At 62.2% G+C, this 56,037-nt stretch carries 59 protein-coding genes and 1 riboswitch (1 of these 60 running past the window's edge); of the genes, 22 read left to right on the forward strand and 37 right to left on the reverse strand.

The genetic code is table 11. From position 1 onward, the window contains the following. Nucleotides 1-59: 59 nt before the first annotated feature. Nucleotides 60-692, forward strand: a complete 633-nt coding sequence (locus tag EB235_RS25435; RefSeq protein ID WP_027034641.1) for a LysE family translocator — start codon at nt 60-62, stop codon at nt 690-692. Between the two features lie 76 nt (nt 693-768). Here the strand turns inward: EB235_RS25435 and EB235_RS25440 are convergent, their stop codons facing one another. Both EB235_RS25440 and EB235_RS25445 read right to left on the reverse strand, forming a co-directional pair. Beyond that, the gene (locus tag EB235_RS25440; RefSeq protein WP_027034640.1) at nt 769-1,593 is read right to left on the reverse strand and encodes a DUF2189 domain-containing protein; all 825 of its coding nucleotides are present in this window, start codon (nt 1,591-1,593) and stop codon (nt 769-771) included. Nucleotides 1,594-1,766: 173 nt separating this feature from the next. Then, the gene (locus EB235_RS25445; RefSeq protein ID WP_027034639.1) at nt 1,767-2,165 is read right to left on the reverse strand and encodes a VOC family protein; all 399 of its coding nucleotides are present in this window, start codon (nt 2,163-2,165) and stop codon (nt 1,767-1,769) included. A 95-nt stretch (nt 2,166-2,260) separates the two neighbouring features. Between EB235_RS25445 and EB235_RS25450 the strand changes: the two genes are divergently transcribed. Then, nucleotides 2,261-2,773: a CAP domain-containing protein gene (locus tag EB235_RS25450; RefSeq protein WP_032926131.1), complete on the forward strand. Its 513-nt coding sequence runs from the start codon at nt 2,261-2,263 to the stop codon at nt 2,771-2,773. 76 nt (nt 2,774-2,849) lie between these two features. On the opposite strand, the gene EB235_RS25455 is transcribed toward EB235_RS25450, so the two are convergent. The 11 genes from EB235_RS25455 to EB235_RS25505 form a co-directional block, all read right to left on the reverse strand. Further along, the gene (locus EB235_RS25455) at nt 2,850-4,382 is read right to left on the reverse strand and encodes a DHA2 family efflux MFS transporter permease subunit (RefSeq protein WP_027034637.1); all 1,533 of its coding nucleotides are present in this window, start codon (nt 4,380-4,382) and stop codon (nt 2,850-2,852) included. 306 nt (nt 4,383-4,688) lie between these two features. Then, nucleotides 4,689-5,870 (reverse strand): HlyD family secretion protein, encoded by a 1,182-nt coding sequence (locus EB235_RS25460; RefSeq protein ID WP_027034636.1) that lies wholly within the window; start codon nt 5,868-5,870, stop codon nt 4,689-4,691. Then, complete coding sequence (locus EB235_RS25465; RefSeq protein WP_027034635.1) at nt 5,867-6,346, reverse strand: MarR family winged helix-turn-helix transcriptional regulator; 480 nt, start codon at nt 6,344-6,346, stop codon at nt 5,867-5,869. The genes EB235_RS25460 and EB235_RS25465 overlap by 4 nt, the downstream gene beginning before the upstream one ends. Nucleotides 6,347-6,412: 66 nt before the next feature. Continuing rightward, a complete protein-coding gene (locus EB235_RS25470; RefSeq protein WP_027034634.1) occupies nt 6,413-7,462 on the reverse strand; it encodes a FecCD family ABC transporter permease in 1,050 nt (349 codons plus the stop codon). After that, nucleotides 7,462-8,409 carry an ABC transporter substrate-binding protein gene (locus EB235_RS25475; RefSeq protein WP_027034633.1) on the reverse strand — a complete coding sequence of 316 codons (948 nt, stop codon included), beginning with the start codon at nt 8,407-8,409 and terminating at the stop codon, nt 7,462-7,464. Before EB235_RS25475 ends, EB235_RS25470 begins: the two co-directional genes overlap by 1 nt. A 38-nt stretch (nt 8,410-8,447) precedes the next feature. Next, a complete protein-coding gene (locus tag EB235_RS25480; RefSeq protein WP_027034632.1) occupies nt 8,448-9,236 on the reverse strand; it encodes an ABC transporter ATP-binding protein in 789 nt (262 codons plus the stop codon). Then, on the reverse strand, nt 9,233-9,694 hold the full coding sequence (locus tag EB235_RS25485; RefSeq protein WP_245268944.1) for a DUF1636 family protein: 462 nt from the start codon (nt 9,692-9,694) through the stop codon (nt 9,233-9,235). Before EB235_RS25485 ends, EB235_RS25480 begins: the two co-directional genes overlap by 4 nt. A gap of 22 nt (nt 9,695-9,716) precedes the next feature. Further along, a riboswitch (cobalamin riboswitch) is annotated at nt 9,717-9,924 on the reverse strand. Nucleotides 9,925-10,180: 256 nt separating this feature from the next. Then, on the reverse strand, nt 10,181-11,170 hold the full coding sequence (locus EB235_RS25490; RefSeq protein ID WP_245268943.1) for a substrate-binding domain-containing protein: 990 nt from the start codon (nt 11,168-11,170) through the stop codon (nt 10,181-10,183). 68 nt (nt 11,171-11,238) lie between these two features. Then, nucleotides 11,239-12,288, reverse strand: coding sequence for an ABC transporter permease (locus EB235_RS25495; RefSeq protein ID WP_027034629.1), 1,050 nt, complete (start codon nt 12,286-12,288; stop codon nt 11,239-11,241). Next, nucleotides 12,288-13,805, reverse strand: coding sequence for a sugar ABC transporter ATP-binding protein (locus EB235_RS25500; RefSeq protein ID WP_027034628.1), 1,518 nt, complete (start codon nt 13,803-13,805; stop codon nt 12,288-12,290). The genes EB235_RS25495 and EB235_RS25500 overlap by 1 nt, the downstream gene beginning before the upstream one ends. Continuing rightward, nucleotides 13,802-14,800 (reverse strand): LacI family DNA-binding transcriptional regulator, encoded by a 999-nt coding sequence (locus tag EB235_RS25505; RefSeq protein ID WP_027034627.1) that lies wholly within the window; start codon nt 14,798-14,800, stop codon nt 13,802-13,804. Before EB235_RS25505 ends, EB235_RS25500 begins: the two co-directional genes overlap by 4 nt. A gap of 217 nt (nt 14,801-15,017) precedes the next feature. Between EB235_RS25505 and EB235_RS25510 the strand changes: the two genes are divergently transcribed. After that, nucleotides 15,018-15,851 carry an AraC family transcriptional regulator gene (locus tag EB235_RS25510; RefSeq protein WP_027034626.1) on the forward strand — a complete coding sequence of 278 codons (834 nt, stop codon included), beginning with the start codon at nt 15,018-15,020 and terminating at the stop codon, nt 15,849-15,851. A 7-nt stretch (nt 15,852-15,858) separates the two neighbouring features. Here the strand turns inward: EB235_RS25510 and EB235_RS25515 are convergent, their stop codons facing one another. From EB235_RS25515 to EB235_RS25530, 4 genes are all read right to left on the reverse strand, one after another. After that, entirely contained in the window at nt 15,859-16,809 is a 951-nt protein-coding gene (locus tag EB235_RS25515) for a bifunctional helix-turn-helix transcriptional regulator/GNAT family N-acetyltransferase (RefSeq protein ID WP_027034625.1), read from the reverse strand. A gap of 71 nt (nt 16,810-16,880) precedes the next feature. After that, on the reverse strand, nt 16,881-18,026 hold the full coding sequence (locus EB235_RS25520; RefSeq protein WP_027034624.1) for a DSD1 family PLP-dependent enzyme: 1,146 nt from the start codon (nt 18,024-18,026) through the stop codon (nt 16,881-16,883). Then, nucleotides 18,023-19,324 (reverse strand): D-arabinono-1,4-lactone oxidase, encoded by a 1,302-nt coding sequence (locus EB235_RS25525; protein ID WP_032926990.1) that lies wholly within the window; start codon nt 19,322-19,324, stop codon nt 18,023-18,025. The genes EB235_RS25520 and EB235_RS25525 overlap by 4 nt, the downstream gene beginning before the upstream one ends. Nucleotides 19,325-19,329: 5 nt before the next feature. Further along, a complete protein-coding gene (locus EB235_RS25530; RefSeq protein ID WP_027034622.1) occupies nt 19,330-20,514 on the reverse strand; it encodes an MFS transporter in 1,185 nt (394 codons plus the stop codon). Between the two features lie 125 nt (nt 20,515-20,639). Between EB235_RS25530 and EB235_RS25535 the strand changes: the two genes are divergently transcribed. Continuing rightward, nucleotides 20,640-21,266, forward strand: a complete 627-nt coding sequence (locus EB235_RS25535; protein WP_027034621.1) for a TetR/AcrR family transcriptional regulator — start codon at nt 20,640-20,642, stop codon at nt 21,264-21,266. Between the two features lie 30 nt (nt 21,267-21,296). On the opposite strand, the gene EB235_RS25540 is transcribed toward EB235_RS25535, so the two are convergent. After that, nucleotides 21,297-22,148, reverse strand: a complete 852-nt coding sequence (locus EB235_RS25540) for a hypothetical protein (RefSeq protein ID WP_027034620.1) — start codon at nt 22,146-22,148, stop codon at nt 21,297-21,299. A gap of 86 nt (nt 22,149-22,234) precedes the next feature. Here EB235_RS25540 and EB235_RS25545 point away from each other — a divergent pair, with 86 nt between their 5' ends. From EB235_RS25545 to EB235_RS25570, 6 genes are all read left to right on the forward strand, one after another. After that, nucleotides 22,235-23,032, forward strand: a complete 798-nt coding sequence (locus EB235_RS25545; RefSeq protein ID WP_027034619.1) for a class I SAM-dependent methyltransferase — start codon at nt 22,235-22,237, stop codon at nt 23,030-23,032. A 252-nt stretch (nt 23,033-23,284) separates the two neighbouring features. Next, nucleotides 23,285-23,581: a co-chaperone GroES gene (groES, locus tag EB235_RS25550; protein ID WP_006203049.1), complete on the forward strand. Its 297-nt coding sequence runs from the start codon at nt 23,285-23,287 to the stop codon at nt 23,579-23,581. A 62-nt stretch (nt 23,582-23,643) separates the two neighbouring features. Continuing rightward, a complete protein-coding gene (gene groL, locus EB235_RS25555; RefSeq protein ID WP_027034618.1) occupies nt 23,644-25,299 on the forward strand; it encodes a chaperonin GroEL in 1,656 nt (551 codons plus the stop codon). A 274-nt stretch (nt 25,300-25,573) separates the two neighbouring features. After that, nucleotides 25,574-27,646, forward strand: coding sequence for a TadE/TadG family type IV pilus assembly protein (locus EB235_RS25560; RefSeq protein ID WP_245268942.1), 2,073 nt, complete (start codon nt 25,574-25,576; stop codon nt 27,644-27,646). Further along, complete coding sequence (locus EB235_RS25565; protein ID WP_051429829.1) at nt 27,643-28,248, forward strand: TadE/TadG family type IV pilus assembly protein; 606 nt, start codon at nt 27,643-27,645, stop codon at nt 28,246-28,248. The genes EB235_RS25560 and EB235_RS25565 overlap by 4 nt, the downstream gene beginning before the upstream one ends. Then, on the forward strand, nt 28,245-28,685 hold the full coding sequence (locus EB235_RS25570; RefSeq protein ID WP_032926129.1) for a TadE/TadG family type IV pilus assembly protein: 441 nt from the start codon (nt 28,245-28,247) through the stop codon (nt 28,683-28,685). Before EB235_RS25565 ends, EB235_RS25570 begins: the two co-directional genes overlap by 4 nt. Nucleotides 28,686-28,733: 48 nt before the next feature. On the opposite strand, the gene EB235_RS25575 is transcribed toward EB235_RS25570, so the two are convergent. The 8 genes from EB235_RS25575 to EB235_RS25610 all read right to left on the reverse strand — a co-directional run bounded on the left by EB235_RS25575 (nt 28,734) and on the right by EB235_RS25610 (nt 32,427). After that, nucleotides 28,734-29,345 carry a LysE family translocator gene (locus EB235_RS25575; RefSeq protein ID WP_027034614.1) on the reverse strand — a complete coding sequence of 204 codons (612 nt, stop codon included), beginning with the start codon at nt 29,343-29,345 and terminating at the stop codon, nt 28,734-28,736. A gap of 76 nt (nt 29,346-29,421) precedes the next feature. After that, nucleotides 29,422-29,769, reverse strand: a complete 348-nt coding sequence (locus tag EB235_RS25580; protein ID WP_027034613.1) for a YkgJ family cysteine cluster protein — start codon at nt 29,767-29,769, stop codon at nt 29,422-29,424. A 4-nt stretch (nt 29,770-29,773) separates the two neighbouring features. After that, complete coding sequence (locus EB235_RS25585) at nt 29,774-29,938, reverse strand: hypothetical protein (RefSeq protein WP_080680998.1); 165 nt, start codon at nt 29,936-29,938, stop codon at nt 29,774-29,776. A gap of 1 nt (nt 29,939) precedes the next feature. After that, nucleotides 29,940-30,347 carry a hypothetical protein gene (locus tag EB235_RS25590; RefSeq protein WP_027034612.1) on the reverse strand — a complete coding sequence of 136 codons (408 nt, stop codon included), beginning with the start codon at nt 30,345-30,347 and terminating at the stop codon, nt 29,940-29,942. Beyond that, entirely contained in the window at nt 30,347-30,574 is a 228-nt protein-coding gene (locus EB235_RS25595; RefSeq protein ID WP_027034611.1) for a hypothetical protein, read from the reverse strand. Before EB235_RS25595 ends, EB235_RS25590 begins: the two co-directional genes overlap by 1 nt. 329 nt (nt 30,575-30,903) lie before the next feature. Next, entirely contained in the window at nt 30,904-31,113 is a 210-nt protein-coding gene (locus EB235_RS25600) for a cold-shock protein (protein WP_010915421.1), read from the reverse strand. Nucleotides 31,114-31,412: 299 nt separating this feature from the next. Further along, nucleotides 31,413-31,742, reverse strand: coding sequence for a YciI family protein (locus EB235_RS25605; RefSeq protein ID WP_051429828.1), 330 nt, complete (start codon nt 31,740-31,742; stop codon nt 31,413-31,415). Nucleotides 31,743-31,773: 31 nt separating this feature from the next. After that, the gene (locus EB235_RS25610; protein ID WP_027034609.1) at nt 31,774-32,427 is read right to left on the reverse strand and encodes a glutathione S-transferase family protein; all 654 of its coding nucleotides are present in this window, start codon (nt 32,425-32,427) and stop codon (nt 31,774-31,776) included. 212 nt (nt 32,428-32,639) lie between these two features. Here EB235_RS25610 and EB235_RS25615 point away from each other — a divergent pair, with 212 nt between their 5' ends. Further along, nucleotides 32,640-32,792 carry a CsbD family protein gene (locus tag EB235_RS25615; RefSeq protein WP_080681116.1) on the forward strand — a complete coding sequence of 51 codons (153 nt, stop codon included), beginning with the start codon at nt 32,640-32,642 and terminating at the stop codon, nt 32,790-32,792. Nucleotides 32,793-32,838: 46 nt separating this feature from the next. On the opposite strand, the gene EB235_RS25620 is transcribed toward EB235_RS25615, so the two are convergent. From EB235_RS25620 to choX, 3 genes are all read right to left on the reverse strand, one after another. Beyond that, entirely contained in the window at nt 32,839-33,969 is a 1,131-nt protein-coding gene (locus tag EB235_RS25620) for a metallophosphoesterase (RefSeq protein WP_027034607.1), read from the reverse strand. A 102-nt stretch (nt 33,970-34,071) separates the two neighbouring features. Beyond that, nucleotides 34,072-34,908, reverse strand: coding sequence for an alpha/beta fold hydrolase (locus EB235_RS25625; protein ID WP_051429827.1), 837 nt, complete (start codon nt 34,906-34,908; stop codon nt 34,072-34,074). Further along, nucleotides 34,908-35,846, reverse strand: a complete 939-nt coding sequence (gene choX, locus EB235_RS25630) for a choline ABC transporter substrate-binding protein (protein ID WP_027034605.1) — start codon at nt 35,844-35,846, stop codon at nt 34,908-34,910. The genes EB235_RS25625 and choX overlap by 1 nt, the downstream gene beginning before the upstream one ends. A gap of 82 nt (nt 35,847-35,928) precedes the next feature. Between choX and betI the strand changes: the two genes are divergently transcribed. The 7 genes from betI (at nt 35,929) to EB235_RS25665 (ending at nt 42,053) form a co-directional block, all read left to right on the forward strand. Next, nucleotides 35,929-36,567 (forward strand): choline-binding transcriptional repressor BetI, encoded by a 639-nt coding sequence (gene betI / locus EB235_RS25635; RefSeq protein ID WP_080680997.1) that lies wholly within the window; start codon nt 35,929-35,931, stop codon nt 36,565-36,567. A gap of 106 nt (nt 36,568-36,673) precedes the next feature. Further along, nucleotides 36,674-37,447, forward strand: a complete 774-nt coding sequence (locus EB235_RS25640; RefSeq protein ID WP_027034603.1) for an SDR family NAD(P)-dependent oxidoreductase — start codon at nt 36,674-36,676, stop codon at nt 37,445-37,447. A gap of 269 nt (nt 37,448-37,716) precedes the next feature. Further along, on the forward strand, nt 37,717-38,268 hold the full coding sequence (locus EB235_RS25645) for a DUF805 domain-containing protein (RefSeq protein WP_051429826.1): 552 nt from the start codon (nt 37,717-37,719) through the stop codon (nt 38,266-38,268). A 122-nt stretch (nt 38,269-38,390) separates the two neighbouring features. Then, nucleotides 38,391-39,377, forward strand: coding sequence for a glycosyltransferase family 10 domain-containing protein (locus EB235_RS25650; protein WP_027034602.1), 987 nt, complete (start codon nt 38,391-38,393; stop codon nt 39,375-39,377). Between the two features lie 120 nt (nt 39,378-39,497). Continuing rightward, nucleotides 39,498-40,895 (forward strand): class II fumarate hydratase, encoded by a 1,398-nt coding sequence (gene fumC, locus EB235_RS25655; protein WP_027034601.1) that lies wholly within the window; start codon nt 39,498-39,500, stop codon nt 40,893-40,895. Between the two features lie 178 nt (nt 40,896-41,073). Continuing rightward, nucleotides 41,074-41,493 (forward strand): DoxX family protein, encoded by a 420-nt coding sequence (locus EB235_RS25660; RefSeq protein ID WP_027034600.1) that lies wholly within the window; start codon nt 41,074-41,076, stop codon nt 41,491-41,493. Nucleotides 41,494-41,648: 155 nt separating this feature from the next. Then, a complete protein-coding gene (locus tag EB235_RS25665) occupies nt 41,649-42,053 on the forward strand; it encodes a DoxX family protein (protein WP_027034599.1) in 405 nt (134 codons plus the stop codon). Between the two features lie 8 nt (nt 42,054-42,061). Here the strand turns inward: EB235_RS25665 and ppx are convergent, their stop codons facing one another. Further along, a complete protein-coding gene (ppx, locus tag EB235_RS25670) occupies nt 42,062-43,597 on the reverse strand; it encodes an exopolyphosphatase (protein ID WP_027034598.1) in 1,536 nt (511 codons plus the stop codon). Continuing rightward, nucleotides 43,597-45,798 (reverse strand): RNA degradosome polyphosphate kinase, encoded by a 2,202-nt coding sequence (locus tag EB235_RS25675; RefSeq protein WP_027034597.1) that lies wholly within the window; start codon nt 45,796-45,798, stop codon nt 43,597-43,599. Before EB235_RS25675 ends, ppx begins: the two co-directional genes overlap by 1 nt. Nucleotides 45,799-46,027: 229 nt before the next feature. Here EB235_RS25675 and EB235_RS25680 point away from each other — a divergent pair, with 229 nt between their 5' ends. Beyond that, on the forward strand, nt 46,028-46,273 hold the full coding sequence (locus EB235_RS25680) for a zinc-finger domain-containing protein (RefSeq protein ID WP_027034596.1): 246 nt from the start codon (nt 46,028-46,030) through the stop codon (nt 46,271-46,273). A 19-nt stretch (nt 46,274-46,292) separates the two neighbouring features. After that, nucleotides 46,293-47,528: an FAD-dependent monooxygenase gene (locus EB235_RS25685; RefSeq protein ID WP_027034595.1), complete on the forward strand. Its 1,236-nt coding sequence runs from the start codon at nt 46,293-46,295 to the stop codon at nt 47,526-47,528. A gap of 61 nt (nt 47,529-47,589) precedes the next feature. Here the strand turns inward: EB235_RS25685 and EB235_RS25690 are convergent, their stop codons facing one another. The 6 genes from EB235_RS25690 to EB235_RS25715 form a co-directional block, all read right to left on the reverse strand. Then, nucleotides 47,590-48,297: a hypothetical protein gene (locus tag EB235_RS25690; protein WP_027034594.1), complete on the reverse strand. Its 708-nt coding sequence runs from the start codon at nt 48,295-48,297 to the stop codon at nt 47,590-47,592. Between the two features lie 67 nt (nt 48,298-48,364). Beyond that, complete coding sequence (locus tag EB235_RS25695; RefSeq protein ID WP_027034593.1) at nt 48,365-49,033, reverse strand: TIGR02117 family protein; 669 nt, start codon at nt 49,031-49,033, stop codon at nt 48,365-48,367. 116 nt (nt 49,034-49,149) lie between these two features. Then, entirely contained in the window at nt 49,150-49,899 is a 750-nt protein-coding gene (locus EB235_RS25700; protein ID WP_031240865.1) for an amino acid ABC transporter ATP-binding protein, read from the reverse strand. Between the two features lie 137 nt (nt 49,900-50,036). Then, the gene (locus tag EB235_RS25705) at nt 50,037-51,194 is read right to left on the reverse strand and encodes an amino acid ABC transporter permease (RefSeq protein WP_027034591.1); all 1,158 of its coding nucleotides are present in this window, start codon (nt 51,192-51,194) and stop codon (nt 50,037-50,039) included. A 4-nt stretch (nt 51,195-51,198) separates the two neighbouring features. Beyond that, on the reverse strand, nt 51,199-52,386 hold the full coding sequence (locus EB235_RS25710) for an amino acid ABC transporter permease (protein WP_027034590.1): 1,188 nt from the start codon (nt 52,384-52,386) through the stop codon (nt 51,199-51,201). A gap of 63 nt (nt 52,387-52,449) precedes the next feature. After that, complete coding sequence (locus EB235_RS25715) at nt 52,450-53,478, reverse strand: amino acid ABC transporter substrate-binding protein (protein ID WP_027034589.1); 1,029 nt, start codon at nt 53,476-53,478, stop codon at nt 52,450-52,452. A gap of 571 nt (nt 53,479-54,049) precedes the next feature. Between EB235_RS25715 and EB235_RS25720 the strand changes: the two genes are divergently transcribed. Beyond that, nucleotides 54,050-55,231 (forward strand): cystathionine beta-lyase, encoded by a 1,182-nt coding sequence (locus EB235_RS25720; RefSeq protein WP_027034588.1) that lies wholly within the window; start codon nt 54,050-54,052, stop codon nt 55,229-55,231. A gap of 227 nt (nt 55,232-55,458) precedes the next feature. Beyond that, on the forward strand, nt 55,459-56,037 hold the 5' portion of the coding sequence (locus EB235_RS25725; RefSeq protein ID WP_027034587.1) for an HPP family protein. It continues 501 nt past the right edge of the window; only the first 579 of its 1,080 coding nucleotides appear in the window; the start codon lies at nt 55,459-55,461; its stop codon lies off the right edge, out of view.

A 56,037-nucleotide genomic window follows, 5' to 3' on the forward strand; every position in this document is an offset into this window, starting at 1 on the left:
GCCCGCGGGATCGCGCATCAATCGCGGCACGCCTGGCGACAAAGCTTGGGGGACGAACAATGCCCGATACCGCCAACCATCTCGCCTTCGCGCTGGTCTGCCTTGGCATGGTGCTGACGCCGGGCCCGAACATGATCTACCTGATCTCGCGTTCGCTGTCGCAAGGGCCGAAGGCCGGACTGATTTCACTTGGCGGGGTCGCGGTCGGCTTCCTGTTCTACGTGGTATCGGCAGCGTTCGGCATCACCGCGCTGCTGCTGGCCGTGCCCTATGCCTACGACGCGCTGCGCTTTGCCGGCGTGCTCTATCTCTTGTGGCTGGCCTGGCAGGCCGTGAAGCCGGGCGGACGGTCGCCGTTCCAGGTGCGCGACCTGCCGAAAGACGGGCCGCGCAAGCTGTTCGCCATGGGACTGATGACCAATCTACTCAACCCCAAAGTGGCGGTTCTCTATCTGTCGCTGCTGCCGCAATTCATCAGCATCAGCAAAGGCCACGTCCTGTCGCAGCTGCTGGTTCTGGGCGCGACGCAGATCACCATCAGCCTGACCGTCAACGCCATCATCGCAGTGACCGCCGGCTCGATCGCCACCTTCCTTGCCGGACGGCCATTATGGCTGGTCATCCAGCGCTGGATGATGGGAGGCGTGCTGACGGCGCTGGCGCTGAAAATGGCGACCGACGCGCAGCGCTGAGGGCGCAAGCGTCAGTCTATCGCCAGGCGCTAACATTCCCAACCGCTTGCGAAGTTGCCAGAACGGATGTGGCTCCCTACATCGGCCGGCGGATCGGCCGGATCTGCGCCGGCTCGATCACCTTGCGGTAGAGGTGCCAGGTGGCATGGCCCAGGATCGGCATGACCACGGCCAGCCCGGCAAACAGCGGGATCGAGCCGATCACCAGCAGCACGGCAACCAGCAGCCCCCACAGCGCCATCTGCAGCGGGTTTGCCATCACCGCGCTGGCCGAGGTCTCGATTGCCGAGACGGCACCGACATCACGGTCGAGCATCAGCGGAAAGGCGATGACCGTTGTGGCCAGCACCACCACGGCAAAGACAAAACCGGCCGCATTGCCGAGCACGATCAATGTCCAACCCTTGCCGGTCGTCAGCACGTCGCGGACAAAGGCGCCGATCGAAGCCGGCGGCTGATCGCCAAACAAGCTGCTGTAGATCGATTGCGCGGTGAACAGCCACAACAGGAACAGCACAAACAGCATGATGCCGATGACCGCGATCGACGGCAACGCCGGAGAACGGCGCACATCCAATGCGTGGCGCCAATCCGTGTTCATGCCGAGTTCCCGCCGGCGGCTGATCTCGTAGAGCCCGATGGCGGCAAAAGGCCCGAGCAGGGCAAAGCCCGACATCAAGGGATAGACAAGCTGGATGGCATTGGAGCCCGATGTCCATTGCGTCAGGATCAGGCCGACGATCGGATAGATCAGGCACAGGAACACATAGTGGGACGGTTTCGCCCAGAAATCCTCGGCGCCGAGCCTGAGCGCGTCCCAGAGATCCGCCGTGTTTATGCGTCGCACCGTGGGCTGCACATGCATCCCATACGCGTCCGCCATGACGTGAAAGCCAGCCATAACCATCCTCCCGTGTGTCGGGGGCGGTCACCGCCGAGATGGCCGCCCGCAGCTGCCACTAGTAGATGTGGCACCATAGCCGATTTGCCAGGGGTTGTCGCCAAATCGATGGGCCTGGACACGCTCTCACGGGATTGTCATCGCCATGCCGGCAAAGGCTCGCGTTGAGGAAGCTACCCCGGCGCGTTGAGGACGGCCTCGATACGGTGACCGTCCGGGTCGACGACGAAGGCGGCATAATAGTGCGCACCATAGTCGGGCCGCGGGCCGGGCGCGCCGTTGTCACGGCCGCCATGAGCAAGCGCTGCCGCGTGGAATTGCGCGATGCTCTGGCGATCCGGAGCGGCAAAGGCCAGATGAAAACCCGGACCAGGCGGACGCTGCCCTTTCGAGCGAAGTTTCAGCGCCAGCTTGTCGCCGCCGCCGGCAATCCCGTAGCCCACCGCTTGGTCGGGCTCGCCGGGCCTGAGATCGTCCCAGACCCTGATATAGCCGAGCGGCGCCAGCACGGCATCGTAGAAGGCGGTCGCGCGTTCGATGTTCGAAACGCCGAAGGAGATGTGGTGCAGCATTTTTGGGTTTCCTTCGTATCGATTCGTGGCCTGTTAAACGCGATTTTCACCGCCCTGCCCGGCAAAAGCCATGATCGCGGCTATGTCAGGCAGGCATGACAGCTGAAAAAATCGAAATCCGTCAAGCAGACCTGAACAGGCGCGCATGGATCAAGGCGGCCGGCCTCGCCGCCTTGATCGGGCTTGCCGCCTGCAGCACCGTCTCTGTCCCCACAGGCCAAGGCGCAGGCGTTTCCTCCTCCGCCACCGCCACACTGGCCAGCTTGCGCGCCACAGCCGGGCTCGGTCCGCTGGTCCCGGACGCACAGCTCGAACAGGCCGCACTGCAGCAGGCCGGCTACATGGCCTCGCGCGAGCGCATGAGCCACACCATGGGCTGGGGCAAGGATTTCGCCTCGCGCATGAAGGACAACGGAGTGCGGGGGGCCGCGGCCGAAAACATCGCCGAGGGCCGCTTCGACCAGCAGAAGCTGTTCGACATCTGGGCGCATTCGCCCGGCCATCGCCGCAACATGCTCGATCCGGATTTCAGCCGCTTCGGTCTCGCCTATGTCCGCGATGGACGTGACCCCAACCTGCGCTACTGGTCGCTGGTTCTCGGCAAGTAGAGCTTCCCGGTCCGTCTGATCGTCACCTTGAATTTTCTCGTCTCGTCACGGAGACTCGAGTTCAACAGCGCCCGGCTCAATCCATGTGCACGGCAGGAGCGCCGCCGGCCGGCGCAGCCTTCGGTTTGCGCAGCAGGAAGACGAACGGGATGGCAGCCAGCGTCATCAGCATCAGGATTTTGAAGTCGTTGACGTAGGAGATCATCATCGCCTGGAGATTGACCATGCGATCGACCTCCGACAGCGCCATTGGATCGCCGCCCGCGGCCGCCGGCGAGACGGCCCAGAGATTGGGATTGAACGGATTGATGAAGGCTGAAAGCTCGGCGTGGTTGATTTGCGTGTTGCGCACCAGGAGCACCGTTACGACCGAGACGCCGATCGACGAGCCGAGATTGCGCACCAGGCTGAACAACGAGGTTGCATCGGTGCGGTAGCGTGCGTCGAGCGTGGCGAAGGCGACCGTCGACAGCGGCACGAACACCATTCCCATGCCCAGGCCCTGGATGACACCGGAGCTGAGGATCAGCCAGTTATCCATCTGTGGGGTGAAGCTCGCCATGGTGTAGAGCGACTGCGCGGTCAGCAGAAAGCCGATGACGACGAGAATTCTGGCGTCGATCTTGTTCATGAGCCGCCCGACGACGAGCATCGAAATCATGGTGCCGATACCGCGTGGACCTATGACGATACCGATGGTCACAGTCGGATAGCCGAAAATGGTCGACAGCATTGGCGGCAGCAGCGACATCGAGGCCAGGATGAGCACGCCCATGACGAAGATGAACGCCAGGCCGGTCACGAAATTGCGGTCGAGGAATATCTTGGGGTCGATAAAGGGATGTTCCGCCGTCACCGTGTGAATGATGAACACCCAGAAACCGGTGATGGCCAGGCCGAGTTCGATCCATATCTCGACCGAGGAAAACCAGTCGACCTCGCCGCCTCGGTCCAGCATCAACTGCAGCGCGCCGACGCCCAGCGATATCATGGCAAAGCCGAAGAAGTCGAAGCTGCGCACCCGCCGGGCAACGGCCGGCAGATAGGCGGCCATGCCAAGGAAGGCAACGATCCCGACCGGCAGGTTGATGAAGAACACCCAGCGCCAGTTGAAATTGTCGGTCAGCCAGCCGCCCAGCGTCGGACCCAGGATAGGCCCCAGCATGATGCCGGCGCCCCAGATAGCCATGGCCTGGCCGTGACGCTCCTTGGGGTTGATGTCGAGCAGGAAGGTCTGCGACAGCGGCACGATGGCAGCGCCGAAAACGCCTTGCATCAGCCGGAACAGCACAATGGTTTCAAGGCTCCATGCCAGGCCGCACAGCATGGAGAAGATGGTGAAGCCCACCACGGTTGTCAGGAACAATTCCTTGCGGCCGACGCGGTCGGCAAGCCAGCCGGTTACCGGCGTCATGATGGCGGCGGCGACGATGTAGGAGGTCAGCACCCAGTTGATGTTGTCGGGAGAGGCGCCGAGGTCGCCTGTCATGGTCGGCAGCGCGACGTTTGCGATGGTGGTGTCGAGCGCCTGCATGACGGTCGCCAGCATGAGCGCAACCGTGATCAGGCCGCGGTGCGGCACTTCTCGAAATGGTTCTGGCGTGCTCATGATAGGAAACTTCCAGCAGGTAACAAAAACGTGTACATAGGGTTTCCGGGCGGCAAAGCCTTCCGTTGAGAGACCGTCATCGCGGTGGGACGCGATTATCGATGTGGGGGTTACATCGACCGAAAGTCTCTGATGAGCGGATGCCTGCCGCCCGGAAACATGAGGACCGACGGGTCCGTGTCGAAGATTTCAGATTTCGGCCAGGCCGCGACGCGGTTTGTCCAAACGCTGATCCCTCTCACTCCTCCATCAGACCAATCCTGCTACTCGCTACCACCCGCATGGTCCCCGCGGGTTTCTGCTGATTTACTGCGCCGCCTCGCCGGCGTTGGCGTGGCCAAAGATGGACGGCCATCCACGCGCCACGCCCGTATCGACGGTGACGGAGGCGCTCATGCCGGTGCGCAATGCCATCCTGGCGTCGGCATCCGTCAGTTCCAGGCGCACCGGGATGCGCTGCGTGACCTTGACCCAGTTGCCGGTGGCGTTCTGCGCCGGCAGCAGCGAAAACTCCGCACCGGTGCCGGCGCCGATCGCCTTGACCGTCGCCTCGAAGGTGCGGCCGGGATAGGTGTCGACCACGATCTCGGCCTTCTGGCCGGGCTTCATGTGGGTCAACTGCGTTTCCTTGAAATTAGCGTCGATCCAGGTGTCGCCGGTCTCGACCAGGGCAAACAGTGGCGTACCCGAGCCGACATACTGGCCGACCTTGAATGACGAGGCCTGGCTGATGACACCATCGGCCGGCGCCTTGACCGTGGTCTGCGCCAGATCGTAGGCGGCCTTGTCTCGGGCGGCCAGTGCAGCCATCACGGTCGGGTGCTTGTCGGTCTCGATGTCGGGATTGCCGGCAAGTGCCGCCTTGGCGCTGATGATGCCTTGTTCGGCAACGGCCAGCTGCTGCTTGGCCTTGTCGAGATCGTTCTTGGCCTGATCCAGCGACGACTTGGCGTTGATTCCCTTCTGGGCCAGATCAGCAGCGCGGTCGTATTGCGACTGGGCGAAATCGACCTCGCTGGCATCGGATTTCTGTTGCGCCATCGACTGGCTGTAGGCGGCGCGCAACTGCTCGATGCCGACACGTGCCACCGCGACTGCCGCGTCGGCCTGGGCCAATGCGATCCGGTAGGGTTCAGGGTCGATGGCAAACAGCACGTCACCCTGCTTGACCAGCTGGTGGTCGAATATGTCAACCTGAACGATGCGGCCAGCCGTATCGGAAGCGATCGACACTTTCGCCTGCTGCAAATTGGCGTTCTCGGTCTCCTGATAGCGGCCGCCGGTGACCCAGACATAGCCGCCGCCGATAACCAGCGCCGCCGGCAGCGCGAACATCAAAAAGAAGCGGCCAATGCGGCGCTTTTTCTTCGGTGCCGGAGCCGGCTCCTGCACCGGAGGCGCGACCGCAATGGGAGCGGCAACCGGCTGGGCCGGTGCTTCCATCTCCACCTTGGGGGCGTTCTTGTTGACCTTGGCCACCGCGTTCATGCTGCTGCGCCTTTCGCAGGCTCGATTTTCTCCGAGGACGCGGTATCGCCGTCGCCGAGATTCTGAGCCATCGCGTCGAGCGCGCTGATCAGGACGCGACGATCCTGCGGCGAAACGCCGACAAGCGATTCCTCATAGACTTCGCCGGCCAGGCTCTTAACCTCGGCATAGGCCGCGCTCGCCTTGGGGGTCGGGAAAATCATACGCACGCGGCGATCGGCGGCATCGGAGCGGCGTTCGATCCAGCCGCCCTCCTCCATCCGGTCGACGAGGCGCGAGACACTGATCGGTTCGATTTCAAGCAGTTCGGCGAGCCTTGCCTGGCTGATGCCTTCTTCCTTCGCGACACGCACCATCAGGCGCCATTGCGCCGAGGACAGCCCAAGCCCGCTGGCGCGCGTTTCGAAACGCTTGCGCAGCAGCCGTTGCACGTCGTGGATCAAAAATCCCAATCTGTCGATGCCATCTGAAACCATGAGCGGTATATATAATAAGCGTGCTTACTATTCAAGATGTCTCGTTGCGGCAGAGCCGGCCGATTTTCACAGGCGGTTTCGCACAATCATCGTGACGACGAAGAACGCACCGACCGAGCTGGTGATGATGCCGATCGGCAGTTCCTGCGGCGGCAGCAGGGTCCTGGCCAGAAGATCGCTTGCCAGCAACAGCATCGCCCCGAACAGCGCACAGCTTGCGACCAGGCGCAGATGCAAGGGACCCGTCAGCGGCCGCGACAGATGCGGGATCATCAACCCGACGAAACCGATCACGCCAGCGACCGATACCAGGATGGCCGTCGAGAAGGCGGCGACGAGAAAGGTCGTCCTGCGCATACGCGCCACCGGCACGCCGAGGCTTTCGGCTGCGTTCTCGCCGGCCAGGAAGGCGTCGAGCTTGCGGTGGTTCCACAGGGCGTAGGCCAAAATGGTGCCCGCGCCCAGGACGCCCAGCCAAAGATTGTCCCAGCGCGCCAGGCCAAGGCCGCCCATCGTCCAGAACAGGACGGAGTGGGCGGCGCGCTGGTCCCCGGCAAACACCAGATAGTTGGTCAAGGCGGTGAACAGGAAGGAGACGGCAAGGCCGGCGAGGATCAGCCGTTCGGGGCCTTGCCCCCTCACCCGCGCGACCAGCAGAAGCACGACACAGGCGGCCAGTATGCCGCCGGTGAAGGCGGCGGCCGGCAAGGTCCAGATGCCGAAACTGTCACCAAACACGGTGATGACGGAAACAGCACCCGCGGCGGCTCCCGACGACAGACCGAACAGGAAGGGATCGGCAAGATCGTTGCGGGTCACCGTCTGCAGCAATGCGCCGACGACACCCAGACCGGCGCCGACACACATCGCCAGGATCGTGCGCGGCAGCCGCAGGTCGACGACGATCTTGCCGATGGGGCCGGACACATCGTGTCCACCCAGCCCAACGGCATGGCCAAGCGAGGCAACGACATCCGTCAGTGGGATCAAAGTCGAACCATAGGCGATCGACAGCAGTGCGAGAGCGGCCATCGCCACCGCGCCCGCGGCCATGGCCAGCGTGAATGCCTTGTGCCCCGAACGCGCACCGGATCTATGCCCAGGGGCAAGATGCATCAGAACGCTTCCGGATGCATCGCCCTGGCGATCTTGGCGATCGCTTCGATGTTGGCCGGCCCGGGCGTCAGCTCGGCACAACGCAAGGCCACGAAGCGCTCGTTCTTGACCGCGTCGGTCTCTTTCATTGCCGGATGGACTTTAAGGAAATCGAGCAGTTTCTTGTAACCGCCGCCATCCTGGTAATCGAGCAGGATGAGGAATTGCGGATTGCGCGACGCCACCGTTTCCCAGTCGGTATTGCCCCAGCTGGTGTCCATGTCGGCCATGATGTTGTCGCCGCCGGCGGCGGTGATCATGGCGCTCGGGATGGCGAATTTTCCGGCGGTGAACGGCTTGTCCTCGCCCGAGTCGTAGAGGAACACGCGTGTCCCCTTGGCGTTGCCGACTTTCGCCGTGATATCGGCGAGCTGCGCCTTCCAGCCGGAGACGAGCTTTTCCGCTTCGGCGTCCTTGCCAAAAATCTTGCCCAGCTTTTCGACGTCGCCATACAGCAGGTCCATCGAAGCGGCGGGGCGGTTCTTGTCGAGATGGACGCAGCTTTCCGTCAGCACCAGCGTCTTGATGCCATGCGGGGCGAGTGTGTCGGGCGTCACCTCGCCGCCCGGCTTCATGCCATAGTACCAGCCGGCAAAGAAGAAATCGGGCTCGACCGCGACAAGGTTTTCGAGCGTCGGGTATTTGGGCGCCAGTTCGGGGATGGAACCTTGCTCGGCCTTGAATTCGGGGCCGACCTTGTACCATCCGGTGATGCCGGTCAGGCCGACGATCGACGGCTGCAGCTTCAGCGCGAAGGCCATCTCGGCCATGTTGAGATCATGGATGACGGCGCGCTTGGGCGGCGCATCGAAGGTCAGCGGTTTGCCGCAGCTGTCGACGGTGACCGGGAAGGCGAAAGCTGTCGAGGCCAGCAGCGAGAGGACAAGCGACAGTGCGAGACGTTTCACGGATTTTGCTCCTTGGTTGAACAGTAGGATGGGTTCGATCAGGACGGTGGCGCGGCACGGTTCGGCACATCGAACACCGTCAGTTCGCGGTCCTCGGTAGGGTGGCGCAGGCGAAACACGTCGACGCCGAAAATCTCGCGGATCAGCTTTTGCGTCAGCGCTTCGCGCGGTACGGCGAGCGCATGCAGCCGCGCTTCGTTCATCACCGCGACCCTGGTGGCGAACGGCGCCACCAACGCCAGATCGTGCAGCACCGCGATCACCGTCATGCCGAAGCCGGCCACGAGTTCGAGCAGCTCGCCACGGGCGCGCGGGTCGAGATGGTTGGTCGGCTCGTCGAGGAACAACACTTTCGGTTGCTGTGCGACGGCGCGCGCAAGCTGGGCGCGTTGGCGTTCGCCGCCCGACAGCGAGCCGATGGTGCGGCCAAGCAGCGGCAACAGGCCGGTCCGGCGCAGCGCGTCGACGACGATGTCGCGTTCGTCGCTCCTGCGCCTCAGGCCGGCATGCGGGACGCGGCCAAGTTCGACATAGTCGATCACCGCCAGCCGCGGATCCGGCTGGTCGGTCTGGCCGACGACGGCGATGTGCAGGGCCCGCTCGGCGGGCGAAATCCTGTCCAGGCGGCGCCCGCCAAGCTTCACCTCGCCCGAACTTGGCCTGAGCATGCCCGAAAGCATACGCAGCAGCGTGGTCTTGCCGGCGCCATTGGGACCGATGATGGCGAGACGGTCGCCTGATGCCACCGACAGGCTGACCGCCTGGACCAGAGCCCGGCCATTCGCAGTCGCGCCGAGATCGCGCGCGTCGAGGAGTGGCATGGTCATCGGCTGTTGCCCGCCAGATTGCCCGGGATGCGAGCCAGCGTCTTGCCGGCCAATCCTGCCGGACGCTGTCCCGAGTTGCACCAGCCATCGGCGAGCGAGGCATAGAGCCTGGCAAATCGCACGAGATCACCGGCATCGGCCTGCGCATCGATGGAGCCGAAGAGATAGGCGGCCTTGCCTGGCGCCTGGAAAGCCACCGTCAGCGGCCACGCACAGCCCGCCATGCATTCTACGCCTTCGACCGTGAAGCCATGCGCCACATCTGGTTCATGGTGGGCCGACAGCCGGGAGCGCAAATCGGCGCACAGGCTTTCACCCGACCTGATGCCAGTCGGGATGTCGCGGCAAAGCGTGCACACGATGATGCGATGGTCGATGGCGCCGTCCAACTTTCCGTCACTTTCCAAAACTGGCGACGGAAGGATGTTGGCGAGCCGGCCGACAAGACCGACGTCCACGTTTCCTCCCGGCACACCCCGTCCGGTCAACATGCTGATGGCAGGTCTCCTGGCTCGCGGGTCTCGGCGCAATCCTGCCTTCCCAGCCTTGCCGGCCAGTGGCATTTCGGATCTTGCTCACCGCTTACAGTTGCGGGGGCAGCCACGGTCTCGATCCCTTGAGGGGTCCCACCGTGTTCCCTTTTCACCCCTTGCCTTTCGGCGCGGGGACCATCACCGGGCCATGCTAATTTTGCCCGAAGCGCATCGCAACGATTCTTTTCGACGAAACCTGTCACCATCCCGGCACCAGCAGCCACTGCTTCCTCGGAGAAAACCCAGGCAACTATTTCCGTTAGTTATGTAATAACAGAACATTAGAGAATCTTCCCCGCCGCTGTCAATCCCTAGGCGCGCCCCTTTCGAGTTGTCGTGACGGCTGTGAAACGCAGACAGGGCGGAGTTCGCGTGAACCCCGCCCTGAATTGGATGGCTAAGGCAGCCGGCCTATTTGCCTGACAGCTGCTTGGCGTTTTCGGGCGTGATAGCCGTGGTGTCGACGGTGACCGTCGTATCCACCGACGAGGCGCAGTCGAGCAGGATCTTCTTCGACATCTCGATCGCTTCCTTCGCACCCGTCGGGTAGGTGAAGGTCGCCGCCCAGTCACCCTTGGCCACCGCCTCGATGCCGCCGGCCGGGCCGGGCAAGCCATCGGTGCCAATGATCTTGACCTCCTTGCCGGCGCCCTTGGCGGCGAGCAGCGCCCCGGCAGCCATCATGTCGTTCGACGCGTAGAGCACCTTGATGTCGGGATGCGCCTGCAGCATGGCGGAAAAGGCAGTCTGGGCTTTGTCCGGCACCCAGTCGGCGGCCTGCTCGGCCACGACCTGGATCTTGGCGTTTACCTTGACGCCGTCCTTGAAGCCGTTCAGCCGCTCCACCGCCGGCGTCGAGCTCGGCAGCCCTTCCAGTACCGCCGCCTCGCCGCCATCCGGCAACAGCGTCTTGGCGGTATATTTACCGGCTTCGAGCGCGATCTTGTAATTGTCGCCGCCGATGAAGGCGGTGTAGTCCTTGCCGGGGTCGCCGACCGTCTTGCGGTCGAGCTCAATGACCGGGATGCCGGCATCCATGGCGCGCTTGACCGCCGGCGTCAGTGGTGCCGCCTCGAACGGCGAGATCAGGAGCAGATCCACCTTCTGGGTGATGAAGTTGTCGACTTGCGAGGTCTGCGTGTTGACGTTGCCTGCACCGTCGGCGATCTGCAACGTGAAGCCCGGCACTTCCTTGGCCGCCGCTGTCAGCTCATCATTGACGTGCTGCCGGTAGGGCTCGGCATTGTTCGCCTGCGAAAAGCCGATGATGAACTGGCCATCCTTGGAGCAGGCCTTGACCAACGGGTCGGCAGCCTGCGCGGTTCCTGCAATGCACAGCCCAGCGCCTGCCAGAAGCGCGGCGTGAAGCACGCGCCTCGATCCTCTTTTCATGGTTTTCATAACTTACTCTCCTCCTCGTCGGGCCGTGGCCAGACCTTGGTTTCAGTCTCTGGTTTGCCGCCTTCCTCCTAACGACCCAAACCCTCGCGGCGGCGAACGAGGGATTGAAGCACTGCCGCCAGAACGATGATCGCGGCGGTCGCCAGCAGTTGCATGGCTGGCGTGATGTTGTTGAGCTGAAGGATGTTGGCGAGCGCGCCCAGCATGATGGTGCCGGCAACGGTGCCAACCATTGAGCCGGCCCCGCCGAACAGGCTGGTGCCGCCGATGACCACGGCGGCGATTGCCGTCAGCTCATAGCCCATGCCGTCATTGGCGCTGCCGAAATTGAACTGGCCGGCATGCACGATGCCGGCCAGCGCAGCGGCAAAGCCGGTGATGGCATAGACCGAGATCTTGACCATAGAGACCGGCACGCCGGAAATACGCGCCGCGCGCTCATTGCCACCGACGGCAAAGACATAGCGGCCGAAGCGCGTGGTGTTGAGCACGATCGTTGCAATCGCGGCAAAGACGATGAAGACGATGGTGGCGACCGGCACGGTGTTGTGGAACAGGCGTTCCCCCAGCACCGCGAACACCGGCGGAGCCAGACCCAGCCCGTCGCCATAGGAAATGTTGATATACTGGTTGCCCGAAACGACCAGCGCCAGGCCGCGCGCGGCCTGCAGACCTGCGAGCGTGACGATGAAGGGCTCGAGTCGGAAGCGGCTGGAGATGGCGCCCTGGATCGTGCCGAAGACGATGCCCATGATGAGCACGGCGAGGATGGTGGGGATAAGCCCGAACCCGCCGGAGATCATCATCGTCGCGGTGACGACGCTGGACAGCCCCAGCACCGCGCCAACCGAAAGGTCGATGCCGGCGGTGATGATCACGAAGGTCATGCCGATGGCGATGATGCCTGTCTCCGACACCGCGCGCACGATGTTGGCGATGTTGTCGGGGTCGAGGAATAGAATTGCCCCGTGACGGCGCGGCGAGAAGATGATGCCGCCGATCGCCACCAGCACCAGGCCGATCAAGCTCTGGAAGCGCACGATCAACGCCAGGGGATCGCGATGCACCGGTGCCGCGGCCACCGGCCCGCTTGCCGCCGAAATCTTGCCTTCAGACATCAGGCCTCCCTGCCATTTGCCGCGGCCAGCACCGTGTGCTCGTCGACGCCGCCGATGAATTCCGCCACATTGCGCCCCTGGCGCAGCACCACGATCCGGTCGCACAGACCGATCAGCTCCGGCATCTCGCTGGAGGCAACCAGGATGCCGAGCCCTTGCGCGGCCAGTTGCCTGAGCCGAGCGTAGATCTCGCCCTTGGCGCCGACATCGACGCCGCGTGTCGGCTCGTCGAGCAGCAGCAACCTTGGATTGCCGAGGATTTCCTTGGCCAGCACAACCTTCTGCTGGTTGCCTCCCGACAGCGCGCCAACGGCGATGTCGGGGTTCTTCGGCCGGATGTCGAACTGGCCGAAGGACTGCTTCACCGCATCCGCCTGGCGGCGCGGCGACATCAGGCCGGCCGGCGAGATGCGGCGGATCACCGACATGACCAGGTTGAGGCCGACCGCCATTCTGAGCATCAGGCCGCTGCCGCGCCGATCGTCGGTGACGAAAGCGATACCGGCATTTCGTGCGGCCTTGATGGAATTGAGGTTTACGGGCCGGCCATCGATGGCGACCTCGCCTTCCCAATGGCCCGACAGGCCGGTGCCATAGAGTGCGCTGAGCAACTCGGTGCGCCCTGCCCCCATGATGCCGGCAAGCCCTACGATCTCGCCCGCCTTGACGTGGAGCGAGACGCCGGTCGGCGGCTGCCATCCGGCACTTTCATGGGCAAGTCTAAAGCTCGCGTCGCGCAGGCTGAGCAGCGTCTTGCCGGCGGTCTTGGCGCGTTCGGGATAAAGTTCGTCCAGCGGCCGTCCGACCAGGAGCCGGACCAGCTCGGCCTGTGGCGCGTGCGGCTCGGTGACGCCGGCAATACTGCCATCGCGCATCACCGTCACCCGGTCCGCGATCTGCGGCACCTCCTCGAGGCGATGCGAGATGTAGACGATGCCGACGCCGCTGGCGGCGAGCTTGCGCATGATATCGAACAGCCTTTCGACCTCGCTGACCGTAAGCGCCGCCGTGGGTTCGTCCATGATCAGCACGCGCGAGGCGTAGGACAGCGCCTTGACGATCGCCACGACCTGGCGCTGGCCGATCGACAGGTTCGCCACCATGCTGGCCGGATCGATGGCCAATTCGATGGCCTCGAGCCGCTTGCGTGCCTCGCTGCGCATCGCCGGCACATCGAGGAACCCGCCCGACCGCATCAGTTCGCGACCAAGGAACAGGTTGGCGGCGACGTCGAGCGTCGGCACCAGGTCGAGCTCCTGGAAGATGGTGGCGATGCCGGCCGCTTGCGCCTCGCGGGGATTGTTGAAGGTAACCGGCTTGCCGTCGATATGGATGGCGCCCTCGTCCGGCGTGTAGACGCCCGACAGAAGGTTCATCAGCGTCGACTTGCCGGCGCCGTTCTCGCCAAGCAGTGCGTGGATCTCGCCGGATTTGAGGTCGAAATCGACCCCGCGCAGCGCCTTGACGCCGCCGAAGCGCTTGACCGCGCCGGTGACGGAAAGCAGCGGCGCGCTCATGCAGGCCTCGCGCAGGACTGGCGGGTTTGCAGCGTCGCCTGCAGCCGCACCGCTTGCGGCTCCAGATCGCTGGATGCGATACGGGCGCAGAGCAAGGCAGCCGCTTGTCGTCCGATCTCGGTGCAAGGCTGCGCGACGAGCGTCAGCCGCGGCTCGAAGCAATCGGCCCATTCGAAATCGTCGAAGCCGGCAAGTGAGAGATCGCCTGGTATCGAGAGGCCTCTTTCGCGGATGGCGCGCACAGCGCCGATCGTTGTCATGTTGTTGCCGGTGATCAATGCCGTGGGCGGCAACGGCAACGACAGAATGGCATGGGTCGATGCCGTGGCGCTCGCCGTGTCCACATTGTCGGGCGAGACATAGTGCGGCAGGCATTCAAGTCCATTGGCCGCCAATGAAGACTGGAATGCCTCGATACGTTCGCGCGTCGTTGCCAGACCCGGCTGGCCGGCGATATAGCCGATGCGCTTGTGCCCGAAGGAGGCGACATGGTCGATCAGCGCCCGCATCGACGACTGGTTCTCGACGCCGATCTGGTCGAAGCGGTCGTCGGCGAAGCGGTCAATCAGCACGCAGGGTAGCTTCTTTTCGGCCAAATAGTCGATGGCCCGCTGCGGCGCGCCCGACGGCGCCAGGATAACACCATCGACCCGCCGCTGGTGGAATGCGCGCACCACCGACAGCTCACGGTCGGGGTCCTCCTGCGTGTCGGAAAGGAACACCATGAGGCCGAGCCGCGCGCATTCGGCCTCCACCGCGCAGATGATGTCGGTGAAATAGGGATTGGAAATTGCCGAGATCGCCAGGCCGACGCTGTTGGTCGAGGATACTTTCAGCGAGCGCGCCAACTCGTTGGGTTGATAGCCCATCACAGCGATCGCGTCGTTGATCAACTGCGCCTTCTCGGGTGAGACAAAGCGGGTGCGGTTGATGACATGGGACACGGTCGAAACCGACACGCCGGCGCGGCGCGCGACTTCAGCCATTGTCGGCATGGTGACTCAAACGGAGTGCTGGCAAGCGCTCCTCCTTGATGCTGCGTTTCCGGTCCGCTCTTGTAGGCTATGGCGGACTTCAGAGGACGATAGCGCCATCGAAACGTTTGCGCAATCGCTTCGATAGCGCTTTGCGGCGGAATTTGCGCACTGCGCAAATTCGATCAAACTGACGCAGACGGAAACTGCAAGATGGTCCGGCCAACTGCGAGGAGCCATGAACCCGACCGAGAAAGCACTGTGGTTCGTCGAGAGCCATCTGCCGGAGGCTGTCACACTCGACGACGTCGCCCAAAGCAGCGGCGTGTCGCGCTTTCATGTGACGCGCGCCTTCGGTGCCGCCACCGGCCGCTCTGTCATGGGCTACATGCGCGCGCGCCGGCTGACCGAAGCGGCGCGCAAGCTGGCCGGCGGAGCGTCCGACATTCTCTCGGTGGCGCTCGATGCCGGCTACAACTCGCATGAGGCTTTCACCCGGGCCTTCCGCGACCAGTTCGGCACCACGCCGGAACTGGTGCGCGCGCAGGGCTCGACCAAGACAATCGATCTCGTGGAGCCGATCCTGATGGACCAGTCTTTTCTCACCAACCTCGAACCACCGCGCTTCGAGACCAGCCGGCCGTTCCTGATCGCGGGGCTTGGCGAGCGCTACAGTTGCGAGACCAGCGCCGCCATTCCGATGCAATGGCAACGCTTCGGCCCCTATATCGGCAACATCCCGGGCGAGACGGGCGACGTCGCCTACGGGGTCTGCGTCAATGGCGACGATGCCGGCAATTTCGACTATATCGCCGGCGTCGAGGTCTCCGATTTTTCGGACCTGCCAAAGGAGTTCAGCCGCGTACGGGTACCAGCCCAGAAATATGCGGTGTTTTCGCATCGCGAGCACATCTCGACCATCCGCCGCACCGTCAACACGATCTGGAACAGATGGCTGCCGGCCTCCGGGCACGAAATAGCGGACGCGCCCGAATTCGAACGCTATGGCCCGGAGTTCGACCCGCGCCGCGGCAATGGCGGGCTGGAGATCTGGATACCGGTCAAATCATGAGGCGCCGCTACAGCTCCAGATCCCAGATCTGGCCGACCAGATCCTTGCCGAAGGAATGGTGCGCCTCTTCCTCGATCAATTTGAAGCCGGCCACCTGGTAGATGTGCCGGGCGGCGGTCAGGATGTCGTTGGTCCACAAGGTCAGCGTCTTGTAGCCCCTGGCGCGGGCAAAGCCGATGCATTCCTCGACCAGCCGCTTGCCGATGCCGAGGCCGCGTGCCGACGGTTCAACATAGAGCAGGCGCAGCTTCGCCACCTGCTCCGACTTGCGCACGACGAAGACCGAGCCGACGACCTCGCCATCGCGCTCGGCGATCCAGCCGCGCTCCCATTTCGGATCGAAGGATTTCACGAAGGCCGCGAGGATTTCGGCGACCAGCGCCTCATAGGTTTCATCCCAGCCATAGTCCTGCGCGTAGAGCATCCCTTGCCGGCGGGTGATCCAGCCGATGTCGCCGACCTGCAGTGGCCGCAACAGATAAGGGATTTTCGGCTCGGCGCTTTCGCCCAGCAGGGCCTGGACCGTCCGCATGGATTTCACCAGCCGGTCCCGCTCCGACGCCGGCAGCCGACCGAGCAAGGCCGCGACCTGGTCGTGCGAATCCTTGTTCAGCGGCGCGAAGGCAGTCCTGCCCGCCGGCGTCAGCACAATCGCCGATTGCCGGGCGTCCGAAACCAGCGTCGACCTGGCGATGAGGTGAAGGCGCTCGAACTTCTTCAGCAAGCGGCTTACATAGCCGGCATCGAGGCCGAGATCGCGCCCGAGATCGGTCGCGGTCAGACCGTCACGGTGCGCCAGTTCGTAGAGCACGCGCGCCTCCGTCAGCGAGAAGGCGCTTTTCAGCAGTCCTTCGTCGAGCAGCCCGATCTGGCGGGTGTAGAAGCGGTTGAAGGCCCGCACGGCATCGATCAGCTGCTTGTTGGGCGCATTATTGTTGGGCTGATGGTGAATCGTCATGGCATCTCCTGTCTTTTACAGGATCAACCATTTACTTGACGCAGTCAACTATTCGGATTTCCCCTACACGATCACATCATCGGCAAAACCGGCCAGCGATCAACGATCCTGCCGCCGGAAAGCACCGCGATCGGCCCGAACTGCTGCAGTACCGCCTCGCTCTGCGTCGGCCGCAGGAACGCGTAGTCGCCTGGCCTCGCCGTGCTATCGGCAGGCAGGCCCATGAATTGCTGGTTGGACGAGAGACCAAGCAGGCCGTTCGTCTTCATGTCCGCGGGAAAAACCGGTTCGGCCATCCATTTGCCGCCATAGAGGTAGCAGCCTTTGCGTGGAAACCGGCCGAGCGCTTGCAGCAGGCGGGTAACCGCCGGCGGACCCGGCAACATCGGCTCGACCACTTTCAGGATCGGCGTCGCGATGAAGGCGGCCGGCTGGAAACCTTCGAGGCCAGGCGTGTCGAAATCGCTGGGCAGCACGAAAGCCGAACCCATCGACACTTCATTGGCAGCGCCGCCATGGTGAAGCAGCGCCGTCTTGCTGCCGCCAATGTTCAAGATATGGCGCTGGTCCACGCCGAGGCGCGCCACGAAAGCGGCGGCCCGGTCCGAGGCCTGCGCCAACGCTTTGGCCGGGCCACCGAACAGGCCGGGAATGTGCGGAGCATGCGCCTCATAGGCCATGACACCTTCGCAGCGCAGCCCCTTGTGGGTCGGCAGCACCCTCAGCGCCTGTGACAAAGCCTCCGGTTCGGCGAAGCCGCCGCGGTGCAGACCGACATCGATCTCGAAGGCGATGCGCAATTCGATGCCGAGTTCGGCTGCCAGCGCGCCATATTCCACCAGCCGCTCCTGCGTATCGATCAGCCAGCAGACACGCGACCAGGCCACATCACCCTTGGAAAGCATCGCCCTTGCCGACCCGACGGGCATCGGTTTGCCGTACAGGAGATCCGCTTCCGGAAACGTTGTCAGCACCGCCGCGCTGATCGGCGGATGGAAAGTCATGAAGCGATCGGTCCCAAGCGCCTTGCCGATATGCGAAAGCAGCGGCAGGCAAGCGAGCGACTTGTCGACCAGCCGCACGGCAAGACCGGGGTCAAGCTTCTGCTTCACCAGGGCAATATTGCCATCCAGGCGATCGAGGTCGAGCAGCAGGCAGGGTTGGAAGATGCCGGCTTGCTTCAGTGCATCCGAAAGCGTGGTGAAATACGCACTCATTGTTCTAAGCCAAAAGGTCTGGGTTCGATGCCAAACAGCCCGGCCATATAGGGCGATATGAAGCGGTTTTGCGGATCAATGTCGCGGCGCACCGCCATGGCATCGTCCCAGCGCGGGTATAGTTTCTTGAAGTCCGCCGCTTTCAGGCTGTGCATCTTGCCCCAATGCGGCCTGCCGCCATATCTGCGGAAGATCGGCTCAGCCGCCTGCATGAAGGGTAATGGATCACTGGCCGCGTCATGGTGAATGGCGATCGAACAGGTCGGCCTGTTGTAGAAGGGCGAGAGCCAGAATTGATCGGGTGCGACGCTGCGCACCTCCATCGGGAAATAGACTTCCGGAAAGCGCTTCTCGGTCAGCTCGATGATCTCGGCCAGCGCCTTTGGTCCTTCCTCGAACGGAAGGTGATATTCCATCTCGTTGAATTTGGTCTGCCGGTCGCTGGCATAGACGTTGAGCCAGTCCTGCACGTAATCCTCGGAAGGCACTTTGGCGACGGCACCGAGGATCAGCCGCCGGCGTAGCGATGGCAGCCAGGCGAGCCCGGTGCGCAGCCGGCGCAGCGTGCGCAAGGAGCCTTCATCATCCTCGGTCGGGCGCGTGGCGGTCGCCGCATCACTGAAGTCACTGGCGATGAACTGCGCATAGCCCGAGAATGGAATGTAGTAGAACTCGGCCGATCGGTGCGCGGTCATCATGTTCTCGAAGTCGCGCAGCATGTCGGCGATCGGCAGCACCCACTTGCGCCGCCGCAGCCGGTAGGTCGCGATGTTGTTGAGCGTCACTTCGCTCAAGACGCCGAAGGCACCGAGCGCCACACCGATGGCGTGGATCGTGTCCTGATCCCCTGCCCTGGTGAAGTCGCGTATCTTGCCAAGCCCGTCGACGACCTGCACCGTCTCCAACTGCGTGTGATAGGCGCCGAGCGTCGGTCCCGAGCCATGGGTGGCGGTTCCCAGCGCGCCGCCAATCGCCTGGCGGTCGATATCGCCCATGTTGGGCAGGCCTTGGCCGATGCCTTGCAGGATGTGCATGAGCGAACCAAGCCGCGTCCCTGCCCGCACGCGCGCCTGATGCTTCTCGGCGTCATGCGAGACCAGCCCCTCGAGCTTCTCCAGGGACAAGATCGTGCCCTCGGATTTCACCAGCGGGGTGAAGGAATGACCGGCGCCGACGACGCGAATCGGGCCGGGTGCCGTTCGCACGAGATCGCCGAGCTCGCCCGCATCGGCAGGGCTGGCGATCAGCCGAGGTTGAGCTGTGACATAGCCGGACCAGTTGCTCCAAATGTTCGGCATGGTGCTCACGCGACAACCCGGCGACGCCGCGCCACGAAGACAAAAAGACCGAGCAGCAGCACGCTGGCCAAGGCACTGGCGGCGGCGAACTCCGGCACCGGGCGAAAATCCTTGCCGTCGATGAGCAGCGACGCCGCGACAGGCCCGATCGCCAGGCCGAAGAGCTGCGCGGCCGGCACCAGCAGCACGGCCGTGCGTGTGTCATCCGCCGTGATCGCCAGCCGTATCTGATAGGGCACGATGAACAGGAGGATGAAGCCCATGACCAGGGTGGCGACCCAGAATGTGGTGAGGCCAGGTCCGCTGGCGAGAACAAGCGAACACAAAAGCGCCACCACACCGATCACCACAATGGCAATGCGATAATCGATACGGGCCTCGAACACGGTCGCCGACATCGCGCCCAGGACCTGAACCGCGAGGCTGGCTGAGACAATCAGGCCGGCGGTGCGGCCATCGATGCCGAATTGGGCGCCAAGCGGCTCGAGAAACGCCCAGACCGAGCCAAAGAACATGAAGTAGCAGAAGACGCACAACAGTGCGGTGATCGACGGAACCGTCAGCACATTGGCCAGATTCTCTTCCTTGGGCAGGTCGGCGTAGTCAGCGGGGACAATGAAGGCGACCACGAGCGACAGGACGCAGACGACCGCGAGAATGAGGAAGCCGCCAGCCGAACCGTGGGCCGGAATGACATAGAGTGCCAGCAGCAGCGCCAGCGCGCATTGCGCCAGAGTCTGCATGGTGACGAAATAGCCGCCGATGCGCTCGGCCCGGCGCGAACGGGCGATCAGTTCAGTGGCGACCGCGACAAGGCCGCCTTCGGCAAGACCGGCCAGGGCGCGCGCCGCCATCAGCGTGTTGGCGCCGGCGGCATAGGCTGTCCACACATTCGCCAGCGCCAGCAAGAGCAAGAGGACCGCACTTTTCCAGCGCATGTTGTGGGCCGAGAGCAGCATCGCTACGATCGCTGAGCCGATCGCGATGGCGATCATCTCGGCGGTGGCAACCAGCGCCAGTTCGTCACCGCTGACATGGCCCTCGGTGTAGAGGGCGCCGAGCAGGACGGGCTGCAGGCCGAGAATGAGCAGGCCGACCGACCCGATCCACAGGGCGGAGGCAAGCTGTCCGCCGGTCGGATTGCCGACCAGCCAGTCGCCGCTTCCGGTATGCGCGTCACCAGATGCCAAAGCCGCCTCCCAACGTCCCTTGCCGTGCGCCGAAAAAGCTGACAACCTGTCAGTATTTCAGAAACTGATACTTGATCATATTTCTTGTCAACCAGAATTTGCCAATGCGTGCGAAAGACCGGTGCATGACGGAAGCAAGGCGTACAGCGACCGAACCGAGGCGCAAACCCAAGCAGGAGCGCAGCCGCGAGCGCATCGACGCGATCCTGTCAACGACCATGCGGCTGATCGGCGAGAAGGGCATCGATGCCGTCACCATGAAGGAGGTCGGCATGCTGGCGGGCGGGCCGATCGCCACCGTCTACCATTACTTCCCCAACAAGTCGGCGATCCTGGCGATGCTCTATGAGCGGTTTTCGGAGGTCAGCCGCGCGCGATTGACTGCGATCATCGCCGACGTCCGCGAAGCCAGGGACGTCATCGCCGCTGCCGACCGGCTGCTCGACGACTACCACAACCGCGTCGCCGGCGATCCAGCCATCCAGGATCTGCAGAACGCCATCCAGGCCGACAAGGCGCTCAAGAACCTCGACATCGCTGAAACCCGGCATCAGGCCCGGATGTTCTGCGACCATGTCATCCCTTTGCTCGATCCGCAAAAGCAGGAGCAGTTCGAACGCATGGTTCTGCTGATCTTCCAGCTCGCCGGCGGCGTCGTGCGTCTGGCGCTTGCGGAGGGTGAGGCCGAAAGCCGCCGGACCATCGAGGATTACCGGTCGATCATCCACACTCAGTTGAGGCTTTTTCTTTAGACCGGCATAATGACGATGATCCGTTGTGGCCTATCTCGCCTGGCGGATGAGGCTTTCGAAGCCGTCGGCCAGATCGGCAGCGCCGGCCGCGAACATTTTCATCAGTTTTTGGGGACGGCCGGGGGTCTTGTTGGCATCGAGTAGGATCGCCCTGCCCTCATGCATGACGAAATCGAATTTCCCGTAGTCAAAGCCGAGTTCACGCCGCCGCTCGCGTATTTCCTCTGGAACCGGAACGGTCTCACGGCGGATCGTTTCCGACGCCTTGACCAGCCTGTTTGGCGAGACGTAGCGGGTGCAGCGTTCACGCTCTCCGCAAAACACCCAGAAACGTGCTGCGAAACCGTCGGGTTCTCTTTCCGGAATGAATTTATCCACGACAAGGTCATCGTTTTCAAAGACGCCGTCCGGAACTTCGCCGACCGATCCATAGACCTCATAGGGCTGCAGGGTTGGCAGATGTGGAAAAGGCTGCGGTTTTCCCGCGCGCTTCGATCGCCGGTTGAGGAGTCTCTCCGGAAAGCCCTGATAGTTCAGGTTGCTCTTGACGATGACCGGGCCTTGCCAGGCATCGCCTTGTGATATCTGCGCCCCGCTGATGTGTCGTTTGGAGATATCGGCTGCCCCGATATTGAGGCAGAACGGAAAACGCCTGGCATAGTCAACATGGTCCGCAGGCGTTATTGTCGCATCGACATGCAGAACCGCGATATCACCATCGCATATCTTTGACGGGCCTGGCTGGATCCGAACCGAATGACCACGCCTTTTCAGGTCCTCCAAAACATCGAAAAGCAGATAGGGGCTGCCCCTGCGCAACATCAGGTTTCGCCTGCCCAGGAACCGGTCATGCTCATGCGTTATGATAACGATGCGCGCCACTTATAACCCCTTGGCTTCAATGCCCGCTTCTATTAAGCCGCTCTAATTAGTCGATGCCAGACCTTATTGGGCTCCAGCGGGTTTGAATGACAAATCATTGGGATAATTATCACCAGCGTTGGCAGTTGCTGGACGCCCCGCTGCGGCCGACCGCGGAAACAGTTGGCATATTCGATCGCGAACTTGACCTCGGAAATGCCGACGTTCTTCTGCTCGGCGTGACCCCTGAACTGGCAGTCCTGGGCAGATCGATGCTGGCGATCGACCAGTCAGCAACCATGATTTCCGGCGTATGGGCCGGCGACAACGCCTCGCGAAAGGCGATGGCGGGAAATTGGCTCAGCCTCCCCTTGGAGCAGGCAAGTTTCGACGCGGTCATCGGCGATGGATGCCTCTCGGCGGTCGATACCAAAGCTGCACGCCACACGCTGTTCGGGGAAATCGCAAGAGTGCTCAAGCCCTGCAGGCGCGCGGCGATCCGCGTTTTTGCACGGCCAGAAACAGCGGATGATTTGCAGAGCATCGAAGCTCTGGTTTTGGCCGGTGGAGTCGAGAATTTCCACGCGCTCAAATGGCGCATCGCAATGGCCTGCACGAGCGACGACGGCGATTTCACAGTCAAGGTGCGAACGATCCGCGACACCTTCGATAGCATGTTCCCCGATCGCGAAGCTCTTGCCGCACGAACAGGATGGAGCATGACATCGATCAACACAGTCGATGTCTATGCCGGCTCGGACATAAGCTACAGCTTCGCGACGCTGGCCACGCTGATCGACGAGGCAAGCAACCGGTTCGGCGAGGTATGCGTCGTGCCGAGCGGCTCTTACCCGCTGGCGGAACGCTGCCCGCTGCTGGTGCTTGGGTCGCCGAGGCGGCTGTAAGCCTTGTATACCCCCTGTTGTCGGATGACAGCCGGCTCTGCAGTTGATGCGTTGGCGGTCGGGATTTTGCGCAATCGCAGGCCAGCACGAGAAAAATTTCCTGCGATAGCCCATTCCCACGCGCCTTGACTCTCGAAAGCCCCGCGCCTATTTCAGCGCGACGTTAGCACTCGCCTTTGGTGAGTGCTAACTCATATCCGGCGCCGCCGGATGGAGGAACTGTTTCTCACCGTTCTCATCGAGGAAGAAAAAATGGCAAAGTCGAAATTCCGCCCGCTTCATGACCGCGTGGTCGTTCGCCGGGTCGAATCCGAATCCAAGACCGCCGGCGGGATCATCATCCCGGATACGGCAAAGGAAAAGCCGCAGGAAGGCGAGATCATCGCTGTCGGCTCCGGCGCTCGTGACGAAGCTGGCAAGCTGGTCCCGCTGGACGTCAAGGCTGGCGACCGCATCCTGTTCGGCAAGTGGTCGGGCACCGAAGTCAAGCTCAATGGCGAAGACCTTCTGATCATGAAGGAATCCGACATCATGGGCATCATCGGCTGATTATCGGCCTCACCGTCAACTGAATTCCGGGCTTACCCCAAGCCCTTGCCAGGAGCTAAAAAATGGCTGCCAAAGACGTAAAATTCTCCCGTGATGCCCGCGAGCGCATGCTGCGCGGCGTCAACATCCTCGCCGACGCGGTGAAGGTGACCCTCGGCCCCAAGGGCCGCAACGTCGTCATCGACAAGTCGTTCGGCGCCCCGCGCATCACCAAGGACGGCGTCACCGTCGCCAAGGAAATCGAGCTTGAAGACAAGTTCGAAAACATGGGCGCGCAGATGGTCCGCGAAGTTGCTTCGAAGACCAACGACATCGCCGGCGACGGCACCACGACCGCGACCGTTCTGGCGCAGTCGATCGTCCAGGAAGGCCACAAGGCGGTTGCCGCCGGCATGAACCCGATGGACCTGAAGCGCGGCATCGATCTGGCCGTCACCGAAGTCGTCGCGGCTCTCGGCAAGGCTGCCAAGAAGATCAAGACCTCCGAGGAAGTTGCTCAGGTCGGCACCATTTCGGCCAATGGCGACGAGTCGGTCGGCAAGATGATCGCGGAAGCGATGCAGAAGGTCGGCAACGAGGGCGTCATCACCGTTGAGGAAGCCAAGACCGCCGAGACCGAACTCGAAGTCGTCGAAGGCATGCAGTTCGACCGCGGCTACCTCTCGCCCTACTTCGTCACCAACGCCGACAAGATGGTTGCCGAGCTCGAGGACGTCTACATCCTCCTGCACGAGAAGAAGCTTTCCAACCTCCAGGCCATGCTGCCGGTTCTCGAAGCCGTCGTGCAGACCTCCAAGCCGCTGCTGATCATCTCGGAAGACGTCGAAGGCGAGGCCCTGGCCACGCTGGTTGTCAACAAGCTGCGCGGTGGCCTGAAGATCGCCGCCGTCAAGGCTCCAGGCTTCGGTGATCGCCGCAAGGCCATGCTGGAAGACATCGCCATCCTCACCGGTGGCCAGGTCATCTCGGAAGACCTCGGCATCAAGCTCGAGAATGTCGGCCTCAACATGCTCGGCCGCGCCAAGAAGGTGTCGATCTCCAAGGAGAACACCACCATCGTCGACGGCGCCGGCAAGAAGGCCGAGATCCAGGGCCGCGTTGCCCAGATCAAGCAGCAGATCGAAGAAACCACGTCGGACTACGACAAGGAGAAGCTGCAGGAACGTCTCGCCAAGCTGGCGGGTGGCGTTGCGGTGATCCGCGTCGGCGGTGCGACGGAAGTCGAAGTCAAGGAAAAGAAGGACCGCGTTGACGACGCTCTGAACGCGACCCGTGCGGCCGTGGAAGAAGGCATTGTCGCTGGCGGTGGCGTCGCTCTCCTGCGCGCTTCGGCCAACATCAAGGCCACCGGCGCCAATGCCGACCAGGCTGCTGGCATCAACATCGTGCGTCGTGCTCTGCAGGCTCCGGCCCGCCAGATCGCCTCGAACGCCGGTGCGGAAGCTTCGATCGTTGCCGGCAAGATCCTTGAGAACAAGGGCGCGACCTTCGGCTACAACGCCCAGACCGGCGAGTATGGCGACATGATCGCCATGGGCATCGTCGATCCGGTCAAGGTTGTCCGCACGGCTCTCCAGGACGCGGCCTCGGTCGCCGGCCTGCTCGTCACCACCGAAGCCATGATTGCCGAAGCTCCGAAGAAGGACTCGGCTGGCGGCGGCATGCCTGGCGGCATGGGCGGCGGCGGCATGGGCGGCATGGGCGGCATGGATTTCTAATCCAGCCAACCCGGCTAAGCTTACGGAAAGGGCGGCAGCGATGCCGCCCTTTTTCATTGCCGCCTGCAACGATAGCGACCAGCGGGAGCTGCACCAATTGACCGTGCAGCTGCCTCATTCTTGTGCAATTTCCCAGCAAAATCAGCAACTTCGACTACGCCTTGGCGACGCCGCGCAAATTTGTCGGACAATATTTTTTAACATATTTGCGATTACTATAAGGGTGAGAGCACGGCCAGGTTGATCCTGCGTGTGGCGTGTCGGGTAATCAGCGATGCAATTTTTCCGGCGATTTTTGCGGAACCGCGACGGCAACGTGCTGATCATCTCGGCACTGATAATGCCGGTGTTGATCGGCATGGCCGCCCTGGTGACCGAATATGGCGCAGCGCTCGTCGAGCGGGCCGACAATCAGCGTGTAGCCGACCTGTCAGCCTATGCAGGCGCGCTTGCCTACAATGCCAACAAGTCCACCGACCAGATGACAGCCACCGCCGTCAGCGTCGCGGTGCTCAACGGCGTTCCCGCCACCAATGTCCAGGTCAGCCTGGTTGCCTCGCCGAGAACGGCAGGCGTCAACGCCGTTTCGGTGTCGATCAACACGTACAGGACGCTGTTCCTGGCACGTGTCCTGAACGATCGCCAGCAATTGCAGATCTACGCCAATTCGGTGGCCGAAGTTGGCGCGCAGCCGCAGACGCCGGGATGCATGCTGGCGCTTGACGGCACGCAGACAGGCGTGACGCTGAGCGGCGGCACCTCGATCTCGGCGCCGAAATGCACCGTCTCGTCCAACAACACGGTGACTGTGCCTTGCGGCACCAGCATTTCGGCGATCGGCGTCAATTACAATTCCGCAGCCGCTCCAAGCCAACCTTGCAGCGGCATTACGGGCCCAGGCGGGGCGGCAGCGGTCATCACCAAGAAGTCGACCCCCGATCCGCTGGCCGGCAATGCAGCTGTCACGGCGGCCGTGGCGCGGTTTTCAACCGTGGCTGCGCTGTCGGCGACCACCGCTCCATCGGCTCCGACCAACACGACCGGCACCAGCATTGATTTCGCATGGGACCAAACCGCGACAACGAATGCGGCCGTAGCCGCTGGCTGCACGGCGTCCTGGTCGCAGCCGACATGGACGTTCAGTTGCGGTAGCAAGACGACCGTCAATTTGGGGAACGTCACTATCGGTGGCGGCATCAACCTGAATTTCGCGCTGAATGGCGCGGTAACGACCACCTACAATTTCGCCGGTGATTTCACCACCAGCGCCACGACCAGTTTCGGGCCAGGCACCTACAATTTCGCCAAGACCCTCACCACAGCGGGAACCACCACTTTCGGTGCCGGCACCTATAATTTCGGCAAGCAGGTGACCACGGGCGGAACCACCACCTTCGGCGCCGGCGCTTTCAACTTCGCCAAGGGTTTGACCACCGGAGGCGGCGCCACCACGACGTTTGGGGCGGGCACCTTCAAGATCGGCCGCAGCGACACCGCCTGCAACGGTTCGGGACAGGTCAGCATCTGCAACACCTCCGTCTTGACCTTTGGCGGGCCGAGCATTTTCGAGCTCCCCGGTGGCTACACCAACACTGGTGGCTCAACACTGACCTTCGGCTCGGGCACGACCAATTCCTACAAGATCGGCCCCGGCAGCAATGGCGACGCCATCACGCTCGGCGGCGGCTCGCAGACGATCATGGCCGATGCAACAGGCGCCAGCAGCGTCTTTCAGGTCGTCGGCAATGTGAACGGCGGCGGTGGCGGCAGCTGCTTTGTGGTGCCGGTCGCGGCGCAGCATGACATCGCCGGCAATTTCATCGGCTCGGGCGCCATCCTGCTTGGAGCCGGCGTCTACACCGTGGACGGCTATTTCGCGCTTGGCGGCAATGGCGGCGGCAGCGCCAATTGCAACGGCAGCACGATCAGTGTCAGCGGCGCCAATGTGACGCTGGTGCTGTCCGGCAAGGCCAAATCCAGTTCGGGAAGCTGCAACGGTTACGTCTTCTGCGTCGCCGCCGGCTACAGCAACATCGTGCTCAGCGCACCACAAACGGGAGCAACGGCGAAGCTTGCGGTGATCGGCCCGACGGCGACCACGAACACCGGCGGCGCGACCTTCGCCGAAGGCGGCTCCAACGCCCAGATATCAGGCGCGTTCTACTTTCCCTACGGTCCCATCATCATGAATGGCGGCTCCAGCGTGCTGGGATCGAAGACCGACACGACCAAGTGCCTGCAGATGATCGGCTCGCGCATCACATTGTCGGGCGGCACCGCCGCCGCTTCGGAATGCATCGCCGCCTCAGGGAGCAGCACCAGCAGCAAGGTGAGCCTCGTGCAATGAGAAAGCTGTTCAGTCTCGGCCGTGCCCTGCCTGGCAACGGGCGTTCGTCATTCTCGGACTTCCTGCGGCGCCAGAAAGCCGGCGTGTCGGCGGTCGAGTTCGCTTTGGTCAGCCCCGTGCTGCTCGTCATCCTGGCCGGAACTGTCGACATCGGCGGCTCGCTGAAGGCCAAGTTCGAACTGAGTTCGGCGGTCTCGGCCGGCTCGAACTATGCGTTGCTCAATGGCGACAAGGTCAATTCCTCCGGCGGCAGCGCGCTGGCCGGCAACATCGCGACGATTGTTACGAGCGGCCTGAGCAGCAATGGCGGCAACATTCAGGTGCTCGTCAACAACGGTCCCACATTTGCGTATAACGCCACCACATCCACGGCCACCCAAACCGGCACCGCTGCCAATGCCGACCTGTGCTACTGCCCGGGCAATTCGGGGGCCGTGGCCTGGAGTTCGCCGGTGGCGTGCGGCAGCATCTGCAGCGCCGGCGGGCTGGCGGGAAAATTCGTGACGATCTCAGCCAGCAAGCCCTATACGCCGCTCTTCGGCGGCTTCGGCATCGTCAGCAATGGCAACATCACCGTCCAGTCGGTGGTGCAGCCGCAATGAGCCGTTGTCGATCCTTCTTGCGCGACAGGTCCGGCGCCCATGCCGTCGAGTTCGCGCTGCTCTCTGTGCCGTTGCTGATGGTGCTGATGGGCACGTTCGAGTTTGGCCGCATGTATTGGGCCCAGCACGTGCTGAATGAGGTCGCCGCGGCAGGGGCGCGTTGCGTCGGCGTGCTGCAGAGCGGCTGCACGCTAAACGGCGTCTACGATGCGCCCAGCGCGGTCAGCTATATCAGCGGCAGGGCGGCAACCGACGGCATTGTTCTGAGCGACACCAACATCACCGTCAGCAACAACACCACCTGCTCGGGCCTGTCCGGCTTTTCCAGCGTCCAGGTTTCCTACACCTTCGCGACCGTGCTGCCGGCCTTGCTGACGTCGCTGGTCAATGGCCCGAACCTCAGCGCCAAGGCTTGCTTCCCGAACCAGGGCGCCTGATGCAATTCCCTGGGGAATTGCATCAAAACAAAAAGCTAAAGCGTGAGATTACCGGTCCGCCAGTGCCAGCTTGGCGCCGAGCATGACGAAGGCGCCCGCAAACGTCCTGCGCATCCAGGTCAGCACCATTGGCCGTGACACGACATGGCTGCGGATCGAAGCGGCGAAGATGCCGTAGCCGACGAAAACCACGAAGGTCAGGAGCATGAAGACGCTGCTCAGCTCCAGCATCTTCGACAGCGCGTTGGGCTCGGTGGTGCTGACGAATTGCGGCAGGAAGGCAAAGAAGAAGATCGACAGTTTCGGATTGAGCACGTTGACGAGGATGCCGGTCGCAATCACCTTGCCGGCCGTGCGCGGCGCGACATTGTCCTCGACACTCAGGCCGCCCTTCTCCTTCAGCGTGTTCCAGGCCATGTAGAGCAGATAGGCGACGCCGATATATTTCAGCGTCTCGAAGGCGACCGCACTGGTGTGCAGCAGCGCAGCCAGGCCGGTGATGGCGGCAGCCATGTGCGGGATGATGCCGAGCGTGCAGCCAAAGGCGGCAATGATGGAGGCCCGCGCACCGCGCGAAAGCCCGGCGCTCAGCGTGTAGAGAACGCCGGTGCCGGGCGAAGCCACGACGATCAGCGACGTCAACAGAAACTCGATGCTCACGATGATTTCTCCGGCGCCCTGCCCTGACGCAGCGTAGCCAGCAAGCGGGGTGTGCACAAGCCACAGCCAGCCGTCGCTAAGAGGTCGGAAATCCCTGCGCGCGGCGCGCCATCAGGCATTCGTCATCGCCGGGCATGCAGGCGCGGCAGACATCCGGGCGCAATTCATAGATGCCGCAAGCGGTCGACTTGCCGACTTCGCCTGTGAGAGCCGAGCAGCGCACGCCCTCGCAGCGCATGCCGGACAGGTCGGCCGCCACATATTTTTCAGGGATCTGGTCGAGCTGCGCGTCATCCTCGGTGGAGAAGCGCGGCCATTCGGCCGAATAGGAACAGCACGCGCCGCAGCTCTGGCAGTCGAAATCGGGCGTCAACAAGCCACGCCGCGCAAGAACGGCAAGGTTGCGATCGGCGTCCTGCGGCAAGGCGCTACTTCTTCTTGCCCGCCTTGCCCTTCGATGCGTCCGCCGGCGACTTGAACAGATCGGTCGCGGCCTCGGCAGCTTCGTTGGCCTTGGGGGCAACCGGCTTGGCCGGCTTTGCAGCGGGAGCCGGTGCTGCCGGCTGGTCCTTGGTAGAGAATTTTATGGCCATGTCAGTCCTCGTCGGCGAAACGCGATGATGGAGCGCGCGGATTGCGCAAGCGGCCGATCAGCGCCGAGACGGCCGTGATGTTCATTTCCTCGGGCGACCAGTTCCTGGCCTCCGCGATGTGATGCGGCGCCAGTTCACGATGCGTGCTGCCGCTGTAGGCGGCATCCTGGTGGGTCACCCGCTCCTGGGTCTTCTTGTCCTCGCGGACATATTCGATCAGGTAGTTCGGGGCTTCGGCGCGACCGCGCACGCCGACGCGCACCTGGGCATCGCCATGGGCGCGCTTGCAGCGTTCGAGTTTTTCCAGCACGCGCCGGACAAATTCGACCGGCTTGTCGAGGCCGTCGACCATGTCGGCAATAGTGGCATCGGCCGCGATCGGCGTTGGCGGTACGCGCTTGGTGGCCATCAGCGTTTTCCGGCTCGTTTGGGCAGCGCAGCGAGCGCTGCAGCCGCTGCCATCTCGTCAGCTTCCTTTTCCAGGCGCAGTTCGCGCAAGCGGGCGGTCTTGGCCTCACGCGCTTCGCTAACGGCATCGCGCTCGGAAATGATGCGGCCGAGCGACATCGACTGGGTCTGTGTCTTGCTGAACAGCGACACGGCCGGCTCGGCGGCTGTCTTCGAATGGGCGGTCAAAATCTTTCTCCTGTCAGGAGCCTGGTGCCGATAGGGCGAGGCCGCACGCACAAAGCAATACGGCAACGGATTCAAATTGCTGGAGCGTCCCTTAGCACGTTCGGCCCAATGCGCAGCGCATTTTCAGCGCCAACAAGCGTAAAATGAAAAAGGCCAGGCACCGCCTGACCTTCCATGGGAGCGCCGCGCATCCAGATGGATGCACAGGAAACACTCCTCTCATGCGCATGATGTGCCTTGGAAACTCAGGTCTCCGCAGCCATGCGCCAGAATTCGCCATTCACCGGTGCCAGTACATCCGTGGTCACCGGGAGGGCTGAATTCTTTTTTCAGGCCGCCTTCAACTGGTCGGCGGACATCTTGCCCGACTTGTTGTCGCGGACCATCTCGTAGCCGAGCTTCTGGCCTTCGACGATGTCGCGCATGCCGGCGCGCTCTACAGCCGAGATGTGGACGAAAACGTCGGCCGAGCCGTCGTCAGGCTGAATAAAACCAAAGCCTTTGGTGGCATTGAACCATTTAACTGTGCCGGTGCTCATGACGAACCCTTTCCATGGCAAATACTCGTTCGCCGTCATACGAATGCACAACGTCGTTTGTCTCGATTTTTGATGTGGGAAGTTCGTCAAAGGCGCGCTCGAAAGCGCGGATAACAAAAGTCAGTCAAACAAATATCGACGAATTTCTTGTAGAGGCATTTCGCGACGATGTCAAATTCTACGCGTGTGAGCTTGAAATCATGTGCTCAAGCCGCCGCCGTTGCGGCCATAAAGCCGGGCGGCGAATGCCCTGGCGCCAACCTCACGCCTTTTCCAGCAACCTGCTTGTACCCATGGGCCTACATGATCGTGCTGATCATCGGCAGGATCTCATAACGAAAGCCGCGACCTGACTTTGCCACTGGATCGCCATCGGTCACCGCCTTTGCCTCGACCTCGCTGCCGGCACGCAGGATCAGCAGGCCCCAAGGGCCGGCCGGATCTGCGACGGGACCGGCCATGATCATCACGCCCTCGCGAAGCTTGCCGCGCAGGTAGTCGGCATGCCGGCCCATCAGTTCCCTCTCCTCCTCCGTCATGGTGAAGGCGAAGTCGGGCCGGGGTGGGATCAGCCGGCAATGGAAGATCCGTGGCGCTGTTGCCTCGCGCGGGCCGTCACTGCTGGCCATGGCGCCCTCCCTAGGGATGTCCTCAGTCGACCTATTCATCCGGTCCCGGTTCCGGCCACGGCTCTTTCGCCGCTTCCGCGTACCATTGCCGCATCGCCGGTGTTGCCAGTACGGCATCGACATAAGCGCGTGTATCCGGAGCCAGATCGCCACCATAGGTGTCGAAGCGGGTGACGACCGGCGCATACATGGCATCGGCGGCGGTGAAATGGCCAAACAGGAACGGGCCGCCCTTGCCGTACCGTTCGCGACACTCGCGCCACAGCGCCTCGATGCGTGCGCGCTGCAGTTCGCCTTCGGCGTCGAGCGGCTTGTGGCCTTTCGGCCGGCGCAAATTCATCGGCCAGCCATAGCGGACCTCGCGAAAGCCGGAATGCATCTCGGTCGCCGCCGCACGTGCCAGCGCGCGAGCATCGATATCGGCCGGCCACAGTTTTTTGTCGGGAAACAGGTCGGCAAGATATTCAAGGATGGCAAGGGTTTCCCAGACGATCCTGCCATTATGATTCAGGACCGGTACCTGACCGGTCGGCGACACCTTCGCCAGATTGGCAAAGGTCTCGGGTGTGCGCAGCCGCACAAAGCCTTCCTCGAAAGGTATCTCCAGATGCCGCATCGCCACCCATGGCCGCAGCGACCATGAGGAGAAGCACTTGTTGCCGATATAGAGCGTGAATTCCGCCATTTTTCTCCCCCTGCGCACGATTGGTCGGCGCATCTCTATAGCCTAGCCTGCCAGCCTTGCCGCCGGAAGGCGGCCACGTTCTTTTCGTCTGCTTGCGGTAGAATGCCTGGAACCTAAACGATGCCAGTCCGTTTATTCGCGCGGATGAATTCCCCGGAATTCAAGGACTCCCAGGAGATGCGAAAGTGGTGAACAGGGATCAGATTGCAGGCATGGCCAAGCAGATCAAAGGCTCGGTCAAACAGGCTGCCGGCAAGGCGACCGGGAACAGACGAACCCAGGTTGAAGGCATGGCCGACAAGGTCGCCGGCAAGGTGCAGAAAGCCTTTGGCGATGTGAAGGCCAAGGTCAGGAAAGCATTCTGATACTTGTTTTGTCGAAGGAAGAAGGCGGCCGCGAGGGCCGCCTTTTTCATGTGCCCCAGTCCCGGCTGAAGGCGTTGGTGAAAGCAAGCCCGCCGTGGTCATCGGTCGCCTCGCCAAGCACCACGTCCATGCCATCGCTGGTCACCCTGGCCACGGCGAAACCGCCCATATAGGCGGCCTTCGGCTTGAACAGATCAAGCCCGTCGCAACGATAGATCAGCGACGTTTCATGCTGATGGCCGTGGAAGATGCCGATGACATTGTAGCCCTTCAGCGCTGCCAGCAGCGCCTGCCTGTCGGCTTCGCCCCACCAGTGCGGCGCACCGGCGCCGTCATCGTCGTAGGTACGCTTGGCAGGATCCCACCGTTCCGTCGAAAATGTGTCCCAGCCATAGTGCTGGAACAGGATGACCGGCCGCCCATCCCCGGCATAGGTCGTCAGATCCTGCTTCAGCCATGGCAGGCTGCTATCCGCGCCATGGCCCGTATCGCCGGCAAAACGATGCGTCTGGACAAGGTGCAGGCCGCCCCAATCCCAGGAATAGCAGTCGGTCTCGACATCGTAGTCGGTGGCGGGCACGGGCGGCTTGAAGAACACGCCGGCGCGGTGGTTGATCTCGACATAGTCGCGCAGTTCGCGCCGGTACCAGTCGACATGGTGCGGCGGACCGTTCTGATCGAGATCGTGGTTGCCGAGCCCGACATAGACCGGCATGTGGACGCGATCGGGGCCAACGCCTTGGCTGTAGCGCTGGCTGAATTGCAGCAGTTGCGTGCCCTCGCTCGGCTGGGTGATCTGGCCGCCGCCATCATCGGTGATGTCGCCACCGACGACAAGGCCGAGCGGCGTGCCGATGCGGCTGCCGGCCGAACGCAGGCCTGTGGCGACGCCGTTGATCTCGGCCGGCCAGTCCTTGTCACCGACGGCGTTCAGTGCCGCAACGTTGCGCAACAGTGCGGCGTCGGTCTTGCCTTCCAACTGGCAGTTGGGGCTCAAGCCGCTTGCCATGCGGCAGGCATGGACATCGGCGATGAACAAGAAGGTGGCGTCGATGGGTTGGACGCGCTGTCCGGTCTGACTGAGCGCCGGGCGTGAAATCGCACCAGCCGCGGCAAGGCCAGCTGCCTGCGCCAGAAAGCTGCGTCGTGAAAGCAATTTTGGCCACCGGTGATTCATCGTCGATGGAGTTTCAGCACAAGCGGCGTCTGTCCGTCCAGTTTCAGCAACGTCACGGCTGCCTGGGCCGTCGGAATGACGTCTGGCACGGTACCGCTGGTTCTAGGCGCTCCTGAACGTCCTGTCGATCAGCTCGGCGACAAAGGCCGGGTCCTCCCAATGCGGATTGTGGCCACATGTCTCGGCGCGCACCAGGCTTGCCCCAGATAGAGAACGCGACAGCGCCTCCTGATGCGCGTCGCTGAACAACGGGTCGAGGACGCCGGCGATGATCAGCGTTCTGACGATCACCTTTTGTGCCGCATCGGTCAGATCGGCAAGGCAAATCTCTTCCAGGATGGCGCGCCAGTGCGCCGCGGGCATCGCCGAGGCGTCGTTCGCCAGGCCGGCAAGAAATGGCTGAGGCACACCAGGCCGGCAGGCGTGCCACCAGGTAAAAAACGGATCGGCCGGCGATATCGGATCGCGCAGAGCCTGAACACCCGCGACGAGCGGATGATCCCAAGCGAAATCGGGCTTCAACGTGCCGGCCATGACCACCAGCCCGCCGATGAGGTCGTTGTGCCGCACAGCCAGAGTGATGGCCACCATGGCGCCGAGCGAATGGCCAACGACAACAGGCCGATCGAGCCGCAAATGCCGGATCAGGCCGGCAATGTCATCGGCGAAGTCCGCGATGGCATAGCCCTCGCCCGCCTGCGACGCGCCGTGGCCGCGCAGGTCAGGCATAATCAGCCGGCGGCTGGCGAGATGCGGCGCCAGCAGCGAAAAACTGCGGCTGGTGTCGGTGAAACCATGCACCAGAACCAGCGCCGGCTCTGCACCGGCAACCTCTACATAGGCGATCTCGAGGCCGCCGAGATCGGCGAATTGCTTGCGGCCGGCCCAGGCGTCCTGCTCAGCCCAGGTATCCGGCACCGGCTCCATCGCGACCGGCATCACAGGCCGAGCTTCTCCTTGACCGCGGCAAGGCCGGGCTTGCCGTCGAAAGTGGTGACGCCGGCGAGCCAGGCGTCGAGGCGGTTCTTGTTCAGCGTGATCGCCTTCAGCGCTCCCTCCTCCGGCTTCAGTCCGTCATTGATGAGGTAGCCCATGCCGACATTCTCGAAATCGATGTCGAAAGCGAGATTTTTGAGGAATTGCGCGACATTCGGGCATTGCTGCAGATAGCCCTTGCGCACCTGCGTCGTCACCGTCGCGGCGCCGAAATTCGGGCCAAAGAACTTGTCGCCGCCGGTCAGATATTTGAAATCATACATGGTGTTCATCGGATGCGGCGCCCAACCCTGGAAGACGATGAACTGCTTCTCCTTGATCTCATAGCCGACCTCGGAAAGCATGCCGGCCTCGCTCGACTCGACCACGTGCCAGCCGTCAAGGCCGAAGGCCGGATCGGCGATGGCGTCCATCATCAATTGATTGGATCCGGGTTCGATGCCGTACATTTTCTTGCCGAACTTGTCGGCGAATTTGTGCAGGTCGGAAACGTCCTTGACCCCGGCCTCCCAGACATAAGTGGGTACGGCGAAGGTGTATTTGGCGCCGACGAGATTGAGGCGGACATTCTCGATCGAGCCGTCCTTCTTGTAGGGCTCGTAATAGGTGACCATCGCCGGATCCCAGTAACCCAGAAACAGGTCGAGATCCCTGTTTTTCATGCCCTCATAGATGACGTTGATGCCGAGCACTTCGCTCTGCGACTGATAGCCGAGCGCTTGCAGCAGGACGTTGGCCACTCCTGTGGTGAAGGCCAGATCATTCCAGCCGGGTTCGGCCATGCGAACGGCCCTGCACTGCTCAGCCTCGGCCGCCTGGGCCGCGTGAGACGCCAGTGCCAGGACGGCAAGGCACACGCCATTTGCAAGGATGCGCAACATTTTCGGTTCTCCTCTTGTCTAAAATTGACCTACTGGTCATTTTATTGTCCCACTGGTCAATTGTTGATCTGGCTGGACGAAAATGTCAACGTGGATTCGTCATGCATGGATCGAACCCGTGAAACTCAAACGTCTCGGTGACATACGCCGCAAGGAATTGCGGCAGGCCGCCTTCGCGGTGCTGGAGCGCGAAGGCATTGCGGGTGCTACCCTGGAAAAGGTCGCCGCCCATGCCGGAGCCTCCAAGGGCATCGTGCTGCACTATTTCCGTAACAAGCAGGAATTGTTCGAGCATGCGATGCGGGAGGCCAATGCCGTGCTGCGCGACGCGGTGGTCGCCCGGCTTCGCCTGGCACGGACGCCGATGGAGCGGCTCGATGCGGTGATCGAAGGCAATTTCGAGGAGCATCTTTTCCGGCCGCCGCTCTGCCATGCCTGGCTTTCGCTCTGTGCCGAGGTGCCGCGTGACGAGAAGCTGGCGCGCATCCAGAAGGCGCTGCACGCGCGCATGCGCTCGAACCTGTTGTCCGGCCTGCACGGCCTCACCTCGCCCAAGGATGCCAACGACATCGCGCTTGGCGTCACCGCGCTGATCGACGGGCTCTGGCTGCGGCTCGGCCTGGAGCCGGGCAGCGTCTCGCGCGAACAGGCGATCCGCCAGGTCAAGGATTTTGTCAGCGCGCGGCTCGCCATGCGCCGGCCTGCGACCGCCGGCGCGTAAACTGGCGACTGTCGAAGTTCATACCGTGCGATAGGCGGGCGGCTTGACCATGGCTAAGGATCCGCGATGCTCTCAAGGTGATCCAAAGCGAGCCTCGGAGTGCCCGATGAGACTGCAAGACAAGCGCACGCTGGTGACCGGCGGCTCGGATGGCATCGGGCTGGCAATCACTGAAGCGTTCCTGCGCGAAGGCGCCGATGTGCTGATCGTCGGGCGCGACGTCGGCAAGCTCGAAGCCGCGCGCCAGAAGCTGACAGCTCTCGGCCCGGCCGGCCAGGTGGAGATGGTGTCGGCCGATCTTGCCACCAGCCCCGGTATCGCAGCAATTATCGAGCACGTGAGAGCCTCCGGCCGGCCGCTCGACATTCTGGTCAATAATGCCGGTGTCGCTTACCTCGTCCCGTTCGAAACGGTCAGCGAGGCGCAGTTCCAGCATTCCTTCGCGCTCAATGTGACAGCGGCGTTTTTCCTCACCCAGGGGCTGCTGCCGCATCTCGGCCCCTGTGCGTCCGTCATCAACATCTCTTCCTATTTCGCCAGCAAGATGATCCCGAAGCGGCCATCGAGCCTCTACTCCCTGTCCAAAGGCGCGTTGAACTCACTGACCAAATCGCTGGCCTTCGAGCTTGGCCCGCGCGGCATCCGCGTCAACGCCATCGCGCCGGGCACGGTCGACACCGCCATGCGGCGCAAGACCGTCGACAACCTGCCAGCCGAGGCACAGGCGGAGCTTAGAGCCTATGTCGAACGCAGCTACCCGCTCGGCCGCATCGGCCGCCCCGACGACCTCGCCGGAATGGCGGTCTATCTCGCCAGCGACGAGGCCGCATGGACCAGCGGTGGCATCTTCGCAATCGATGGCGGATATACTGCGGGGTGAGCGCCGATTGCGCCACTGCGGGAGACCGGATTTGCGCGTTGTTGTTCCGATCCGGATAAAATCCGATCATCAACCAAGCGGCTGTTATCGGCTACCGGGTGCGATCCTCGTCGGCAGGAATATAATACAAATCTCTATTTATACATACCCTTTCACATCAGTTAACCATCGAAACAATTGACCTATCATACCCATGATCCCGACTGAATATATTCAGCAACTTTTTACGTAAACAACGAATATTACCCTCGCTGCCGATGGGGTTGTAGATGAATCTTCTGTTTGGATTTTCCGGGCGCATCGGGCGCGGGCAATGGTGGTTGGCCCAGCTCGCAGTCCTGGTCCTGTTGGTGGTGACCGTCGCCGCCCTTTTCCATGTCGTGGGCATATCGGCGGGACAAAAGCTCAGAGCGTTTCAATCCGACAGGCTGAGTGTCAATCTGGTGCTGCTGATCGGTTCCGCACTTTCGCTCTGGATCAATTTCGCCGCAACGATCAAGCGGTACCATGATCTGGATAAATCAGGCAGTTGGTCCCTGCTGTTGTTCATCCCCTATATCGGCGGGCTATGGGTGCTCGTCGAATGCGGCTTTTTCTCCGGCTCGGACGGCAACAACGACTACGGCTCGCCACCCGGCGCGGATGATTCGAGGAGCGACCTCAACGCCCACATCTCACGCATGAAGGCCGAACGCTCAGTTCAGCAGCAATCGCGACCGGCCAGGCTGGAACAGCAAGCGAGCAAGATGGATTCCGCACCTCCGGCACCGCAAACGAGGCGTCCCACGGGTCCCACCGGATTTGGCCGCCGCGGTCTTTAGGTCAAGGAAGAGAGCTCCGCGAACGTGAAGCGGGAAGCCATGCGGCAGGCCGCTGCGCTTGACCGGCTTTCCAATTCCGCGTCAATCACTGGCAGCCAGAGTATTTCGGATATCGGGATGCCATGTCGTCAAACGATCCGCTGATCCTTTTCTACACGACATTCTTCCGCAAGCCCGTGGACATCGCATCGATCAATTGTGAATTGCCGGGGCGGTGGACCCTCGACAAGCGCCGGCTCTCCGAAGCGGCGGCGGTGGTCTTTCATATTCCGGACTATCGCGAATTCGGCGATGCCCACAAATACCCCGGCCAGGATTGGGTGGCCTGGTCGATGGAGAGCCGCCAGAACTACGGCGTCGTCACCAATCCGGATGTCATGAAACATTTCGACATCACGATGACACACGAAACATCTTCCGACGTCTGGATGCCCTATCTGCCCCTGGCTCACGAGTGGCAGGAAATGGTGACCAAACCAATCGCCGCGAAGACGGAGGACGCGCCCGTTGCGCTGTTCCAGTCCGCGCCGTTGAACCGCAGCGGTCGCATCGATTTCACCGCCCAGCTGTCCCGCCATATCAAGATCGATTCCTACGGCAGGCACTTTCACAGCAGAACGATCAGCGGCCCGGATCTTGGCCGGAAGACCAAGATCGAAACCATTGCCCGGCACATGTTTTGCCTTGCACTGGAAAATTCAACCGAGCCTGACTACGTCACCGAGAAGATCTACGACGCGTTCGAGGCCGGCACGGTGCCGATATACCTTGGCGCCCCGAACGTGGCTGAGTTCGTCCCGGCAAACTCTTATATCGACGCCAGCGCTTTCCCCGACACCAAGGACCTGGCAGCCTATCTCAATCACTTGATCGAAACGCCGCGAGACTACGAGGCCTATTTCGCCTGGCGTTCGAAGCCGTTGCCCGACAGCATCGCCAAGCGCCTGGACGGACTGGAAACCCCTCCATTCTGTCGATTGATGAACCTCGTGCGTCAACGCGTGGAAGAGCGGCCGAAGCCGGCATCCGCGCGGCCAACACTTCCTTTTGGCCGCTACGCCTCCCTGCGTACGCAGTGGCGCCGCTGGAGGGGAAGGATTCCGAGCTAATGATCGAAGAGGTAGCCCACCCTTCAACCGATTTGCATCCTCAGTCCGCACATTCTCCGCTTGATGCCCGTTGTGCAACGCGATAGGCCGTTGCCGAATTCGATAGACTGGAGAACCCGCGTGAGCGCTCAAAAGACCAGAACCGAAACCGATACGTTCGGCCCCATCGAGGTTGCGGCTGACCGTTATTGGGGCGCCCAGGCGCAGCGTTCCCTCGGCAATTTCAAGATCGGCTGGGAAAAGCAGCCGGTTTCGGTCGTGCGCGCGCTGGGCATCGTCAAGCGGGCGGCGGCGGAAGCCAATATGGAGCTGAAGCGGCTCGATCCGGCGATCGGCAAGGCGATCATTGACGCCGCGCAAGAGGTCATCGACGGCAAGCTCAACGACCACTTCCCGCTGGTGGTCTGGCAGACCGGCTCTGGCACGCAGTCCAACATGAACGCCAACGAGGTGATCTCCAACCGGGCGATCGAGATGCTGGGCGGTGTCATGGGCTCGAAGAAGCCGGTGCACCCCAACGATCACGTCAATATGAGCCAGTCGTCGAACGACACCTATCCGACGGCCATGCACATCGCCTGTGCCGAGCGTATCGTGCACGACCTTCTTCCGGCGCTGAAGCACCTTCACAAGGCGCTCGCCGCCAAGAGCAGGGAGTTCAACCACATCATCAAGATCGGCCGCACGCATACGCAGGATGCGACGCCGCTGACGCTGGGCCAGGAATTTTCCGGTTACGCTGCGCAGGTCGCTTCGTCGATCAAGCGCATCGAACTGACGCTGCCCGGCCTACAGGAGCTGGCGCAAGGCGGCACCGCCGTCGGCACCGGCCTCAATGCGCCCGTCGGCTTCGCCGAGCGGGTGGCTGATCGCATCGCCGCCATTACCGGCATTTCCTTCGTCACCGCGCCGAACAAGTTCGAGGCGCTCGCCGCACACGATTCCATGGTGTTCTCGCACGGCGCCATCAACGCGGCAGCCGCCGCACTGTTCAAGGTTGCCAATGACATCCGCTTCCTCGGCTCCGGCCCGCGTTCGGGCCTCGGCGAATTGTCGCTGCCGGAAAACGAGCCGGGCTCGTCGATCATGCCTGGCAAGGTCAATCCGACCCAGTGCGAGGCGATGACGCAGGTCTGCGTGCAGGTGTTCGGCAACAACGCGGCCGTGACCTTCGCCGGCAGCCAGGGCCATTTCGAGCTCAATGTCTACAATCCGCTGATGGCGTACAACTTCCTGCAGTCTGTACAGCTGCTCGCCGACGCCTCGGTCTCCTTCACCGACAATTGCGTGGTCGGCATCGAGGCCCGTGAGGACAACATCAAGGCGGCGCTCGACCGTTCGCTGATGCTGGTGACGGCGCTGGCCCCAACCATCGGCTACGACAATGCCGCCAAGATCGCGAAGACGGCGCACAAGAACGGCACGACGTTGCGCGAGGAAGCACTGGCCACCGGACTGGTCAGCGAAGCCGACTATGACCGGCTGGTGCGGCCGGAGGACATGACGCATCCGGGGTAGACGGTTCCGGCGGGAGAATTTTACTCCCATCGAAGCCATGCTCGACATGAATTTCGCGCTTGCTGCGCGATCTCCGAAATGTGCGCACTGTGAACAATGTGTCGCCGCACAGGCAGCTTTGGTGAACAGTCCCGATCGTCTATCTCTCGGGTCATTCAACCCGTTCGGAGACTCAGCAATGTCCATCAGCTCTTCCACTGCCGCCGGCACCGCGTCCAGCAGCTCGCTCACCATTCTGCTCGGCCGCATCCTGCTCGCCGTCATCTTCCTGCTTTCCGGTTTCGGCAAGCTCACCGCCATTTCCGGCACCGCTGCCTATTTCGGCGCCATGGGCCTGCCCCTTCCGACCGTCACGGCGGTTGTCGTCGGCCTGATCGAACTGCTCGGTGGCCTCGCCATTCTCACCGGCTTCCAGACCCGGATCGCCGCCTGGGTGCTGGCTGTGTTCACCATCGCAACGGCTCTTGTCGCCCACACCGGTTGGGCCGACCAGAACCAGATGATCCATTTCCTGAAGAACGTCGCCATCACCGGCGGCTTCCTGCTGCTCGCCTCCTCGGGCGCGGGCGCCTATTCGATCGACGCCAAGCGCGGCTGATCCTTCCTCCCAAGCCTTGACAAAAGCGGCGCGGAATTTTCCGCGCCGCTTTTTCGTTGTCTGGATTAGCGCGCCGGTTTCGGCCGCGGCTTCGCAGGCATAGACTGCGCGGCGGCCGGATCGAGCCCAATCGGGCGCCGGCAAGGGAGGTGACCATGGCCCGCAACGCATTGCTTCTGGTTTCTAGGCTGCTATTCGCCGTGCTGTTCGTACCGTCCGGTTTCCAGGCGCTGGCCAACATCGCCGGCATAACCAGTTATTTCGCTGGCCTCGGTCTGCCGCTGCCAGCGCTCGCCGCCTGGGGCACCGGCCTGTTCGAGCTGATCGCCGGGTTCCTGATCCTCGTCGGCTTCCAGGTGCCGATCGTGGCGCTACTGCTGGCGGCCTTCTGCGTCGCTGCCGGCTTCATCGGGCACTACGGCCAGGGCGCCGGCGATGCGACGCTGGCCTTCCTGCACCAGCAGATGCTGATGAAGGACATTGCGATTGCAGGCGGTTTCCTGGCGCTGGCGATGGCCGGTGCCGGAGCTTGGTCGGCGGACGGGCGCGGCTCAGTCTAAGACCACGCCTATTTCACCGAAACGCTCGGCCCGCCCTCCACGGCCAGCACCAGCCTGCGGTTGGTGATCCGTGCCAGCTGCGCCAGCCGGCCGGCTGGACGCTCACCGTAGAGGTCGGAGAGCGGCGCCGGCAACACCAGCGCCAGCACGCCGTTGGCGCGCTGCTCCCATTTCAGCCTGGGCATGATGCCGGGCATCGAGGCCGTCAGCAGATAAACGACGCGCATCATCGCCGCCAGCACGCGCGCCCGCTCGAGGTAGCGCGGCGTCGCCAGCGCCTTGATCTCGGGCGCGATCGCCTCGTTGAAGATGCCGTCATGACGATAGGCGTTGGCCAAAGCCAGGAACGCGCGGCCGGGATGGTCGACACCGAAGAAGGAAGCGTGCGCAATGATGTTGAGCGACTGCCTGCCGCGGTATTCGGGATGCGCGCGCCAGCCTATGTCGGCCAGCAATGCGGCGGCATGGCGATAGCGTGCCTCGTCCTCGGTCTCGTCGATGCCAAAGGCAGCAAAGGTCTTGGCGGTCCAGTCGACAAGTTCATGCGCATGCGTGACCGAGCGCGAGCGCAGCCGGGCGAGTTCCTCGGCGGCGGAAATCAAAGGATCGGCCTTCTGCTCGGCCGCATCGAGCAGCGAATAGAGAAAGCCCTCGCGCACACCGAGCGCAGAGACGATGATCTTCGACGGCTGCATCGCCGTCATGATCTCTTGCAGCACGATGGCGCCGTAGGGCAGCAGCGAACGGCGGTTCTTCGAGACGCCTTCGATGCCTTTGACCTTCTCGATCTCGCCTTTCGCCACCTGCTTCAGGAAATTGGACGCGCTTTCGATGCCAATCTCGTAGTGGTGCATGACGCCAAGCGGGTAGTTGGTCATTTCCATGTGCAAGCGGGCGAGGTTTCGCCAGGTGCCGCCGACGGCGTAGAAGGGCCTGCCCTGCCCGCCTTTGAGCAGCTTTGCCCGCGCCAGTTCGTCACGCGCGATCTTCTGCGCCTGGGCAAGCGAGTTCTTGGCCATGTCCTGCAGGCGCAGGCCGCCCAGCGGCAGCGTAATGCCGTCACCAATCGCCTCACCATTGACGTCAACCAGTTCGAGACTGCCGCCGCCCAGATCGCCGGCGATGCCATTGGCCGGGTGGAAGCCGGAAATGACGCCGAGCGCCGAATAATAGGCCTCCTGGCGGCCGCTGATCACGCGGATCTCGGTCTTCAGCACGTCCTCGGCGCGGTGGATGAAATCGGGACCGTTGATGGCCTCACGCGCGGCGGCGGTGGCCAGCACATACATGTGCTCGGCGCCGGCTTGATCGGACAACGCGCGAAAGCGACGGAACTCTTCCATCGAGCGGGTTACCGCCTCGGGGTCGAGTTTTCCGGTCGAAACGATGCCGCGGCCGAGACCGGCCAGCATCTTTTCGTTGAACAGCATGGTTGGCGAGCGCGCCAGCCCCTCATAAACGACGAGACGGATCGAATTCGATCCGATGTCGATGATGGACAGCGGTCGGCGGTCCTGCAGCCGGCCCTGGGAATTGGACAACATCAGGTGGACGCTGCGGTGTTCTTCTTGCGGCGCTTGAACTGCGCAATGCGCTTGGGCGCATGCGACTTCAGCGCGTCACCCCGTCCCGACAGGCTCGGATTGGTCATGAAGTATTCCTGCGCGTTGAACGGCTCTTCGCCCTCCTCCAGCACCACGCGCCGGGAGGTTCCATCTGCCAATACGTCGAAACTTTGCTGATTGTCCATGATGTTGCCCAGCATGATCTGGCCCAGGATCTGTTCATGCACAGTTGGATTGGTGATCGGCACCATGGTCTCGACACGACGGTCGAGATTGCGCGGCATCAGGTCGGCCGAGGAGATGTAGACGATCGCCTCATCCGACGGCAGGCCATGGCCATTGCCGAAGCAATAGATGCGGCTGTGCTCGAGGAACCGGCCGACGATCGACTTGACCCTGATGTTTTCCGACAGGCCGGGAACCTGGGGCCTGAGGCAGCATATGCCGCGCACGACGAGGTCGATTTCAACGCCGGCGCGGCTGGCATCATAGAGCGCGTCGATGATGATCGGGTCGACCAGCGCGTTCATCTTCATCCAGATGCGCGCCGGCTTTCCGTCCAGCGCATGGGCGACCTCGTCGGCGATGTGCTTCAAGATGCGGCTTCTCAGTGTGAACGGCGAGATCGCGATCCGCATTTCGTCGGTCGGCTCGGCGTAGCCGGTGATGAAGTTGAAGAGCTGGGCGACGTCGCGGGCGATCGTCGGATCCGTGGTGAAGAAGGACAGGTCGGTGTAAATGCGCGCGGTGACCGGGTGGTAGTTGCCGGTGCCGAGATGCACGTAGTTGCGCAGCTTGCCGTCCTCGCGCCGCACCACCAGCGACATTTTCGCATGTGTCTTCAGCTCGAGGAAACCGAACACGACCTGGACGCCGGCGCGTTCCAGGTCGCGTGCCCAGCGGATGTTGGCCTCCTCGTCGAAGCGCGCCTTCAACTCGACCAGTGCGGTCACCGACTTGCCCGCCTCGGCCGCGTCGACCAGCGCGCGCACGATCGGGCTGTCGTTGGAGGTGCGGTAAAGCGTCTGCTTGATCGCCACCACTTCGGGGTCGGCCATTGCCTGGCGCAAGAACTGCACCACGACGTCGAAGGATTCATAGGGGTGGTGGACGACGATGTCCTTCTCGCGGATGGCGGCAAAGCAGTCGCCGCCATGCTCACGGATGCGCTCGGGGAAGCGCGGATTGTAGGGTGTGAACTTCAGATCATCGCGGGGTATGGAGACGATCTCGGAGATCTGGCTGAGCGCCAGCGGACCGGTCAGCACGCTGATACGGCTCGATGACACGCCAAGCTCGCCGGCCACGAAGTCGCGCAATTCGCCAGGCATCAGCTTGTCGAATTCGATGCGGATCACCGAACCGCGGCGGCGACGCTTCAGCGCCGTCTCGAACAAGCGCACGAGATCCTCGGACTCTTCCTCGACCTCGATATCGCTGTCTCGAATGATGCGGAACGTGCCGGAACCCTTGACCTCGTAGCCGGGGAACAGCTTGCCGATATAGAGACCGACCGCCTCTTCCAGCGGGATGAAGCGGACATGGTGCTTGCGGTCGGGCAAGCGGATGAAGCGCTTCAGCGCCACTGGCAGGCGCAAGAGCGCGCTCATCTCCTCGCCATTCTTGCGATGGCGCAATTGCAGCGCCATCGAGAAGCCGAGATTGGGAATGAACGGGAACGGATGTGCCGGGTCGATCGACAGCGGGGTGAGCACCGGAAATACCTGCTCCTGGAAGTGGTCTTCCAGCCAGACCTTCTCGTCCTTGGTCAGGGCATCTCGCGTAATGCTTTCGATGCCTTCCTTGTTGAGCAGCACGGTCAGCGCCGAAAGGCTCTTCTGCTGGTCTTCCTGCAGCCGTTCGACCTCTCGCAGCAATTGTTCGAGCTGCTGCTCGGGCGTGCGGCCGTCGGGGCTTTTCAGCGTGATTCCTTCGCGCACCTGGCCGGCGAGGCCAGCGACACGCACCATGAAGAACTCGTCGAGATTGGCTGCCGAGATCGACAGGAAGCGGACGCGCTCCAGCAATGGATGATGGGTGTTCAGCGATTCCTCAAGCACGCGGCGGTTGAACTGCAGCCAGGAAAACTCGCGGTTGACGAAGCGATCCGGGTTGCCGCCCTCTGAACTGGCCACCTCGACATTGACGAATTCGCTCTGCACCGGCTTCAGTTCGTTCATGGTTCCTGCCCGCAACCGTTCCTTTGGGAGCGCCGCCAGATGGCGATGGACGCTCTAACATGCTTTTGTGACGCATGATCCGTCGCGGAATCGCTTGGCATCCGCGGTCACACGCTTAACCGGCTCAACTTATCCTCTGACAGGCTTTTGCGACAGTTTCATTTCATCGATCTTGCAAAGAGACCTGTTATGATCCAGATGCATGCGAGACTGCGTTAAGGAGACGACGATGGCAGGCGGTTCCATTCCCCATTTCCAGAACGATGCCGGCCATCCGGCGATCGACATCGGGGTCAAGGAATTCATGTGTACGGGCGCCAATCCGCCTTTCGACCACCCGCATGTGTTTCTCGACATGGGCGACGACAATGAGAAGGTCTGCCCCTATTGCTCGACGCTCTATCGCTATTCGCCGAAGCTAAAGGCGACGGAAACGGTGCCGGCCGGCTGCCTCTACATCGACCTGGCCGCCTGATTCCTTCGCGACAGACCTGATGGACGATCGGCGCTCCCGGCAAGTCGTCATCGCCGGAGCGGGCATAGCAGGGCTGACCGCTGCGCTTGCCTTTGCGGAACGCGGCTACCCTGTACAGCTTTTCGAACAGGCACATCGCCTGGAAGCGGCAGGCGCCGGCATCCAACTTTCTCCCAACGCAACACGCATCCTTCGCCAGCTCGGCGTGCTCGACCGGCTGCTGCCGGCGGCGGTGCGGCCGGAGGCCGTGGTGCTGAAGGACGCAAGGACGTTGCGCGAACTGGCGCGCGTGCCACTTGGGCAAGCGGGTGAAAGCCGCTGGGGGGCGCCCTATCTCGTCGCGCACCGGGCCGACCTGCAGGCGGCGCTGACGACCCGGATCACCGATCGGTCCGATATCGAACTCGTTACCGGGGCGCGGGTGACGAACATCGCCGTAACGCCGGAAAGCATTGCCGTCACCGCCGAAATCGACGGCCGAAGCACCGAAGCCGCCGCTGGTATCCTGGTCGGCGCCGACGGTGTCTGGTCTTCGGTACGCGGGAGACTTGCCGCCGAGGAGGCAGGTTTCGGGACAAACCGCTTCTCGGGCGAGTTGGCTTGGCGCGCGACGGTCGCGGCTGATAACGCCGCCGGAGAGGCTTTTGCGGCGCTCGGCGCCGGCGGCTGCGTCACCACCTTTCTGCATCCCGGCTTCCACATGGTCGCCTATCCGGTGAGCAAGGGCAGCGCCTTCAACCTAGCCGCGTTCACCAAGGGCGAGCGCATCGCCGAAGGCTGGTCACGCCATGCCGATCCCGGCATCCTCTCCGGCGCCATGCGCGGCACGGCGCCAGCGCTGACGAGGCTCGTCGCGCTCGCCGGCCCATGGACGGCGTTCCCGATCCACACTGTCGAGCAGCGGCGCTGGACGACGCCTCAGGGCATCGCGCTGATCGGGGATGCGGCGCATGCCATGACGCCGTTCGCGGCGCAGGGCGCGGCGATGGGAATCGAGGATGCCGCCATGCTTGCCAATCTGGTTGCCGACTTTCGCGGCGACCCGCGGCAAAGCCTGACCATGTGGGAAAATCTGAGGCGGCCACGGATCGAGAAGGTGCTGAAACGCGGCGCGCTCAACCGGCTCGCCTGGCACGCCCGGGGGTCGGTGGCGATGGTCCGCAATCTTATCCTGGCGACACGGTCGGGAGAAAGGCTCGCGGCCGATCTCGACTGGCTTTATGGCTGGGAGGAACGGAAGGTTGTGAGGCGCTGATCGTCCTGGAGCTGCGGGCAATCGGTCCCTTCTCTGCTGCTCCAAAGCTCTCGAAGATGCGTCACGAGAACAAAGCACCCGGCGTCATATTCCAGTAGATGTGGTGATAGCACGCGAAAAAAATCAGGGCGGCCGCAACGGAGCACGCCATCGCGGCAGCCAAAGTTACCGCCACAGCCACGAAAACATTCGCTCTCAATGCATGCTTCGATACGAGGACGAGTTGAACCGCGATTGCGATCGACGAGAAGCTTGAGACACCGTATGCGCTCAGCACCTGCAATCCTTTGATAGGAGGACCAAGCACCACCACAACGGCTGCAAACAAATACCAGCCGATCGTCATTCCAGTTTCTTTTGGCAGCAGGCTCAAAAAGCCGACTGCAGCGTATTTTATGCCCAGTACCGACAGCGAAAATGCTACCGCAATGGGAAATTTTAAAATCACCCCGCGACAGATGGCCTTGAAGTCGGCACCTGCCACTGTCACACGGGAGAATAGAAAGATGACTACGGAAGCAACAATGGCTATCGCCAAATTTGAAATGAACTTATAGAAAATCGGGAAATGCGGGACTGAATTGCTCCAGTGACCTAGGAAATCCAGGTATCCTACGCACTGTTGAGCAAGTGCGAATATAGCAGCGATGGCTGCGATCGCGCACCAGGTATCGTCTCGCTCTGATATTTTACGAATGACGGCACCCGGTTTTATATAGAAAACGAATCCGCCAACAAAATATTTTATAAGCGCATCAAAAAAAGACACAACACTCTCCGCGCCGTCGCCAGATATGTATTTCTACATATAAAAACTAACAGCGCGTGCATGCATATCACCTGTTGTACAGCTTCAGCGACCACCCCAGCGACACCGGTAGTGGGTTCCACCAGCCTGTGCGCAGCCCGGCTGTGCGCAGCGCCGCCGCCGTCCAGGTGTTGCAGCCGACCAGCGCGTTGAAATGGCCATTGGCTTCGAAGAAGCCATCGAATTTCGAATAGGCGGCGTTCGGGATATGGATCGGACCGTCCGGCCCCTGCTGAAAACTGGCCTGTATGAAATCGAGCAGTGCCGCGAACTGATCGTCACCAATGTCGAAGCCGGCGACATCGGGATGCGGCTCGACGATATCGCCGGCGACATAGACATGCATTACCGATGCGTCGAGGGTCAGTGCTTTCATCACCGGCACGGCCTTAAGCTCAGACCACGTCGGTGTCTCCAGATAGAAGGCTCGGCCGCCCCAGCCAAAGACGATATAGCGCACCTCAGGGATGTCGGCCGGGATGCCGGCTTCGACCAGAAAATGAAAGCGCTGCCGCACCGAATCGTCCAGCGGAATGGCGATGTCGGTATGGATCGGGTTCTTCAGCACAAGGATATGACGCGTCGCTGATTTGTCGACGGCAGTTTGCCAAAGCGGTCGTGGCACCAAAGTGCCGAGCGTCACCGCGAGCGCGACCGCGATCAACAACACACCAAGAAAACGGCCGAGCTTTTTCATGAATGGCGGCCCTGCAAATGCATGCGGCGCGACACGAACCGCCCGCCTCCTGCTCACTCATACGCAAAAGAGCCCGGCACTGTTTCAGCCGGACTCTCCACAGTTCACTGAAAGGCCTAATGCAGGATCTGGCTGAGGAACAGTTTTGTGCGCTCATGGCGCGGATGGTCGAAGAACTCGGCCGGCGTGTTCTGCTCGACGATCTGGCCCTGATCCATGAAGATCACCCGGTTGGCGACCTTGCGGGCAAAACCCATTTCGTGGGTCACGCACAGCATGGTCATGCCCTCTTCCGCGAGGCCAACCATGGTCTCCAGCACTTCCTTGATCATTTCGGGATCGAGCGCCGAAGTCGGCTCATCGAACAGCATGATGCGTGGATTCATGCACAGCGAGCGGGCGATCGCCACGCGCTGCTGCTGGCCGCCGGACAGCTGGCCGGGATATTTGTTGGCCTGCTCCGGGATTTTCACGCGCTTGAGGAAATGCATGGCGATTTCCTCGGCCTGTTTCTTCGGCGTCTTGCGCACCCAGATCGGCGCCAGCGTGCAGTTCTCCAGGATGGTCAGATGCGGGAACAGGTTGAAGTGCTGGAACACCATGCCGACCTCGCGGCGCACCTCGTCGATCTTCTTGAGATCGTTGGTGAGTTCCTTGCCGTCGACGATGATCTTGCCCTTCTGGTGTTCTTCCAGCCGGTTGATGCAACGGATCATGGTCGACTTGCCGGAGCCTGACGGCCCGCAGATGACGATGCGCTCGCCGCGCATCACCTTGAGATTAATGTCCTTCAGCACATGGAACTCGCCATACCATTTGTGCATGGCGATGATGTCGATGGCGACATCGGTGGTCGAGATGTGCATCTTGGCGGCGTTGACCTTGATCTCTTCCGCGCTGACGGCATTTTCGGTGGCCATGACAGGGTCCCCTTGTTTTTTTGTCTTTGGTTATGATGCATCTCGTTATCCCAAAACCGCAACACACCTTTGGGCGACATGCATCAGCGTTTGTGGCCGGTGTCGAGCCGGCGTTCAGTGTACATGGAATAGCGCGACATGCCGAAGCAGAACAGCCAGAATACGAAGGCGGCGAAGATCAGACCCGACTTGGCCGTCTGTGCCGACGCCCAGTTGGCGTCGGCGAAATTCTGCTTCACGATGCCAAGCAGGTCGAACATCGAGATGATGGTGACCAAGCTGGTGTCCTTGAACATGCCGATGAAGGTGTTGACGATGCCCGGGATGACCAGTTTCAGCGCCTGCGGCATGACGATAAAGTACATCTTCTGCCAATAGCCGAGACCAAGCGAATCGGCGCCTTCATATTGACCCTTGGGGATCGCCTGCAGGCCGCCGCGCACCACTTCGGCCATATAGGCGGCCGCAAACAGCGACACGCCGATAAGCGCGCGCAGGTACTTGTCGAAAGTGACGCCCGGCGGCAGGAACAACGGCAGCATGACGCTGGCCATGAACAGAACGGTGATCAGCGGAATACCGCGTACGGCTTCGATGAAGATGACGCACAGCATCTTGACGATCGGCATCTTGGAACGCCGGCCAAGCGCCAGCACGATGCCAAGCGGCAACGACACGACAATGGCCACGAAAGACAGCGACAGCGTTACCAGCAAGCCGCCCCAGCGCGCGGTTTCGACATGTTCCAGACCGAAAACGCCGCCCACCAGCAGGAAGAACGCCACAACAGGCAAACCGACAATCAGCAGCAGAGCGTTGAGACCCTTGCGCGGCACGCTCGGCATCAGCATCGGCACCATAAGCACGACGAGCAGTATGCCAACCAGGATCGGCCGCCAGCGTTCCTCTATCGGATAGGTTCCGAACATGAACTGACCGAACTTGGCGTTCACAAAGGCCCAGCAGGCGCCAGACCAGCCGTCCGGCTGAATTCCGCCTTGCGTTACCGTGGCGCATACGCTCCGGTTCGGCCCTGTCCACACAGCGTTGATGAACGCCCAGTTGATGATTTGCGGGAGGATCATCACCACCAGCGCGATACCGATTATGGTCATAATGGTATCGGCTGTCGAGGCGATCAGGTTCCTTCGCACCCACGCGCCGACGCCTGTTACGCCGGCTGGCGCCGGTTGCGCCAGCATCATTTCGGTGCGTACCCAGGACATATCATGTTCTTGCATGTCCCTACCTCTCCACCAGCGCCATTTTGGCATTGAACCAGTTCATCAGCAGCGAGGTCAAAATGCTGATGGTCAGATAGATCACCATCATGATGACCACGCATTCCACCGCCTGACCGGTCTGGTTGAGCACCGTGCCGGCCGTCGCCGTCAGGTCGGGATAGCCGATGGCGATGGCGAGCGAGGAATTCTTGGTCAGGTTGAGATACTGGCTGGCCAGTGGCGGAATGACGATGCGCATCGCCTGCGGCACGACCACCAGTCGCAACGCCTGGCCGGAACGCAGGCCAAGTGCTGCCGAGGCTTCGCTCTGGCCCTTGGCAACGCCGCGAATGCCGGCGCGCACGATCTCGGAGATGAAAGCGGCGGTATAAAACGAAAGCGCCAGATAGAGCGACAGAAACTCCGGCTTGACGACGAAACCGCCGCTCAGGTTGAAGGTCGACTGCTTGGGAAAATCGAAGGTCACCGGAAAGCCGCTCAGCACATAGGCGAGCAGCGGCAGGCCGACAATCAGCGCCAGAGATGTCCAGAACACAGGGAATTGCTGGCCGGTCGCCATCTGCCGCTGCTTGGCCTTGCGGGCGACGAACCAAGACATGGCGATGCCGACAAGGAGACCCACCAGGATCAACCAGGAGCCGTCGCCCCAGATAGCGCGCGGAAAATAGATGCCGCGCTGGTTGAGGAAGGATCCGAAAGGCAGGTGATAGCTGTCACGCGGCGCCGGCAGCACGGCCAGCACGCCGGAATACCAGAAGAAGATGACCAGCAGCGGCGGGATGTTGCGGAACACCTCGACATAGACGGTGCAGATCTTCTGGATCAGCCAGTTTTTCGACAGCCGGCCGATGCCGACGATGAAACCGATGATGGTGGCGGTGATGATGCCGACAAAAGCGACGATCAACGTGTTGATCAAGCCGACAACGATCGCGCGGAAATAGGTTGAGTCCGACGTATAGGCGATGGGCGTGTCAGAGATGTCGAAACCGGCGCGGCCCCTCAGAAAGCCGAAGCCGGAGGCAATGTGAAGGTTGGTGAGGTTGACGATGGTGTTGTGGACAATCCACCAGACACCCGACACCAGCAAACCAACGACCAGGCATTGATAGAAAATGCTGCGGACTTTGGGATCGTTTATAAGAGAAGCGCGACTTGGCGCCTCGCGAAGAACTTCCTGCGATGCCATTCGACCATCCCCTGGAAAGAGAAACCGGGAGGCAGACGATCTGCCTCCCGGATCACATTTCGGTCAGCGGATCGGCGGAGCGTATTGCAGGCCGCCCTTGGTCCACAGCGCGTTGATGCCGCGGGCGATCTTGAGCGGGCTACCCGAGCCGACATTGCGGTCGAACAGTTCTCCGTAATTGCCGACGGCCTTGACGATGTTGACGACCCAGTCGTTGGAAACGCCGAGATCGGTACCGATCTTGGTGTCGGCTTCCTGGCCGAGCACACGCTTGATCTCCGGGCTGGGCGAGTTCTTCATCTCATCGACATTGGCCTTGGTGATGCCGAGCTCTTCCGCCTGCAACAGCGCGAAATAGGTCCACTTGACGATGTGGTACCACTGGTCGTCGCCCTGGCGCACTGCCGGGCCGAGCGGCTCCTTCGAGATGATCTCGGGCAGCACGACATGATCGGCCGGTGACGCCAGCGTCAGGCGGATACCGTAAAGGCCCGACTGATCGGTGGTGTAAACGTCGCAGCGGCCCGCGTCATAAGCGGCGTTGACCTCTTCGAGCTTCTCGAAGACGACCGGATTGTACTCCATCTTGTTGGCCTTGAAGTAGTCGGCGAGGTTGAGCTCGGTGGTCGTACCGCTCTGCACGCAGACGGCGGCGCCCGACAGCTGCAACGCGGAATTGACGCCCGGCAGCTTCTTGGCATTGATCATGAAGCCCTGGCCGTCATAGTAGGTGACGCCGACAAAATTCAGGCCAAGTGCGGTGTCGCGGTTGATGGTCCAGGTGGTGTTGCGCGAGAGGATGTCGACCTCGCCGGACTGCAAGGCGGTGAAGCGCTCCTTGGCGCTGAGCGGCGTGAACTTGACCTTGGTGCCGTCACCGAAGACAGCGGCGGCCACAGCGCGGCAGAAATCCGCATCGATGCCTTGCCAGTCGCCCTTGTCGTCCGGCGCCGAGAAGCCGGCCAGACCAGTCGAGACGCCGCACTGGATGAAGCCCTTCGCCTTGACGGTATCGAGCGTCGTGGCCGACGCGGCCGACGCCATCAATCCAAGCGTAGCGGCGCCAAGAATGCCGATAGCAATATGTTTCATGACCCACAGACCCTTTTCTCTGTTTTTCAGGCAAACCCTGATTCTTTTTCCCATGTGAACGCAGCTCCCATCCCGGCCCATTCCCGGAACCCCGCATCGTAACCGACGCGCCGCCTCCCATTCACGAATGGCATCGAAGGCGATAATTCCCGTGAGGTCAAGGGAAATGACCGAATCCGACCGCGTTTGAAAATCGATTGCCTGAAATGCCTGAATCGCAGACAAACGCACCCGCGATTTAGTCAGAAGCGCCAATAAAGTCGGCAAAGCTCATTGCCCAGCCAATTGGGCATTGTCGGTGTAATCCGCGTGCCGCAATTACTCTTCGTTACCGCTCTTCCTGCGATGGATTTGTGTGACCAGCACTGTTCTCTGCTTGGCCAGGCGCGATCGGAAGTCGCCGTCTGAAGAGGCAGAGGCACAGTCCGACGATGGCCTTTGCCGAAGAAGACGATGGTTTTTGCCGAAGAAATTGGCACATCCGAAGTCCGTTTCCTGGCGAACGCCATGCGGTTGCGCGGCCCATGCCGCCGCACTATGGCTAACGGCTTACCAGAAGAGGCAATGACGAATGGCAAAAGACGGCAACGAGCAGGTTTCCGGCAAAATGGGCATCAACACGCGGCTCGCCCATTCAGGCAACAACCCGCACGACTATTTCGGCTTCGTCAATCCGCCTGTCGTGCACGCCTCGACCGTGCTGTTTCGCAATGCAGCCGCAATGGCGGACCGCAACCAGAAATACACTTACGGCACACGTGGCACGCCGACGACGGACGCCCTTGCCCATGCTATTGACGCGCTGGAAGGCTCGGCCGGCACGATCGTGGTGCCGTCCGGGCTTGCGGCGGTGACCATTCCGTTGCTCGCCTTCGTATCGGCGGGCGATCATCTGCTGATCGTCGACAGCGTCTATCATCCGACCCGTAATTTCGCCGACACGATGCTGAAGCGGCTCGGCGTCGAGGTGGAGTACTATGATTCCCATGTCGGCGCCGATATCGCCGCCTTGATCAAGCCCAACACCAGGGTCGTGTTCACGGAATCGCCGGCCTCCAACACGTTCGAAGTGCAGGACATCCCGGCCATCGCCAAGGCGGCGCATGCGGCCGGCGCCATCGTGATGATGGACAACACCTGGGCGACGCCGCTCTACTTCCGGCCGCTGGACCACGGTGTCGACATCTCCATCCACGCGGCGACGAAGTATCCGGCCGGCCATTCCGACGTGCTGCTCGGCACGGTCTCGGCCAATGAGAGCCACTGGAAACAGCTCTATGAGAGTTTTTGCACGCTTGGCTGCTGTGCTGGACCTGACGATGTCTATCAGGTGCTGCGCGGCCTCCGCACCATGGGTGTGCGCCTGGAGCATCACCAGCGCAGCGCGCTTGCCATAGCATCGTGGCTCGAAGGCCAGAAGGGCGTAGCGCGCGTGCTCCACCCTGCCCTTCCCAGCCACCCGGATTACGATTTGTGGAAGCGCGACTTCTGCGGTTCGAGCGGCATCTTTTCCATCGTGCTTGCCGGCGGCGGCCAGAAGGAGCAGCACGCCTTCCTCGACGCGCTGCGGATCTTCGGGCTCGGCTATTCCTGGGGTGGCTATGAGAGCCTTGCTGTGCCGGTCTGGCTTGGCGATCGCGTCGTTGCGAAAGCCCCTCATGAAGGCCCATTGATCCGCCTGCAGATCGGCCTCGAGGATGTCGACGACCTGAAGGCCGACATCCTGCGCGGGCTGGCTGCAGCCGCCGGATGATGATGGCGCAACCGGGCTGACTGCCGCACAGAGTCAGCAAACGGCCGCAAGGCCTTGACGCTGATGACAAAGCGCAAGCCGCTCGCCGCATCCCCGCAAGGTGCTGGGCGCACTATTATTCTCCCGGGCCGTTACTTTGCGGATTTGTTTGACTTTCAAATCCGCGCGTTCGGCTGCATTGCCTGCTGCACGGCATCCCGACCAATCCTTTTGTCATAAAGCTTGCCATGGCCTTTCGTCTTTTTGTTCCCATCCTTGCCGGCGCAACGCTGCGCGAGCGGCTGCTTGCCTGCATAGGGGCGACAATCGGCATCGCGCTGACTGGCGTGATCAGCGGTCTGGCGATGGGCGGCGGCCCGCATGTGGCCCTGCTGGTGGCGCCGATGGGTGCCTCCGCCGTCCTTCTCTTCGCCGTGCCCGCGAGCCCGTTGGCGCAGCCATGGTCGATTATCGGCGGAAACTCCATATCGGCGCTGGTGGGTGTGACCGTGGCGCATTTCATCCATGATCCGGTCATTGCCTCGGGCCTCGCCGTGGCGCTCGCCATCGCAGCGATGTCGTTCACGCGCTGCCTGCACCCGCCAGGCGGAGCGGCAGCACTGACGGCGGTGCTCGGCGGGCCGGCCGTTGTCAGCGCCGGCTTCCTGTTTCCGTTCGTGCCGGTGTCCTTGAATTCAATCATCCTGGTCGCGCTGGGCTTCCTTTTCCACAGGCTGGCGCGGCGCAACTATCCGCATGCCGCCGCACCCGCCACCAACAGCCACGGTACCGCCGATCCGCCGGCGCAACAGCGCGCGGGCTTCCGG

This window comes from Mesorhizobium loti R88b, assembly GCF_013170845.1.
Lineage (GTDB): Bacteria > Pseudomonadota > Alphaproteobacteria > Rhizobiales > Rhizobiaceae > Mesorhizobium > Mesorhizobium loti_B.

Bases quoted from the DNA above. Each gene is read 5' to 3' on its own strand.
- EB235_RS25440 (WP_027034640.1), bottom strand. From the start codon at position 1,593: ATGGCTGGCTTTCACGTCATGGCGGACGCGTATGGGATGCATGTGCAG.
- EB235_RS25600 (WP_010915421.1), bottom strand. From the start codon at position 31,113: ATGAGCACCGGCACAGTTAAATGGTTCAATGCCACCAAAGGCTTTGGT.
- EB235_RS25520 (WP_027034624.1), bottom strand. From the start codon at position 18,026: ATGAGTGCGTATTTCACCACGCTTTCGGATGCACTGAAGCAAGCCGGC.
- EB235_RS25660 (WP_027034600.1), top strand. From the start codon at position 41,074: ATGTCCATCAGCTCTTCCACTGCCGCCGGCACCGCGTCCAGCAGCTCG.
- EB235_RS25500 (WP_027034628.1), bottom strand. From the start codon at position 13,805: ATGAGCGCGCCGCTGCTTTCCGTCACCGGCGCGGTCAAGCGCTTCGGC.
- EB235_RS25685 (WP_027034595.1), top strand. From the start codon at position 46,293: ATGGACGATCGGCGCTCCCGGCAAGTCGTCATCGCCGGAGCGGGCATA.
- EB235_RS25545 (WP_027034619.1), top strand. From the start codon at position 22,235: ATGACAAATCATTGGGATAATTATCACCAGCGTTGGCAGTTGCTGGAC.
- EB235_RS25480 (WP_027034632.1), bottom strand. From the start codon at position 9,236: ATGACCATGCCACTCCTCGACGCGCGCGATCTCGGCGCGACTGCGAAT.
- EB235_RS25610 (WP_027034609.1), bottom strand. From the start codon at position 32,427: ATGGCGGAATTCACGCTCTATATCGGCAACAAGTGCTTCTCCTCATGG.
- EB235_RS25465 (WP_027034635.1), bottom strand. From the start codon at position 6,346: ATGGTTTCAGATGGCATCGACAGATTGGGATTTTTGATCCACGACGTG.
- EB235_RS25675 (WP_027034597.1), bottom strand. From the start codon at position 45,798: ATGAACGAACTGAAGCCGGTGCAGAGCGAATTCGTCAATGTCGAGGTG.
- betI (WP_080680997.1), top strand. From the start codon at position 35,929: ATGTCAACGTGGATTCGTCATGCATGGATCGAACCCGTGAAACTCAAA.
- EB235_RS25720 (WP_027034588.1), top strand. From the start codon at position 54,050: ATGGCAAAAGACGGCAACGAGCAGGTTTCCGGCAAAATGGGCATCAAC.
- EB235_RS25625 (WP_051429827.1), bottom strand. From the start codon at position 34,908: ATGCCGGTCGCGATGGAGCCGGTGCCGGATACCTGGGCTGAGCAGGAC.
- groES (WP_006203049.1), top strand. From the start codon at position 23,285: ATGGCAAAGTCGAAATTCCGCCCGCTTCATGACCGCGTGGTCGTTCGC.
- EB235_RS25695 (WP_027034593.1), bottom strand. From the start codon at position 49,033: ATGAAAAAGCTCGGCCGTTTTCTTGGTGTGTTGTTGATCGCGGTCGCG.
- EB235_RS25665 (WP_027034599.1), top strand. From the start codon at position 41,649: ATGGCCCGCAACGCATTGCTTCTGGTTTCTAGGCTGCTATTCGCCGTG.
- EB235_RS25495 (WP_027034629.1), bottom strand. From the start codon at position 12,288: ATGTCTGAAGGCAAGATTTCGGCGGCAAGCGGGCCGGTGGCCGCGGCA.
- EB235_RS25515 (WP_027034625.1), bottom strand. From the start codon at position 16,809: ATGACGATTCACCATCAGCCCAACAATAATGCGCCCAACAAGCAGCTG.
- EB235_RS25445 (WP_027034639.1), bottom strand. From the start codon at position 2,165: ATGCTGCACCACATCTCCTTCGGCGTTTCGAACATCGAACGCGCGACC.
- EB235_RS25715 (WP_027034589.1), bottom strand. From the start codon at position 53,478: ATGAAACATATTGCTATCGGCATTCTTGGCGCCGCTACGCTTGGATTG.
- EB235_RS25585 (WP_080680998.1), bottom strand. From the start codon at position 29,938: ATGGCCATAAAATTCTCTACCAAGGACCAGCCGGCAGCACCGGCTCCC.
- EB235_RS25490 (WP_245268943.1), bottom strand. From the start codon at position 11,170: ATGAAAACCATGAAAAGAGGATCGAGGCGCGTGCTTCACGCCGCGCTT.
- EB235_RS25640 (WP_027034603.1), top strand. From the start codon at position 36,674: ATGAGACTGCAAGACAAGCGCACGCTGGTGACCGGCGGCTCGGATGGC.
- EB235_RS25590 (WP_027034612.1), bottom strand. From the start codon at position 30,347: ATGGCCACCAAGCGCGTACCGCCAACGCCGATCGCGGCCGATGCCACT.
- EB235_RS25505 (WP_027034627.1), bottom strand. From the start codon at position 14,800: ATGCCGACAATGGCTGAAGTCGCGCGCCGCGCCGGCGTGTCGGTTTCG.
- groL (WP_027034618.1), top strand. From the start codon at position 23,644: ATGGCTGCCAAAGACGTAAAATTCTCCCGTGATGCCCGCGAGCGCATG.
- EB235_RS25705 (WP_027034591.1), bottom strand. From the start codon at position 51,194: ATGCAAGAACATGATATGTCCTGGGTACGCACCGAAATGATGCTGGCG.
- ppx (WP_027034598.1), bottom strand. From the start codon at position 43,597: ATGTTGTCCAATTCCCAGGGCCGGCTGCAGGACCGCCGACCGCTGTCC.
- EB235_RS25605 (WP_051429828.1), bottom strand. From the start codon at position 31,742: ATGGCCAGCAGTGACGGCCCGCGCGAGGCAACAGCGCCACGGATCTTC.
- EB235_RS25645 (WP_051429826.1), top strand. From the start codon at position 37,717: ATGAATCTTCTGTTTGGATTTTCCGGGCGCATCGGGCGCGGGCAATGG.
- EB235_RS25615 (WP_080681116.1), top strand. From the start codon at position 32,640: ATGGCCAAGCAGATCAAAGGCTCGGTCAAACAGGCTGCCGGCAAGGCG.
- EB235_RS25565 (WP_051429829.1), top strand. From the start codon at position 27,643: ATGAGAAAGCTGTTCAGTCTCGGCCGTGCCCTGCCTGGCAACGGGCGT.
- EB235_RS25435 (WP_027034641.1), top strand. From the start codon at position 60: ATGCCCGATACCGCCAACCATCTCGCCTTCGCGCTGGTCTGCCTTGGC.
- EB235_RS25535 (WP_027034621.1), top strand. From the start codon at position 20,640: ATGACGGAAGCAAGGCGTACAGCGACCGAACCGAGGCGCAAACCCAAG.
- EB235_RS25460 (WP_027034636.1), bottom strand. From the start codon at position 5,870: ATGAACGCGGTGGCCAAGGTCAACAAGAACGCCCCCAAGGTGGAGATG.
- EB235_RS25680 (WP_027034596.1), top strand. From the start codon at position 46,028: ATGGCAGGCGGTTCCATTCCCCATTTCCAGAACGATGCCGGCCATCCG.
- EB235_RS25650 (WP_027034602.1), top strand. From the start codon at position 38,391: ATGTCGTCAAACGATCCGCTGATCCTTTTCTACACGACATTCTTCCGC.
- EB235_RS25510 (WP_027034626.1), top strand. From the start codon at position 15,018: ATGAACCCGACCGAGAAAGCACTGTGGTTCGTCGAGAGCCATCTGCCG.
- EB235_RS25525 (WP_032926990.1), bottom strand. From the start codon at position 19,324: ATGCCGAACATTTGGAGCAACTGGTCCGGCTATGTCACAGCTCAACCT.
- EB235_RS25700 (WP_031240865.1), bottom strand. From the start codon at position 49,899: ATGCACATCTCGACCACCGATGTCGCCATCGACATCATCGCCATGCAC.
- EB235_RS25570 (WP_032926129.1), top strand. From the start codon at position 28,245: ATGAGCCGTTGTCGATCCTTCTTGCGCGACAGGTCCGGCGCCCATGCC.
- EB235_RS25620 (WP_027034607.1), bottom strand. From the start codon at position 33,969: ATGAATCACCGGTGGCCAAAATTGCTTTCACGACGCAGCTTTCTGGCG.
- EB235_RS25560 (WP_245268942.1), top strand. From the start codon at position 25,574: ATGCAATTTTTCCGGCGATTTTTGCGGAACCGCGACGGCAACGTGCTG.
- EB235_RS25710 (WP_027034590.1), bottom strand. From the start codon at position 52,386: ATGGCATCGCAGGAAGTTCTTCGCGAGGCGCCAAGTCGCGCTTCTCTT.
- EB235_RS25470 (WP_027034634.1), bottom strand. From the start codon at position 7,462: ATGCATCTTGCCCCTGGGCATAGATCCGGTGCGCGTTCGGGGCACAAG.
- choX (WP_027034605.1), bottom strand. From the start codon at position 35,846: ATGTTGCGCATCCTTGCAAATGGCGTGTGCCTTGCCGTCCTGGCACTG.
- EB235_RS25455 (WP_027034637.1), bottom strand. From the start codon at position 4,382: ATGAGCACGCCAGAACCATTTCGAGAAGTGCCGCACCGCGGCCTGATC.
- EB235_RS25450 (WP_032926131.1), top strand. From the start codon at position 2,261: ATGACAGCTGAAAAAATCGAAATCCGTCAAGCAGACCTGAACAGGCGC.